43 protein-coding genes and 1 tRNA gene are annotated in these 54,261 nt (G+C 70.5%); 21 read left to right on the forward strand and 23 right to left on the reverse strand.

The window, feature by feature from the left end:
- Positions 1-75 precede the first annotated feature (75 nt).
- From rsmA to IEY95_RS14790, 6 genes are all read left to right on the forward strand, one after another.
- A complete protein-coding gene (gene rsmA, locus IEY95_RS14765; RefSeq protein WP_189186434.1) occupies positions 76-942 on the forward strand; it encodes a 16S rRNA (adenine(1518)-N(6)/adenine(1519)-N(6))-dimethyltransferase RsmA in 867 nt (288 codons plus the stop codon).
- Positions 943-1,836 (forward strand): 4-(cytidine 5'-diphospho)-2-C-methyl-D-erythritol kinase, encoded by an 894-nt coding sequence (locus IEY95_RS14770; RefSeq protein WP_189186435.1) that lies wholly within the window; start codon positions 943-945, stop codon positions 1,834-1,836. It abuts the gene before it with no gap.
- A 225-nt stretch (positions 1,837-2,061) separates the two neighbouring features.
- A complete protein-coding gene (locus tag IEY95_RS14775; RefSeq protein WP_189186436.1) occupies positions 2,062-3,867 on the forward strand; it encodes an ABC-F family ATP-binding cassette domain-containing protein in 1,806 nt (601 codons plus the stop codon).
- Positions 3,868-4,183: 316 nt separating this feature from the next.
- On the forward strand, positions 4,184-6,049 hold the full coding sequence (locus IEY95_RS14780) for an outer membrane protein assembly factor BamB family protein (protein WP_189186437.1): 1,866 nt from the start codon (positions 4,184-4,186) through the stop codon (positions 6,047-6,049).
- Between the two features lie 58 nt (positions 6,050-6,107).
- Complete coding sequence (locus tag IEY95_RS14785) at positions 6,108-7,922, forward strand: outer membrane protein assembly factor BamB family protein (protein ID WP_189186438.1); 1,815 nt, start codon at positions 6,108-6,110, stop codon at positions 7,920-7,922.
- 270 nt (positions 7,923-8,192) lie between these two features.
- A complete protein-coding gene (locus IEY95_RS14790; RefSeq protein ID WP_189186439.1) occupies positions 8,193-8,888 on the forward strand; it encodes a helix-turn-helix transcriptional regulator in 696 nt (231 codons plus the stop codon).
- A 183-nt stretch (positions 8,889-9,071) separates the two neighbouring features.
- Here IEY95_RS14790 and IEY95_RS14795 read toward each other — a convergent pair whose 3' ends face one another.
- Positions 9,072-9,386: a hypothetical protein gene (locus tag IEY95_RS14795; protein WP_189186440.1), complete on the reverse strand. Its 315-nt coding sequence runs from the start codon at positions 9,384-9,386 to the stop codon at positions 9,072-9,074.
- A gap of 31 nt (positions 9,387-9,417) precedes the next feature.
- The gene (locus IEY95_RS14800; protein WP_189186441.1) at positions 9,418-11,130 is read right to left on the reverse strand and encodes a sodium:solute symporter family protein; all 1,713 of its coding nucleotides are present in this window, start codon (positions 11,128-11,130) and stop codon (positions 9,418-9,420) included.
- A gap of 190 nt (positions 11,131-11,320) precedes the next feature.
- Here IEY95_RS14800 and galT point away from each other — a divergent pair, with 190 nt between their 5' ends.
- Genes galT through galK form a run of 3 tightly spaced genes read left to right on the forward strand, consistent with a single transcriptional unit; the run spans position 11,321 to position 14,589 of the window.
- Positions 11,321-12,481, forward strand: coding sequence for a galactose-1-phosphate uridylyltransferase (galT, locus tag IEY95_RS14805; protein WP_189186442.1), 1,161 nt, complete (start codon positions 11,321-11,323; stop codon positions 12,479-12,481).
- Complete coding sequence (gene galE / locus IEY95_RS14810) at positions 12,478-13,443, forward strand: UDP-glucose 4-epimerase GalE (RefSeq protein ID WP_189186443.1); 966 nt, start codon at positions 12,478-12,480, stop codon at positions 13,441-13,443. Before galT ends, galE begins: the two co-directional genes overlap by 4 nt.
- Before the next feature lie 3 nt (positions 13,444-13,446).
- The gene (gene galK, locus IEY95_RS14815) at positions 13,447-14,589 is read left to right on the forward strand and encodes a galactokinase (RefSeq protein WP_189186444.1); all 1,143 of its coding nucleotides are present in this window, start codon (positions 13,447-13,449) and stop codon (positions 14,587-14,589) included.
- Positions 14,590-14,740: 151 nt separating this feature from the next.
- Here the strand turns inward: galK and IEY95_RS14820 are convergent, their stop codons facing one another.
- Positions 14,741-15,196, reverse strand: a complete 456-nt coding sequence (locus IEY95_RS14820) for a GNAT family N-acetyltransferase (protein ID WP_189186524.1) — start codon at positions 15,194-15,196, stop codon at positions 14,741-14,743.
- Positions 15,197-15,454: 258 nt separating this feature from the next.
- On the opposite strand from IEY95_RS14820, the gene IEY95_RS14825 reads away from it, so the two are divergent.
- Positions 15,455-16,225 (forward strand): LuxR C-terminal-related transcriptional regulator, encoded by a 771-nt coding sequence (locus tag IEY95_RS14825; RefSeq protein ID WP_189186445.1) that lies wholly within the window; start codon positions 15,455-15,457, stop codon positions 16,223-16,225.
- Here the strand turns inward: IEY95_RS14825 and tamR are convergent.
- Complete coding sequence (gene tamR / locus IEY95_RS14830; RefSeq protein WP_189186446.1) at positions 16,184-16,681, reverse strand: MarR family transcriptional regulator TamR; 498 nt, start codon at positions 16,679-16,681, stop codon at positions 16,184-16,186. The genes IEY95_RS14825 and tamR overlap by 42 nt on opposite strands.
- Before the next feature lie 140 nt (positions 16,682-16,821).
- Between tamR and IEY95_RS14835 the strand changes: the two genes are divergently transcribed.
- A complete protein-coding gene (locus tag IEY95_RS14835; RefSeq protein ID WP_189186447.1) occupies positions 16,822-17,643 on the forward strand; it encodes a trans-aconitate 2-methyltransferase in 822 nt (273 codons plus the stop codon).
- On the forward strand, positions 17,643-18,011 hold the full coding sequence (locus tag IEY95_RS14840; protein ID WP_189186448.1) for a VOC family protein: 369 nt from the start codon (positions 17,643-17,645) through the stop codon (positions 18,009-18,011). Before IEY95_RS14835 ends, IEY95_RS14840 begins: the two co-directional genes overlap by 1 nt.
- On the opposite strand, the gene IEY95_RS14845 is transcribed toward IEY95_RS14840, so the two are convergent.
- Genes IEY95_RS14845 through IEY95_RS14860 form a run of 4 tightly spaced genes read right to left on the reverse strand, consistent with a single transcriptional unit; the run spans position 18,001 to position 20,245 of the window.
- On the reverse strand, positions 18,001-18,249 hold the full coding sequence (locus tag IEY95_RS14845) for a type II toxin-antitoxin system RelE family toxin (RefSeq protein ID WP_189186449.1): 249 nt from the start codon (positions 18,247-18,249) through the stop codon (positions 18,001-18,003). The genes IEY95_RS14840 and IEY95_RS14845 overlap by 11 nt on opposite strands.
- The gene (locus IEY95_RS14850; protein WP_189186450.1) at positions 18,246-18,497 is read right to left on the reverse strand and encodes a type II toxin-antitoxin system Phd/YefM family antitoxin; all 252 of its coding nucleotides are present in this window, start codon (positions 18,495-18,497) and stop codon (positions 18,246-18,248) included. Before IEY95_RS14850 ends, IEY95_RS14845 begins: the two co-directional genes overlap by 4 nt.
- Before the next feature lie 57 nt (positions 18,498-18,554).
- Positions 18,555-19,235, reverse strand: a complete 681-nt coding sequence (locus tag IEY95_RS14855; protein WP_189186451.1) for a TetR/AcrR family transcriptional regulator — start codon at positions 19,233-19,235, stop codon at positions 18,555-18,557.
- Positions 19,232-20,245 carry an acyl-CoA desaturase gene (locus tag IEY95_RS14860; RefSeq protein WP_189186452.1) on the reverse strand — a complete coding sequence of 338 codons (1,014 nt, stop codon included), beginning with the start codon at positions 20,243-20,245 and terminating at the stop codon, positions 19,232-19,234. Before IEY95_RS14860 ends, IEY95_RS14855 begins: the two co-directional genes overlap by 4 nt.
- Positions 20,246-20,578: 333 nt before the next feature.
- On the opposite strand from IEY95_RS14860, the gene ppc reads away from it, so the two are divergent.
- A complete protein-coding gene (ppc, locus tag IEY95_RS14865) occupies positions 20,579-23,323 on the forward strand; it encodes a phosphoenolpyruvate carboxylase (protein ID WP_189186453.1) in 2,745 nt (914 codons plus the stop codon).
- A gap of 62 nt (positions 23,324-23,385) precedes the next feature.
- Here the strand turns inward: ppc and IEY95_RS14870 are convergent, their stop codons facing one another.
- The 7 genes from IEY95_RS14870 to IEY95_RS14900 form a co-directional block, all read right to left on the reverse strand.
- Complete coding sequence (locus IEY95_RS14870) at positions 23,386-24,057, reverse strand: LAVTG motif-containing sortase-dependent surface protein (RefSeq protein WP_189186454.1); 672 nt, start codon at positions 24,055-24,057, stop codon at positions 23,386-23,388.
- A gap of 200 nt (positions 24,058-24,257) precedes the next feature.
- The gene (locus IEY95_RS14875) at positions 24,258-24,767 is read right to left on the reverse strand and encodes a hypothetical protein (RefSeq protein WP_189186455.1); all 510 of its coding nucleotides are present in this window, start codon (positions 24,765-24,767) and stop codon (positions 24,258-24,260) included.
- Positions 24,768-24,902: 135 nt separating this feature from the next.
- Positions 24,903-25,499 (reverse strand): aminoacyl-tRNA hydrolase, encoded by a 597-nt coding sequence (gene pth, locus IEY95_RS14880; protein WP_189186456.1) that lies wholly within the window; start codon positions 25,497-25,499, stop codon positions 24,903-24,905.
- 166 nt (positions 25,500-25,665) lie between these two features.
- On the reverse strand, positions 25,666-26,259 hold the full coding sequence (locus IEY95_RS14885; RefSeq protein WP_189186457.1) for a 50S ribosomal protein L25/general stress protein Ctc: 594 nt from the start codon (positions 26,257-26,259) through the stop codon (positions 25,666-25,668).
- Between the two features lie 234 nt (positions 26,260-26,493).
- Positions 26,494-27,468 carry a ribose-phosphate diphosphokinase gene (locus tag IEY95_RS14890; RefSeq protein WP_189186458.1) on the reverse strand — a complete coding sequence of 325 codons (975 nt, stop codon included), beginning with the start codon at positions 27,466-27,468 and terminating at the stop codon, positions 26,494-26,496.
- Positions 27,469-27,588: 120 nt separating this feature from the next.
- The gene (gene glmU, locus IEY95_RS14895; RefSeq protein WP_189186459.1) at positions 27,589-29,037 is read right to left on the reverse strand and encodes a bifunctional UDP-N-acetylglucosamine diphosphorylase/glucosamine-1-phosphate N-acetyltransferase GlmU; all 1,449 of its coding nucleotides are present in this window, start codon (positions 29,035-29,037) and stop codon (positions 27,589-27,591) included.
- A gap of 113 nt (positions 29,038-29,150) precedes the next feature.
- Positions 29,151-29,225: transfer RNA gene (locus IEY95_RS14900), tRNA-Gln, on the reverse strand.
- Positions 29,226-29,592: 367 nt separating this feature from the next.
- Here IEY95_RS14900 and IEY95_RS14905 point away from each other — a divergent pair.
- Positions 29,593-30,975, forward strand: coding sequence for a sensor histidine kinase (locus IEY95_RS14905; protein ID WP_189186460.1), 1,383 nt, complete (start codon positions 29,593-29,595; stop codon positions 30,973-30,975).
- 604 nt (positions 30,976-31,579) lie between these two features.
- Here the strand turns inward: IEY95_RS14905 and IEY95_RS14910 are convergent.
- Both IEY95_RS14910 and IEY95_RS14915 read right to left on the reverse strand, forming a co-directional pair.
- The gene (locus IEY95_RS14910) at positions 31,580-32,113 is read right to left on the reverse strand and encodes an SUKH-3 domain-containing protein (RefSeq protein ID WP_189186461.1); all 534 of its coding nucleotides are present in this window, start codon (positions 32,111-32,113) and stop codon (positions 31,580-31,582) included.
- Positions 32,114-32,189: 76 nt separating this feature from the next.
- Entirely contained in the window at positions 32,190-32,693 is a 504-nt protein-coding gene (locus tag IEY95_RS14915) for a YwqJ-related putative deaminase (RefSeq protein ID WP_189186462.1), read from the reverse strand.
- A 229-nt stretch (positions 32,694-32,922) separates the two neighbouring features.
- On the opposite strand from IEY95_RS14915, the gene IEY95_RS14920 reads away from it, so the two are divergent.
- The 3 genes from IEY95_RS14920 to IEY95_RS14930 all read left to right on the forward strand — a co-directional run bounded on the left by IEY95_RS14920 (position 32,923) and on the right by IEY95_RS14930 (position 38,032).
- Positions 32,923-33,918: an SMI1/KNR4 family protein gene (locus IEY95_RS14920; protein WP_189186463.1), complete on the forward strand. Its 996-nt coding sequence runs from the start codon at positions 32,923-32,925 to the stop codon at positions 33,916-33,918.
- Positions 33,919-33,925: 7 nt separating this feature from the next.
- Positions 33,926-36,841 carry an SUKH-4 family immunity protein gene (locus IEY95_RS14925; RefSeq protein WP_189186464.1) on the forward strand — a complete coding sequence of 972 codons (2,916 nt, stop codon included), beginning with the start codon at positions 33,926-33,928 and terminating at the stop codon, positions 36,839-36,841.
- A gap of 303 nt (positions 36,842-37,144) precedes the next feature.
- Positions 37,145-38,032 (forward strand): coiled-coil domain-containing protein, encoded by an 888-nt coding sequence (locus IEY95_RS14930; protein ID WP_189186465.1) that lies wholly within the window; start codon positions 37,145-37,147, stop codon positions 38,030-38,032.
- A gap of 509 nt (positions 38,033-38,541) precedes the next feature.
- Here the strand turns inward: IEY95_RS14930 and IEY95_RS14935 are convergent.
- The 3 genes from IEY95_RS14935 to IEY95_RS14945 all read right to left on the reverse strand — a co-directional run bounded on the left by IEY95_RS14935 (position 38,542) and on the right by IEY95_RS14945 (position 42,579).
- Entirely contained in the window at positions 38,542-40,203 is a 1,662-nt protein-coding gene (locus tag IEY95_RS14935) for a sodium/solute symporter (RefSeq protein ID WP_189186525.1), read from the reverse strand.
- Between the two features lie 23 nt (positions 40,204-40,226).
- Positions 40,227-40,811: a DUF485 domain-containing protein gene (locus tag IEY95_RS14940; RefSeq protein WP_189186466.1), complete on the reverse strand. Its 585-nt coding sequence runs from the start codon at positions 40,809-40,811 to the stop codon at positions 40,227-40,229.
- Between the two features lie 250 nt (positions 40,812-41,061).
- On the reverse strand, positions 41,062-42,579 hold the full coding sequence (locus IEY95_RS14945) for an MFS transporter (RefSeq protein ID WP_189186467.1): 1,518 nt from the start codon (positions 42,577-42,579) through the stop codon (positions 41,062-41,064).
- A 408-nt stretch (positions 42,580-42,987) separates the two neighbouring features.
- Between IEY95_RS14945 and IEY95_RS14950 the strand changes: the two genes are divergently transcribed.
- Entirely contained in the window at positions 42,988-43,776 is a 789-nt protein-coding gene (locus IEY95_RS14950) for an ABC transporter ATP-binding protein (protein WP_189186468.1), read from the forward strand.
- The gene (locus tag IEY95_RS14955) at positions 43,773-46,343 is read left to right on the forward strand and encodes an ABC transporter permease (RefSeq protein ID WP_189186469.1); all 2,571 of its coding nucleotides are present in this window, start codon (positions 43,773-43,775) and stop codon (positions 46,341-46,343) included. The genes IEY95_RS14950 and IEY95_RS14955 overlap by 4 nt, the downstream gene beginning before the upstream one ends.
- Positions 46,344-46,445: 102 nt before the next feature.
- Here IEY95_RS14955 and IEY95_RS14960 read toward each other — a convergent pair whose 3' ends face one another.
- The gene (locus IEY95_RS14960; RefSeq protein WP_189186470.1) at positions 46,446-47,876 is read right to left on the reverse strand and encodes a DUF2079 domain-containing protein; all 1,431 of its coding nucleotides are present in this window, start codon (positions 47,874-47,876) and stop codon (positions 46,446-46,448) included.
- Between the two features lie 536 nt (positions 47,877-48,412).
- On the opposite strand from IEY95_RS14960, the gene mfd reads away from it, so the two are divergent.
- Positions 48,413-51,943 (forward strand): transcription-repair coupling factor, encoded by a 3,531-nt coding sequence (gene mfd / locus IEY95_RS14965; RefSeq protein ID WP_189186471.1) that lies wholly within the window; start codon positions 48,413-48,415, stop codon positions 51,941-51,943.
- A gap of 141 nt (positions 51,944-52,084) precedes the next feature.
- Here mfd and IEY95_RS14970 read toward each other — a convergent pair whose 3' ends face one another.
- Positions 52,085-52,669 (reverse strand): TetR/AcrR family transcriptional regulator, encoded by a 585-nt coding sequence (locus tag IEY95_RS14970; RefSeq protein ID WP_189186472.1) that lies wholly within the window; start codon positions 52,667-52,669, stop codon positions 52,085-52,087.
- Between the two features lie 106 nt (positions 52,670-52,775).
- Here IEY95_RS14970 and IEY95_RS14975 point away from each other — a divergent pair, with 106 nt between their 5' ends.
- Entirely contained in the window at positions 52,776-53,699 is a 924-nt protein-coding gene (locus IEY95_RS14975; protein ID WP_189186473.1) for an SCO6745 family protein, read from the forward strand.
- Positions 53,700-53,840: 141 nt separating this feature from the next.
- Here the strand turns inward: IEY95_RS14975 and IEY95_RS14980 are convergent, their stop codons facing one another.
- Positions 53,841-54,020, reverse strand: coding sequence for an Rv0909 family putative TA system antitoxin (locus IEY95_RS14980; protein ID WP_189186474.1), 180 nt, complete (start codon positions 54,018-54,020; stop codon positions 53,841-53,843).
- Between the last annotated feature and the right edge of the window lie 241 nt (positions 54,021-54,261).

Consider the following 54,261-nt stretch of genomic DNA (forward strand, 5'->3'; position numbering starts at 1 on the left):
GAACTCCGCGACAAGCGCCCCACCCACCCGCACCCGAAAAACCGCAGCGGCCCCCCGCACACGTACCCTTGCCCCGTGACCAGCCCCACCCCCGACGCCCTCCTGGGCCCCGCCGACATCCGCGAACTCGCGGGTGCTCTCGGCGTGCGGCCCACCAAGCAGCGCGGCCAGAACTTTGTGATCGACGCGAACACCGTGCGCCGTATCGTGCGCACCGCGGACGTGCGGCCCGACGACGTGGTCGTGGAGGTGGGTCCCGGGCTCGGCTCGCTGACACTCGCCCTGCTGGAGGTGGCCGAGAGGGTCGTCGCGGTGGAGATCGACGACGTGCTCGCGGGGGCCCTGCCGTCGACCGTCGCGGCCCGCATGCCGGAGCGCGCGGAGCGTTTCGCCCTCGTGCACTCCGACGCGATGCACGTACAGGAACTCCCCGGGCCCGCGCCGACCGCGCTGGTCGCCAACCTCCCGTACAACGTCGCCGTACCCGTTCTGCTGCACATGCTCGACACCTTCCCGGCCATCGAGCGCACGCTCGTGATGGTGCAGGCCGAGGTCGCCGACCGCCTCGCGGCCGCGCCCGGTTCGAAGGTGTACGGCGTCCCGTCCGTGAAGGCGAACTGGTATGCCGAGGTCAAGCGGGCCGGCGCCATCGGGCGGAATGTCTTCTGGCCCGCGCCCAACGTGGACAGCGGGCTCGTTTCGCTCGTCCGCCGGACCGAGCCGATCAAGACCACGGCCACGAAGCGCGAGGTCTTCGCCGTGGTCGACGCCGCCTTCGCCCAGCGGCGCAAGACGCTGCGCGCCGCCCTCGCCGGGTGGGCCGGATCCGCGCCTTTGGCCGAGGCCGCACTCGTCGCCGCGGGGGTCTCGCCGCAGGCCCGCGGGGAGTCCCTGACGGTCGAGGAGTTCGCGCGTATCGCCGAGCACAAGGAGTCCCGGTAAGTGAGCGTGACGGTACGCGTCCCTGCCAAGGTCAATGTCCAGCTCGCGGTCGGCGGCGCCCGCCCCGACGGCTTCCACGACCTGGCCAATGTCTTCCTCGCGGTCGGCCTCTACGACGAGGTGACCGTGACCCCCGCCGAGGAACTGCGCATCACCTGCACGGGGCCGGACGCCGCGCAGGTGCCCCTGGACCGTACGAACCTGGCGGCCCGCGCGGCCCTCGAACTCGCCCGGCGGTACGACCTCGACCCCGCCGTGCATATCCACATCGCCAAGGACATCCCCGTCGCCGGCGGTATGGCCGGCGGCAGCGCGGACGGCGCCGGTGCGCTCCTCGCCTGCGACGCACTGTGGGGCACGGGCGCCTCGCGCGGCGAACTCCTGGACATCTGCGCCGAGTTGGGCAGCGATGTGCCGTTCAGTCTGGTGGGCGGGGCGGCGCTCGGCGTCGGCCGGGGCGAGCAACTGCGGGCGCTGGAGGTCGGCGGGACCTTCCACTGGGTCTTCGCGATGGCCGAGCGGGGGCTGTCGACCCCGGCCGTCTTCCGGGAGTTCGACCGGATGAACGAGGGCGTGCGGATCCCCGAACCCGTCGCCTCGCAGGAGCTGTTCGACGCGTTGAGGAAGGGGGACTCCGACGCTCTCGCGGCCGCGGTCTCCAACGACCTCCAGCCGGCTGCCCTCTCCCTCTTCCCGGCCCTCGCCGACACACTTGCCGCGGGCCGCGCGGCCGGCGCCCTCGCCGCGCTGGTCTCCGGCTCGGGTCCGACCACGGCCTTCCTCGCGCCGGGCGCCGAGTCCGCGAAGACGGTCGCCGAGGCCCTGCTCGCCTCGGGCACCTGCCGCTCGGTGCGGGTCACGGAGAGCCCGGCGCCGGGCGCGACCGTGCTCTGATCTGCGACGTACTCCTCGGACCCGCGGTGCGTACTGCTCCGATCCGCGATACCGCTCGGATCCGCCTATGGCCGAGGCGAACCGGAAGATCCAGGCCCAGCGGGTCGATCTGCTCGACGCCCAGCAGATTGGGCAGGGGCGGAGGGGGCGAAAACCCTCACGGCTCGGCCCCCGTACCGCGCGGACTACCCTTGAGGGTCGATCGTCCCCCTTGTCAGGAGAGAAATGGCCGTCAACCTGGTCAATGTCGAGTCCGTCAGCAAGGTGTACGGCACCCGTGCACTGCTCGACGGAGTCTCCCTCGGCGTCAGCGAGGGCGACCGCATCGGCGTGGTCGGCCGGAACGGCGACGGCAAGACCACCCTCATCCGGATGCTCGCCAAGCTGGAGGAGGCCGACACCGGCCGCGTCACGCACTCCGGCGGCCTGCACCTGGGCGTGCTGACGCAGCACGACTCCCTCGACCCCACGGCCACCGTCCGCCATGAGGTCATCCGTGACCTGGCCGACCACGAGTGGGCGGGCAACGCCAAGATCAGGGACGTACTGACCGGGCTGTTCGGCGGGCTGGACCTGCCCGGTTTCCCGCAGGGGCTGGACACCGTCATCGGCCCCCTCTCGGGTGGAGAGCGCCGCCGCATCGCCCTCGCCAAGCTGCTCATCGAGGAGCAGGACCTGATCATCCTCGACGAGCCCACCAACCATCTGGACGTGGAAGGCATCGCCTGGCTCGCGCAGCATCTGCGCGAGCGCCGCTCGGCCCTTGTCTGCGTCACCCACGACCGGTGGTTCCTGGACCAGGTCAGCACCCGCATGTGGGACGTGCAGAAGGGCGCGGTGTACGAGTACGAGGGTGGCTACTCCGACTACGTCTTCGCGCGTGCCGAGCGCGAGCGCATCGCCGCCACCGAGGAAGTCAAGCGGCAGAACCTCGTGCGCAAGGAGCTGGCCTGGCTGCGGCGCGGGGCGCCCGCCCGCACCTCCAAGCCGCGCTTCCGCGTCGAGGCCGCCAACGAGCTGATCGCGGACGTGCCGCCGCCCCGCGACAAGAGCGAGCTGATGAAGTTCGCCAGCTCGCGGCTCGGCAGGACCGTGTTCGATCTCGAGGACGTGACCGTGCAGGCCGGGCCCAAGGTGCTGCTCAAGCACCTCACCTGGCATCTCGGCCCCGGCGACCGCGTCGGCCTCGTCGGTGTGAACGGCGCCGGCAAGACCTCACTCCTGCGGGCCCTGGCCGAGGCCGCACGCAGTGAGGGGGAGAAGCAGCCCGCCGCCGGGCGGATCGTCACCGGCAAGACCGTCAAGCTGGCCTACCTCTCGCAGGAGGTCGCCGAACTCGACCCGAACTGGCGCGTGTTGCAGGCCGTCCAGGCCGTCCGTGACCGGGTCGACCTCGGCAAGGGCCGTGAGATGACCGCGGGGCAGCTCTGCGAGACGTTCGGCTTCAACAAGGAGAAGCAGTGGACCCCGGTCGGGGACCTCTCCGGCGGTGAGCGTCGTCGGCTGCAGCTCCTGCGGCTCCTGATGGACGAGCCCAACGTCCTCTTCCTCGACGAGCCCACCAACGACCTCGACATCGAGACCCTCACGCAGCTGGAGGACCTGCTCGACGGCTGGCCCGGGTCGATGGTCGTGATCTCCCACGACCGGTTCTTCATCGAGCGGACGACGGACAACGTCTTCGCGCTGCTGGGCGACGGCACGCTGCGGATGCTGCCGCGCGGGATCGACGAGTACCTGGAGCGTCGCAGGAAGATGGAGGAGGTCGCGGCCGCCGCCGTGCTCGCCTCGGTGCCGGCGGCCACCAAGTCCGCCTCCGCGGCCGACACCCGCGCCGCCAAGAAGGAGCTGCAGAAGATCGAGCGGCAGCTGGACAAGATCTCCGAGAAGGAGACCAAGCTGCACACCCAAATCGCCGACAACGCCACCGACTTCGAGCGGGTCGCCAAACTCGACGCGGAATTGCGCGAGTTGGCCGGGGAGCGCGAGGACCTGGAGCTGCGCTGGCTGGAGCTGGCCGAAGACGCCTGAGCGGTCGCGCGGTAGGGCGCGTACGAAGGCGTACGCCTGAAGTGCACGGCGCGACAGTCGAAGTGGGCCCGGCGCGCATGCCGGCGCGGGGCCCGCACGGGCGCCGACGTGCGCCCCGGGTGAAGGGCGCGTGAAGGCGCGTAACGACGGCATCACGGGCCGGTCCTCCCTTGGGAACAGGGGAAGACCGGCCCCCTGTTCATGGGCGCCACAGTGATAGAAAGAGCCGTCTGAGAACAGTCTGAGAACCACTGGGAGAGGCGCGAATCCAGCGCCGCCGGTGGGGCGCCACATCAGTGAAGAGGGGGAAGCGCTGATGAGTCAGCCGCCCAGTCAGCCGCCGCAGGGCGGCTTCGGAGCACCACAGGACCAGCCGCCGGGGGGCGGCTTCGGAGCACCACAGGACCAGCCGCCGGCGGGCGGCTTCGGAGCACCGCAGGACCCGCGGTCGCAGGGCGGCTTCGGCGCGCCCCCCGCCAACACGCCCCAGGGCACGCCCCCTTCGCCGGCGCAGCCGCCCCAGGCCCCCGCGCCCCCGCAGGCTCCGCCCGCCGGTCCTCCGGGGCCCGGTTACGGATACCCCCAGCAGCCCGGCCCCTACGCCCAGCCGGGCCCGTACGGCCAGCCGCAGCAGCCGGGGCCGTACGGGCAGCCCGGCCCCTACGGCCAACCGCCGCAGCCCGGTTACGGATACCCGCCCCAGGCGCAGTACCCGGGCGCGCCCGGCACCCCGCCCCTCGGCGGCGGCTCCAAGAACCCCTTCAAGGGCAGGCCCGCGATGATCATCGGCGCCGCGGTGGCCGCACTGCTCGTGGTCGGCGGCACCGTCTGGGCGATCAGCAGCAGCGGCGGTGACGACGGCAAGAAGCCGGTCGCCGACAAGAGCCCGACCTCCAAGGCCTCCGCCTCCGACGACCCGGTCAACCCCGGTGACGGCAGCGGCAACGGCGGTGAGGACCCCGAGGACCTCAACGCGGACCGCCAGGCCGGTGAGGCGAAGGTGCTCTGGTACAAGCAGGCGCCCGACGCTCCCGGTTCCGGCGCGGACGCCCCCGGTCTGTGGATCACCGACAAGGCCGCGGTGAAGGCGGCGTACAAGCAGGTCTTCGCCTACAACGTCGGGGACGGCAAGCCCACTTGGGACGCGCTGACCTTCCCGCAGAAGATCTGCGCGGTCACCCCGCAGAAGACGTCCGACAACAAGGCCTTCGTGGCGTACATGAGCGGCTCCAGCGACAGCGCCAAGTGCAACCAGCTCCAGGAGATCGACCTCAACACCGGCGCCAAGGGCTGGAGCGGGAAGATCCCCGACGGCGAACTCTTCGACAGCACGCTCACCATCGAGCTGTCCATCACCGGCGACACCCTGACGGTCGGCCGCTCGATGTCCGGCACGGCGTACGACGTGGCCAGCGGCAAGAAGCTGTGGGACAAGGAGAAGTACGGCTCGGGCTGCTACCCGGCCGCGTTCGCGGGCGGCCCCAAGCTGCTGGCCGTCTCGTCCTGCGGCGTCGGCTCCGACACCGAGCACGACGAGGTGCAGGAGCTGGACCCGGCCACCGGCAAGGCCAAGTGGACCACGAAGATCCCCAAGGGCTGGCGGGTCGAGCGTGCGTACTCCGTCGATCCGGTCGTCCTCTACATGACCAATGACGACAAGAAGCGGGTCAACGTCACCACTCTGAAGAACAACGGCGACCTCCGCTCGCAACTGGAGAGCAAGGACGCCTTCGCGCCCGAGTGCGGCTACGCCGTCCTCAACCGTGACCTGTCGGGCTGCTTCGGCACCGCCGCCGACGCCAACACCCTCTATCTGCCGACCGAGGCGAAGACCGGCGCCAACGAGATCGTCGCGTTCAGCCTGGAGACCGGCAAGGAGAAGTGGCGCGTCAAGTCCCCGGCGGACGAGACGATGCTGCCGATGCGGAAGGACGGCACGAATCTCGTCGCGTACGTCGAGCCGTCGTACGACGGCGGTGGCCGGATCGTGTCGATCCCGACGACCGGCAGCAGCCACAGGACCACGAAGCTGCTGCAGATGCCGCAGGGCACCGCGGACATCGAGAACAGCTTCTTCTCGAAGGCGGTCGACTATGTGGACGGGCGCTTCTACATCTCCACCACCCGGCTGACGGGCAATGACGAGACGAAGGAGAAGTTGATGCTGGCCTACGGCAAGTGACCCTCGTCCTCCTCTCGTTCAGACCCGCCATCCCTTCGTATTCCGAGGTACACACGTCATGAGTCAGCCGCCCCCGCCACCGCCGAACCAGCCCCCGCAGGGCGGTTTCGGCGCGCCCCAGGACCCGCCGCCCGGCGGTTTCGGCGCCCCGCAGGACCCGCCCCCGGGCGGTTTCGGCGCCCCGACGCCCCCGCCGCCCGCGCAGGGCCCCGGCTACGGCTACCCGCAGACGCCCGCTCCGCAGTCGCCTCCGCCCGCCCCGCCGCAGCAGCCGTACGGCTACCCCCAGACGCCGCCCCCGGCCCAGCCCGGCTACGGCTACCCGGGCCAGCAGCCGCAGTACGGCACGCAGCAGCAGCCGTACGGCTACCCCCAGCAGACCACGCCGATGCAGCCGCAGGCTCCTCAGGGCGGCGGGCGGAAGTTCAACAGTCAGCTGGTCATCATCGTGGCGGCGGTGGCCGCCGTCGCGCTGATCATCGGCGGCGGTGTCTGGTATGCCAACTTGTCCGGCAAGGACGACGGCAAGAACAACTCGTCCGGTACGAACGGCGGCACCGGCGGCAAGGACGGCAAGGACGGCGGCAAGACCGGCGGCTCCAACGGCAAGGAGAAGGTGCCGTCCAACACCAGCTCCAAGGTGCTGTTCCAGGTGCCCGCGCCCGCCGTGAAGGACGACAGCAGCGTCACCACCGTCGGCTCCTGGCTCACCGACAAGGTGTACGCCAAGAGCGGCAACGCCGAGATCAACGGCTACGACCCCGACTCGGGCGCCAAGCTCTGGACGATCAAGCTCCCCGGCCCGGTGTGCCAGGCCAGCCGCCACAGCACCGAGTCCAACCGGACGGCGATCATCTACGAGCCCGCCATGCCGACCAAGGCGGAGCCCTCGCACGGCTGCAGCCAGCTCGCGGCCCTCGACCTCGACATCGGCAAGAAGCTGTGGACCAAGACGGTCAAGTCCGGTGACCAGCTGATCAGCCTCGACAACGTCACCGTGAGCGCGAACACGGTCGCCGCGGGCAGCACCAGCGGCGGCGCCGCGTTCGACATCGGAAGCGGCAAGCAGCTGTGGGCGCCGAAGCCCACGGACAGCTGCTACGACTCCGGATACGGCGGCGGCGACAAGCTGGTCGCGGTCCGCAAGTGCGGCGAGTACGGCAGCACGCGTCAGCTGCACATCCAGACCATCGACCCGAAGTCCGGGAAGGTGCTCTCCGAGTACAAGATGTCGCCCGGCATCGAGTACGCGAGCGTCGTGTCGACCAACCCGCTGGTCGTCGCCGCCGACGTCGGCGACTCCGCCGGTGACGGCAGCGGCATCTCGGACTTCTTCTCCCTCGACAACAAGACCGGCAAGCTGCGTACGAAGATCTCGGCGCCCGGCAAGACGTACGCCGCCCGGTGCGACGGGATCACCAGGATCGAGTACTGCTCCTCGCTCGCCGTCGGCAACGACAGGCTCTACATCCCGACCGAGGAGCACGACGGCACCGGCGAGTACAGCCAGACCAACGAGATCGTCGCCTTCGACCTGGCCACCGGCAAGCAGACCGGCCAGCGCGCGGACGCGGGTGACGGCTACACCATCACCCCGCTGCGCATGGATGGCGGCAACATCCTGGCGTACAAGCGTCCGCCGTACGACAAGGGCGGGCAGATCGTCACCATCGACGGCACCTCGTTCAAGGAGACCAAGCTCCTGGAGAACCCGGCGACCGAGGCGGTCCGCGACGCGGAGACCACCATGCTCCCGGAGTACGCCGAGATCCTCTACAAGGACGGCCATCTGTACATGTCCGCGGTCTACGCCCACAAGCTGTCGGCCTCGGACGACAAGGAGTACCTGGCGATCGCCTTCGGTACGCGGTAGTCGCGCACGATCGTCCGCGGCGCCCAGTTGGTGAACGCGCTGTTGTGAACGACCCCGCCCCTGGTGCAGGATCCCTGCTCAGGGGCGGGGTCGTTCGCGTACCCCTCATCACTCCCGAATGGGAGGGATTTCGATATTCCGGGGCACTTCTCACCAGTAGGGGAAGCGCAACGTCGAACAAGCGTGTAGCTTCCGGGGGATGGAGAGCCGGGGGGCTCCTAATCCACGGGGAACCAGTGGGGATGCTTGGGGGGACTGGGGGGTTGCCTGATGGGAGTGCGGCTCATGGTGGTCGACGACCACCGACTGCTCGCCGAGGCGTTGGCCTCGGCCTTGAAGCTGCGCGGGCACCGGGTGCTCGCCGCGGCGGCGCCCGCCGCGGGAGCGGCGGAGCTGGTGATCACACGGGCACCCGAGGTGTGCCTGATCGGCACGGCTGCACCGGCCGAGCCGGGGATCTTCGACCCGGTGGTGAAGATCAAACGGGAGCGCCCGCAGGTGGCGGTCCTCGTCCTGGGCCCGGTACCGAACCCACGCGGCATCGCGGCCGCGTTCGCCGCCGGCGCCTCGGGCTACGTACGCCATGACGAACGCATAGAGGGCGTCGAGCGCGCGATCATGAAGGCGAGGGCGGGCGAGGCGGCGGTCGCTCCGCAGCTGTTGCAGGGCGCCTTCAGCGAACTCCTCAACCCTGCCGCCCAGCCGGACGACGAGGGCCAACGCCTGCTCCAGATGCTCACTCCGAGGGAGGTCGAGGTCCTGGTCCGGGTGGCGGACGGTGAGGACACGCGCCTCATCGCCGCCGGAATGGGGATCGCTCCGTCGACGGCCCGGACCCATGTCCAGCGGGTGCTGATGAAGCTGGGGGTGGGGTCGCGGTTGGAGGCGGCGGCGCTGGCGGCGCGGACGGGGTTGCTGGAACGGGCGGGTCCGGTGCCGGCTCCCGTCGACGGGCTCCAGGAGTGAAGCTCCCCTGGCCGGCCCTGGCGAGTCGGCCCCCGGGCGTTGCCGGGGGTTCGTCGCCGGTGATGCGAGACGTGGCCATTCGGTGGCGGAACAGGGCCAGTCGTCCGGCCGGGGAGCCCGAATGATCAACAGTCGTACGGGGCCGGACTTCCGCTCAGTGAACTCCGGCCCCGCACACGGGTGTTACTCCAGGGCCCCCTCGTTCTCGGACGCCGGTGGCACCGGCGGCGTCAGCGGGCGCAGCCAGAGCCAGACCAGGAAGAACACCCCCAGGGCGAGCATGCCGAGCCCCGTCCAGAGGTTGATGTTGACGCCCGCGGCCTTGGCGAGGTTGGCGTCGGAGACGGTGATGCCGGCGATCGTGACGATGACGCCGTAGATCACGAACAGGCCGCCGATCATGAGGCGGATGTCGAAGAGGCGGGTCGCGGTCGCAGACTTCTGCTCCAGCTCGATGACCTCGCGCTGGACGTCGCGGTCGGAGTAATGGTCGGACATGGTTTCTTAAGCCTCCCTCGTCGCAACGAGATCAGAACGAGAACGGGATGTAGCAGGCGGCCGCCAGGATCAACGCGCCCCAGCCCAGTAGGGCCGGCTTGCGGTACCAGGCGTCGTCGCCGGCGGCGGGCGGCTCGGCCATGCCGGGGGAGCGGGTCCCGTAGACGAGGCCTTGAAGGTCCTCCTCCGGCTTCGGTGCGGTGAAGAGCGAGACCGCCACCATGACCACCGCACCGGCCACGAAGCCCGCGATCGCCGAGACGAAGTTGGCGCCCTGGTCGGAGGGGATGTCGATGATGCCCTGCTTGTAGATGACGAAGTAATTGATCATCGCCGCGGTCGTGCCGGCCAGCAGGCCCCAGAAGCCCGACTTCACCGACGCGCGCTTCCAGAACATGCCGATGATGAAGACCACGAACATCGGCACGTTGAAGAAGGAGAACAGTGCCTGCAGGTAGCTCATGATGTTCGAGAAGGACGACGCCAGGAACGCCGTGCCCATCGACGCCAGGACGCCGAGCACCGTGATCAGGCGGCCGAAGCGGACGTAGTAGCCGTCCTCCCGTCCTCTGACCACGTACTTCGCCCAGATGTCCGTCGTGAAGACCGTGTTGAAGGACGAGACGTTGGCCGCCATGCCCGCCATGAAGGCAGCGAGGAGCCCCGTCACCGCGATGCCGAGAACGCCGTTCGGCAACAGCTCCTGCATCAGATAGGGGATCGCGTCGTTGTACTGCAGGTCCGAGCCGCTCGTGCCGATCTTCGGGACCAGGACGGCCGCCACCAGGCCCGGGATCATCACCAGGAAGACGATGAAGATCTTCGGGTACGCGGCAATCAGCGGGGTGCGCTGGGCCGCGGAGAGGTTCTTGGCCGACAGCGCGCGCTGGACCTCGGCGAAGTTCGTCGTCCAGTAGCCGAAGGAGAGCACGAAACCGAGGCCGAGCACGATGGTCAGCCAGTTCGCGCCCAGCGGGTTGTCGCTGCCGATGCCTGTGCCGCCCCACGCGGTCGTGAAGTTGGCGCCGTGGGTCTTGTCGAGGGAGTTCGTCAGGCCGTCCCAGCCGCCCACCCGCTTCAGTCCGAGCGCGGCGATCGGGATCAGCGCGGCGAGGATGACGAAGAACTGCAGTACTTCGTTGTAGATGGCGGAGGACAGGCCGCCGAGCGTGATGTACGCCAGGACGAAGAGTCCGGCCACCACGATCGCCACCCACTGCGGCCAGCCGAGCAGAGCCTCGACGACGATCGCGAGCGAGTAGAGATTGACGCCTGCGATCAGGATGGCGGCGCAGGCGAACAGGATCGAACTCAGCAGGTGCGCCCATTTGTCGAAGCGCAGCAGCAGGAACTCGGGGACCGAGCGGACCTTGGAGCCGTAGTAGAAGGGCATCATCACCAGGCCGAGGAAGACCATGGCGGGGATGGCGCCGATCCAGTACCAGTGCACGGTGTAGACGCCGTACTGGGCGCTGTTGGCGGCCATGCCCAGGATCTCGGTGGCGCCCAGGTTGGCGGAGATGAACGCGAGTCCGGTGACCCACGCGGGCAGTGAGCGCCCTGAGAGGAAGAAGTCGAGGCTCGTCTTGACCGAGCGGCGGGCGGCGAAACCGATGCCGAGGACGGCGACGAAGTAGATCGCCAGGATCGTGTAGTCGAGGCCGTTGGTGGGGAGCCGGAGCCCGGCGGCGAGATGGATGTCCGGTTCGGCGAGGAACGTGGGGGATTGTGTGGGGGACTGCATAAGAACTCGCTTCGTCTCGCTTCGTTGCGCGAACTGATCAAGAGCGGAACCTACGCCTCCGCGTTCAAGAAATGAACACTTTTGATGGTGCCCTTTGTTTGATTGTGATGTTGACGAGGGTGGTGATATGTGGTTTGTTGTGTTCGGTTCTGTTTGAAGATTTGAATGGGTGCGGATGGGGAGTCCGACTGTGAAGAAGACCTCGACCCGGCTCGCCGACGGTCGTGAGCTCATCTACTACGACTCACGCGACGACGTGGTGCGTGACGCGGTGGATCGGCGCCCGCTCGACCCGACCGTCACCACTTCGGAGGTACGCCGCGACCCGCTGCTCGGCGATTCGGTCGCGATCGCCTCGCACCGCCAGGGCCGTACGTACCACCCGCCGGCGAACGAATGCCCCCTGTGCCCCTCCTCCGGCGACCGGCTGAGCGAGATCCCCGACTCCTCGTACGACGTCGTGGTCTTCGAGAACCGCTTCCCCTCACTGGCCGGTGACTCCGGCCGCTGCGAGGTCGTCTGCTTCACCTCCGACCACGACGCGTCCTTCGCCGATCTCACGGAGGATCAGGCGCGACTGGTGCTGGAAGCGTGGACGGACCGGACCGCCGAGCTGTCCCACCACTCCTCCGTCGAACAGGTCTTCTGCTTCGAGAACCGCGGCGCCGAGATCGGCGTGACCCTCGGCCACCCCCACGGACAGATCTACGGCTACCCCTTCACCACCCCGCGCACCGCGCTGATGCTGCGTTCGCTGGCGGCCCACAAGGAGGCGACCGGCGGGGAGAACCTCTTCGACGAGGTCGTCGCGCGCGAGGTGGCGGACGGCTCCCGGGTCGTCCTGTCGAGTGACCACTGGGTGGCCTTCGTGCCGTACGCGGCGCACTGGCCGTACGAGGTCCACCTCTATCCGCGGCGCCGCGTGCCCGACCTGCTCGGCCTCGACGAGGACGCGCGCACAGAATTCCCCCAGGTCTATCTGGAACTCTTGAGGCGCTTCGACCGGATCTTCGATGGGCGGGGTGGCGGGAAAGAAGGGGCGCGGGGTGGCGGGAAAGAAGGGGCGCGGGGTGGCGGGAAAGAAGGGGCGCCGGGTGGAGGGAAGGAAGGGGCGGGCGAGCCTCCGACGCCGTACATCGCCGCCTGGCACCAGGCGCCCTTCGGCGCGCTGGAGGACTTCGAGGGCGTCAACCGCGACGACTTCGCGCTTCACCTTGAGCTTTTCACCATTCGCCGCACTTCCGGCAAGCTGAAGTTTCTCGCGGGTTCCGAATCCGGCATGAGCGTGTTCATCAACGACGTGCCGCCGGAGACCGCGGCCCAGCGACTGCGAGAGGTAGCGAGTTCATGAGTGGGAAGTACCTGGTCACCGGTGGCGCGGGCTATGTGGGCAGTGTGGTCGCGCAGCACCTGATCGAGGCGGGCCACGAGGTCGTCGTACTGGACAACCTCTCGACGGGCTTCCGGGAGGGCGTGCCGGCGGGTGCTTCGTTCGTGGAGGGCGACATCCGGGACGCGGCCAAGTGGCTGGACTCCTCGTTCGACGCCGTGCTCCACTTCGCCGCGTTCTCACAGGTCGGCGAGTCGGTCGTGAAGCCCGAGAAGTACTGGGACAACAACGTCGGCGGCACGATGGCGCTGCTCGCCGCGATGCGCGAGGCGGGCGTCCGCAAGCTGGTCTTCTCCTCCACGGCGGCGACGTACGGCGAACCGGAGACGACGCCGATCGTCGAGTCGGCGCCCACCAGGCCCACCAACCCCTACGGCGCCTCGAAGCTCGCCGTCGACCACATGATCACCGGCGAGGCGGCGGCGCACGGACTGGGCGCGGTATCGCTGCGCTACTTCAACGTGGCGGGCGCATACGGGGCGTGCGGGGAGCGCCACGACCCCGAGTCGCATTTGATCCCCCTGGTCCTCCAGGTCGCGCAGGGCCGCCGCGACGCCATCTCGATCTACGGCGACGACTACCCGACGCCGGACGGCACGTGCATCCGTGACTACATCCACGTCGCGGACCTGGCGGAAGCCCACCTCCTGGCGCTGAAGGCGGCCACTCCCGCCGAACACCTGATCTGCAACCTCGGCAACGGCAACGGTTTCTCCGTCCGCGAGGTCATCGAGACGGTGCGACAGGTGACAGGGCACCCGATCCCCGAGGCCGTGGCCCCGCGCCGCGGCGGCGACCCGGCGGTGCTGGTGGCTTCCGCGGCCACCGCCCGGGAGCGACTCGGCTGGAACCCGTCCCGCGCGGATCTCGCGGGGATCGTCGCGGACGCGTGGGAGTTCGCACAAAACGTAGCGAAGGGATGACAAGTGGGGGTACGTGAGGGCTTCGAGGAGCTGTACGGAACGGCTCCCGAGGGCGTGTGGGCCGCGCCGGGCCGGGTCAACCTGATCGGCGAGTACACGGACTTCAACGAGGGGTTCGTGATGCCGCTCGCCCTGCCGCACACCGCGGTGGCGGCGGTGTCGCGCCGCTCCGACGGCGTCCTGCGGCTCCACTCGGCGGACATCGAGGGGCCGATCGTCGAGCTGGACGTGGACGCGCTGGAACCACTGACGAACACCAGCTGGGCCGCGTACCCGGCGGGCGTCGTCTGGGTCCTGCGCGAGGCGGGGCACGCGATCGCCGGCGCGGACGTCCACCTGGCCTCGACGGTGCCGACGGGCGCGGGCCTGTCGTCGTCGGCGGCACTGGAGGTGGTCACCGCCCTGGCCCTCAACGACCTCTACGAACTGGGCCTGTCCGGCCCGGAGCTGGCGATCATCGCCCAGCGCGCCGAGAACGACTTCGTCGGCGTCCCCTGCGGCGTGATGGACCAGACGGCGTCCGCGTGCTGCACCGAGGGCCACGCCGTGCACCTCGACTGCCGCGACCTGTCGATCCGCCAGATCCCCTTCGACCTGCCCGCCCACGGCCTGGAACTCCTGGTCGTCGACACCCGCGTGAAGCACGCGCTGGGCGACGGGGCGTACGCGGAGCGGCGGGAAGGGTGCGAGGAGGGGGCGCGGCAGCTGGGTGTCTCCCACCTCCGTGACGTCGCGTACGAGGAGTTGGACGCGGCGCTGGCCCGTCTCTCCGACGAGCGCGTACGCCGCTACGTCCGCCATGTCGTCTCCGACGACCACCGTGTGGAGCGGGTCGTCGCGCTGCTGGACGCGGGCGACGTCCGGGCGATTGGCCCCGTCCTCACCGACGGCCACGCGTCCCTGCGGGACGACCTGCGGATCTCCTGCCCGGAGCTGGACCTGGTCGTCGACACCGCCAACTCCTCCGGTGCCCTGGGCGCCCGGATGACGGGCGGCGGCTTCGGCGGCTCGGCGATCGTCCTCGCTGAGGCGTCCGACAAGGACACGATCGCCAAGGCCATTGAGGAGGCCTTCGCCGCGGCGGGCTTCACGGCTCCGCGTGTGTTCCCGGCGGTACCTTCGGCAGGGGCACGGCGTTTGGCCTGAGGGTTTCTTCGCCCCCTCCGCCCCTACCCGTCCCGTACTGGGGGCTGCGCCCCCAGACCCCCGCTCAAAAGATCGCGCAGTTCCCCGCGCCCCTTTCGGGGGGCGCGGGGAACTGCGCGAACAAGGTCCTCCGCGCCCTCGGCCCTTCCCCTCAGCCCAAGCGCTTCGTCAGCGTGTACTCCGTGATCCCCGGCGGATAATCCGGAATCACGCACACCACCTCGTACCCCCGCTTCTTGTAGAAGCCGGGGGCCTGGAAGTCCCAGGTCTCCAGACGGGCGTTGCGGCAGCCGCGCTCGGCGGTGGCCATGTGCTCGGCCTCGGTCAGAAGACGGGAGCCGAGGCCCGAGCCCCGGTGGCTGTCGTCGACCCACAGGTAGGTCACGTGCAGCCAGGTCGTCCAGGTGTGACCGACGAGCCCGCCGGCGAGGGCGCCCGTGGAGTCCAAGGCCCAGACATGGAGCGGAAGTTCGCGTTCACCTGGGGTTCCGCGCAGGGCGCGGAGGACCGGAGACGCCGCGGTGTTGGTGTCCAGCAGGCGCCGGCGGAGCAGATCGCGCCGTTCTCTGTCGTCTCCTGTCTCAATACGAAACATACGGCTCACCATAAACGCGCTGGCCAACCAGTTCTGCAAATAACCTTCCGCTCCGGGTCCCCGGCCTTACCCTGATGAACAGCGCCGGTGGGGGCCGGTGCTGATCAGGGGGCGAGACAGTCGGGTACGACGCCCGAAGTGGGGGTAGCAGTTCCAGCACGGCGGCGGCCGTGCGGCTGCGGCACCCTGCTTTCCGAGTCGTCAGCGGACTCGGGATCACTTCGGGCGCCGTACCCGCACCGACCGTCCCCCGACAGTGGGGGTTTCAGAGTGGTTCGCATCCGAGTACTGGTCGTCGACGACCACCGCATCTTCGCCGAGTCGCTCGCTGCCGCCCTCGCGGCCGAGCCCGACGTCGACGTGTCCGCAGCGGGCAGCGGTCCCGCCGCACTGCGCTGCCTGGAGCGCGCGGCGGCGGAAGGCCGCCGGTTCGATGTGCTGCTCGTCGACGCGGACCTGGGCGGCAGTCTGCCCGGCATGCGTCCGGCGGCCGTGCCCGTCCAGGAGAGCAACGAGGACGGGCTGGTGGACGGGATCTCGCTCGTCGCCGGTGTCCGTTCCGGGCAGCCGAGCGTACGGACCGTCGTGCTGGCCGAGAAGGACGACCCGCGCAGGGCCGCGCTTGCCCTGCAGGCGGGGGCCTCGGGGTGGGTTGCCAAGGATTGTTCGTTGTCCCGGCTGCTCACTGTCATCCGTGGGGTGTTGCGGGACGAGACCCACCTTCCGCCCGCCCTCCTCACCGGCGTACTGCGCGAGTTGACCGCCGCGCGCAAGCACCGCACCGAGAGCGAACGGCTCGTCGAGTCGCTCACGCCCCGGGAGCGGGAAGTGCTGAGGTGCATGGTCGCCGGGCTGGGGAGGAAGGCCGTCGCCGAGCGGCTGTTCCTGTCGCCGCACACCGTCCGTACCCATATGCAGAACGTGCTCGGAAAGTTGGGCGTGCACTCGACTCTCGCCGCCGTGGCGCTTGCCCGCCGTGCCGGGGTCGGACCCGTCGACCTAACCGGGGATGTTGTCGAACGGGGCGGTCAACTGGCGTAGCAGGCCCGCCAGTTCGAGGCGCTGGGCCCTGCTGAGTTCCGCCAGGATCGCGCGCTCCTGATCGAGGAGACCGGCCAGCGCCTGGTCGGCGCGGTCGCGGCCCTCGTCCGTCAGGCGTACGAGCACGCCCCTGCGGTCGCTCGGGTCGGGGAGGCGCTCCACCAGGCCCTTCTTCGTCAGCCGGTCGATGCGGTTCGTCATCGTGCCCGAGGTGACGAGTGTCTGGGTGAGCAGTTGGCCGGGCGAGAGCTGATACGGCGATCCCGCGCGCCTGAGCGCCGTCAGGACGTCGAACTCCCAGGGCTCCAGGCTGTGCTCGGAGAACGCCAGGCGGCGGGCACGGTCCAAGTGCCGGGCCAGTCTGCTCACCCGGCTGAGCACCTCTAGTGGCTCCACGTCGAGGTCCGGGCGCTCCCGGCGCCACGCAGAGACCAGCCGATCGACCTCGTCCTCCATGACGATCAGTGTAATGGTTGTGTCGACATGAAGTCTCTTGATGTAGAGTATCTTGAAGTCAAGATAATTCTCGCGGCAGCTCGATCAGTTCTCGAGACAGTCCTCACGATGGTTTCCCTGCTCTCCAGGAGGCCCCACTCATGTCCGCCGCCACCACCCCCAGCTGGGACCCGAGCCAGTACCTGCGCCACGCGCAGCACCGTGCCCGCCCCTTCGCCGACCTCCTCGCCCACGTCCCGGCGTTGCCCCGCGACCCGGCCCGCATCGCCGACCTCGGCTGCGGCCCCGGCAACGTCACGACCCAGCTCGCCGAACGCTGGCCCGCCGCGCACATCACCGGCTACGACAACTCCCCGGAGATGCTCGCCAGGACCAAGGAGTACGCCGGTCCCACGGCCGGCGGCGGCCGGCTCGACTTCGCCCAAGCCGACCTCACGCACTGGGCGCCCCCGGAGACGTACGACCTGATCGTCTCGAACGCGGCGCTCCAGTGGGTGCCGGGGCATCTGGAGTCCTTCCCGGCCTGGCTCGACGCGCTCGCCCCCGGCGGCGCCTTCGCCTTCCAGGTCCCCAACAACATCGACGCGCCCCTGCACGCCCTGATGCGCGAACTCGCTGCCACCGCCCGTTGGAAGGACCTGCTCGACGGCGTCCTGCGCCACGAGGACTCGGTCCACGACCCGCTGGTCTACCTGGACCGGCTGGCCCGGCTCGGCTGCGAGGCGGACGTCTGGGAGACGACGTACATGCAGCTCCTGCCGGGCGAGGACCCGGTGCTGGACTGGGCGAAGGGCACGGGGTTGCGGCCCGCCCTCACGGCCCTCGCGGACGACCCGGAGGCCCGGGACGCCTTCGTGGACGCATACCGGGACCTGCTGCGCGACGCCTATCCGACGGAGCCGTACGGGACGGTGCTCCCCTTCCGCCGGCTGTTCGTCGTGGCCAGGAAGGCCGCTGCCTGATGCTCGCCGCCGTCGATCATGTGCAGCTCGCCGCGCCCCCGGGGTCCGAGGATCGGCTGCGGAGGTACTACGTCGAGGTCCTCGGGATGAGCGAGATGCCCAAGCCGCCGCCGCTGGCCGCGCGCGGGGGCTGCTGGTTCCGGGCGGGGGCCGTGCAGCTCCACCTGGGGATCGAGGACGACTTCCGGCCCGCGAAGAAGGCGCACCCGGGGCTGCGGGTGACCGGGATCGAGGCGTACGCCGCACGGCTGGCCGCCCACGGGGCGCTCGTCACCTGGGACGGCGACCTCCCCGGGCACCGGCGCTTCTACTCCGAGGACCCCGTCGGCAACCGCCTGGAGTTCCTGGAGCCGGTCGTCAGGGCGTGAGGCCCAGGTGGGTGACGAGGATGCGGATCACGTCGTCGTCGATGACATACAGAACCCGGTAATCGTCGACGCGTAGGCGGCGGATGTTCGGGCCATAGGCGGTGGAGTTCGTCGGGCGCGGTGTCTTGGCGAGTGTGTCGACGGCTTCGTAGACGGCAGCGAGCCCGGCCGGGTCGTCCTTGAGGAATCGCACCGCCGCGTTCGTGGCGGCCGGTTCCCAGATGATGCTGTAGGTCACGGACGCAGCCCCAGCATGCGTCCGACCTCCTCGTGCGGGATGCCTTCGCCGAGTGCGCCCTCAGCCTTGCGCCGCTGGTAATCGGCGACGGCGAGGGCGTCTTCGAGATCCTCTATCACCTGGGGAGAGACGAGGAGCGCGGCGACGTGGCCGTGGTCGGTGAGGGCGATGGTCTCCCGGCCGTGAGCGGCGCGACGCACGAGGTCGCCGAGCTGGGAGCGGGCCGCACTGATCGCGATCTCGGTCATGCGCGGATAGTGCCACAAGGTGAATGTTGTGGTCAATCCTGCCCCATGGCTCCACTCTCAGCTCTTGCGATGTCCTATCAAGCGCGGCTTCGGCTCCAGGCCGTCCAGGCCGTGCCAGGCGAGGTTCACCAGATGGGCGGCGACCTCGGCCTTGCGGGGCTTGCGGACGTCGAGCCACCACTGGCCCGTCAGCGCGACCATGCCGACCAGGGCCTGGGCGTACAGCGGGGCCAGCTTCGGGTCGAAGCCACGGCTCTTGAACTCGCGGCCCAGGATGTCCTCCACCTGGGTGGCGATGTCGGAGATGAGCGAGGCGAAGGAGCCCGTCGACTGGGGGATGGGGGAGTCGCGGACCAGGATGCGGAAGCCGTCCGTGTACTCCTCGATGTAGTCCAGGAGGGCGAACGCGGCCTGTTCGCAGAGCTCACGGGGGTGGCCCGCGGTCAGCGAACCCGTCACCATGTCCAGCAGACGGCGCATCTCGCGGTCCACCACCACCGCGTACAGGCCCTCCTTGCCGCCGAAGTGCTCGTACACCACCGGCTTGGAGACGCCGGCCTTCGCCGCGATCTCCTCCACCGACGTGCCCTCGAAGCCCTTGGCCGCGAACAGGGTGCGGCCGATCTCCAGCAGCTGCTGACGGCGCTCGGCGCCGGTCATGCGGGTGCGGCGCGCGCGCCGAGGCTTCTCATTGCTGCTCGAGGTGCTGCTGGAGTCGGTCGCCACGCCGTCAATCATGCCGCTTCGGCGGGTTCCGTCTTGCGTCGGGAGCCGGTCCCGTCGGTATTGCGGCGGGAATCGATACGCGAGCGTGACGGCCAGCGCACGTCGTACGCCCAGCCCAGCTGCTCGCACCAGCGGATGATCCGGGCCGAGGAGTCCAGCTGGCCGCGCTCCACGCCGTGCCGCGCGGAGGTCGGGTCGGCGTGGTGCAGGTTGTGCCAGGACTCGCCGCAGGAGAGCACGGCCAGCCACCACACGTTGCCCGAACGGTCACGCGACTTGAAGGGGCGCTTGCCCACCGCGTGGCAGATCGAGTTGATCGACCAGGTCACATGGTGCAGCAGTGCCACCCGAACGAGTGAGCCCCAGAAGAAACCGGTGAACGCGCCCCACCACGACATCGTCGCCAGACCGCCGATCAGCGGGGGAAGGGCCAGGGAGAGCATGGTCCAGTAGATGAACTGACGCGAGATCGCGCGGATCGCCGGGTCCTTGATCAGATCCGGTGCGTACTTCTCCTGCGGGGTCTGCTCCTCGTCGAACATCCAGGCGATGTGCGCCCACCACAGGCCCTTCATCAGCGCCGGAACCGTCTCGCCGAAGCGCCATGGTGAATGCGGGTCGCCCTCCGCGTCGGAGAACTTGTGGTGCTTGCGGTGGTCGGCGACCCAGCGCACGAGGGGCCCCTCCACCGCCATCGAACCGGCGATGGCGAGCGCGATCCGCAGCGGGCGTTTCGCCTTGAAGGAACCGTGCGTGAAGTAGCGGTGGAAGCCGATCGTGATGCCGTGGCAGCCCAGGTAGTAGAAGAAGACCAGCAGGCCGAGATCCAGCCAGCTCACCCCCCAGCCCCAGGCCAGAGGCACCGCTGCGACCAGCGCCAGGAACGGGACGGTGATGAAGAGGAGAAGTGTGATCTGTTCGAGTGACCGCTTCTGCTCGCCGCCCAGTGTGGCGGAGGGGAGCGGAGTGCCGCCGTCGTTCCCCTGCGGGGCGTCGTCGATCACATCGGAGCTCGTGGTCATGGGCGTCCCCTGTGGGGTTCGAGGGTGAAGGCAGATGTCCGGGGAGAGGGTTGAGCCAGAAGTCCGGGGTACGGATCCCAGGGTCCTCCCGTCATCTGACGAGAGTACCTACGCTTCCGTAACCTACGGCGTCGTAAGTATGGCAGCGCGTAGCCCGGCGGCAAGAGCCCGTGAGCCTGCGCGCCCGCATGGACACCTATCCTTGGAGTCGGTCGGACAGCGCGGTCCGTTCTGATTTCTTCCCGGATGCCACGTGCCTAAGCGGCACCCGCCGCGCGGTCACCACCCGGGTTCCCTCCCAGACGAGCTTCAACACTGCAAGGAGCCGCACCTGTGAGCAGTGCCGACGACCAGACCACCACGACCAGCAGCGAGCTGCGCGCCGACATCCGCCGCTTGGGCGATCTGCTGGGCGAGACCCTCGTCCGGCAGGAGGGCCCGGAGCTGCTGGAACTGGTCGAGAAGGTCCGCCGACTGACCCGCGAGGACGGCGAGGCCGCCGCCGAACTGCTGCGTGGCACGGAGCTGGAGACCGCGGCCAAGCTGGTCCGCGCCTTCTCGACGTACTTCCATCTGGCGAACGTGACCGAGCAGGTGCACCGCGGCCGCGAGCTGCGGGCCAAGCGCGCCGCCGAGGGCGGTCTGCTCGCCCGTACGGCCGACCGGCTCAAGGACGCCGACCCCGAGCACCTGCGTCAGACGGTCAAGAACCTCAACGTCCGTCCGGTGTTCACGGCTCACCCGACGGAGGCCGCGCGCCGTTCCGTGCTGAACAAGCTGCGCCGTATCGCCGCGCTGCTGGAGACCCCGGTCATCGAGGCCGACCGCCGCCGGTACGACACCCGGCTGGCGGAGAACATCGACCTGGTGTGGCAGACCGACGAACTGCGTGTGGTGCGTCCGGAGCCCGCCGACGAGGCCCGCAACGCCATCTACTACCTGGACGAGCTGCACGCCGGCGCGGTCGGCGACGTGCTGGAGGACCTGACGGCGGAGCTGGAGCGCGTCGGCGTCCAGCTCCCGGACGACACGCGTCCGCTGACCTTCGGCACCTGGATCGGCGGTGACCGGGACGGCAACCCGAACGTCACCCCGGACGTCACCTGGGACGTGCTGATCCTGCAGCACGAGCACGGCATCAACGACGCGCTGGAGCTGATCGACGAGCTGCGGGGCTTCCTGTCGAACTCGATCCGCTACACGGGTGCGACGGAGGAGCTGCTGGAGTCGTTGCGGACGGATCTGGAGCGGCTGCCGGAGATCAGCCCGCGTTACAAGCGGCTGAACGCGGAGGAGCCCTACCGGCTGAAGGCGACCTGCATCCGGCAGAAGCTGGAGAACACCAAGCAGCGCCTGGCCAAGGGCACCCCGCACGAGGACGGGCGGGACTACCTGGGCACGGCCGAGCTGCTGCGGGATCTGACGCTGCTCCAGACCTCGCTGCGCGAGCACCGGGGCGCACTGTTCGCCGACGGCCGGATGAACCGGACGATCCGCACGCTGGCCGCCTTCGGTCTGCAGCTCGCGACCATGGACGTACGCGAGCATGCGGACGCCCACCATCACGCACTCGGCCAGCTCTTCGACCGCCTCGGTGAGGAGTCCTGGCGGTACGTCGACATGCCCCGCGACTACCGTGCCAAGCTGCTCGCCAAGGAGCTGCGGTCCCGGCGGCCCCTCGCGCCCACTCCCGCGCCGCTCGACGCCGCAGGTCACAAGACCCTTGGCGTGTTCGAGACGGTCAAGAAGGCGTTGGGGATCTTCGGGCCGGAGGTGATCGAGTCCTACATCATCTCGATGTGCCAGGGCGCCGACGACGTGTTCGCGGCGGCGGTCCTCGCCCGTGAGGCGGGGCTGCTGGACCTGCACGCGGGCTGGGCGAAGATCGGCATCGTGCCGCTGCTGGAGACCACCGACGAACTGAAGGCCGCCGACACCATCCTGGAGGACATGCTCTCCGACCCCTCCTACCGGCGCCTGGTCGCTCTGCGCGGAGACGTCCAGGAGGTCATGCTCGGCTACTCGGACTCCTCCAAGTTCGGCGGCATCACCACCTCGCAGTGGGAGATCCACCGCGCCCAGCGTCGGCTGCGTGACGTCGCCCACCGCTACGGCGTACGCCTTCGCCTGTTCCACGGCCGCGGCGGCACCGTCGGCCGGGGCGGCGGCCCCTCGCACGACGCGATCCTCGCGCAGCCCTGGGGCACCCTGGAGGGCGAGATCAAGGTGACCGAGCAGGGCGAGGTCATCTCCGACAAGTACCTGGTGCCCTCGCTCGCGAGGGAGAACCTGGAACTGACGGTCGCCGCCACCCTGCAGGCCTCCGCCCTGCACACCGCACCCCGCCAGTCGGACGAGGCGCTGGCCCGCTGGGACGCCGCGATGGACGTCGTCTCGGACGCCGCGCACGACGCCTACCGCAAGCTGGTCGAGGACCCCGACCTGCCCGCGTACTTCTTCGCCGCCACCCCCGTCGACCAGCTCGCCGACCTCCACCTCGGCTCGCGGCCCTCCCGCCGCCCCGACTCCGGGGCCGGGCTGGACGGGCTGCGCGCCATCCCGTGGGTGTTCGGCTGGACCCAGTCCCGGCAGATCGTGCCCGGCTGGTTCGGCGTCGGCTCAGGGCTCAAGGCGCTGCGCGAGGCGGGCCTGCGGCAGGAAGGGGACACCGTGCTCGACGAGATGCACGCCCAGTGGCACTTCTTCCGCAACTTCCTGTCCAACGTCGAGATGACGCTGGCCAAGACCGACCTGCGGATCGCCCGCCACTACGTGGACACCCTCGTGCCCGACGAGCTGAAGCACGTGTTCGCCACCATCGAGGCCGAGCACGAACTCACCGTCCGCGAGGTGCTCCGCATCACCGGCGGCGAGAAGCTCCTGGACACCAACCCGGTCCTCCAGCAGACCTTCGCCATCCGCGACGCCTACCTGGACCCGATCTCCTACCTCCAGGTCGCCCTCCTCAAGCGCCAGCGCGATGAGGCAGCCGCCGGTGCGGAGCCGGACCCGCTGCTGTCGCGGGCGCTGCTCCTGACGGTGAACGGTGTGGCGGCGGGGCTGCGCAACACCGGCTGATCGTCCGCGCGTCGGCGGTGCCCCCGTGCTCGTACGAGCACGGGGGCACCGCCTTTCGTATGTCAGGCGTTGTTCGCCCTGCGGCGGCGGAACACCAGGTAGCCGCCCGCCGCGACGAGCGCGGCCGCGGCGGCCGACAGAGCGCCGACCGGCGCGCTGCTGCCGGTCTCGGCGAGGTCGCCGCCGCCCTGCGCGGACGGGGAGGAGGACGCCGACGGGGCCGCCTCCGCGCTCTCACCGGGGGCGGGCGAGGTGGGGGACGCGCTCGCTCCGGCCGTGCTCGTCGGTGAGGCGGACGAAGACGGCGTGGAGCCGCCTTCCTGCTCGTCCGCGCAGTCGGTCCAGAAGACCTTGTGCTTGGCCGCGCCCTTCTCGCCGTCGAAGTTCCAGAACAGCTTGTAGTGGCCGTCGGGCAGGGACAGGTCGTCCGTGCGGCCGTGGCCCTCGGCGTCCAGCGTGAGCGCGCCGGACTTCACGGTCTCGCCCTTGGTCGCGGCGGTCGGGGCCCAGGCCTCGATGTGCCAGTCGACCTGCTGGACGCCGTCGAAGCCGAAGGCGTCGAGGTAGAAGGTGCAGACGTGCGGCTCGTTCTTGCGGAGTTCCTCGCCGGTGGTGGCGTCGTGGATCTTCACGGTGCCGTTGTCGCCGGGGGCGGTGGCGTGGGCGGAGGGGGCGATCAGGAGCACTGCGGATGCGCCGGCGACGAGAGCGCCGGCGCGCGTGAGGGTACGCATGGGCAGTCCATCTTCGAGAGGAGAAACGGAAGATGTGGAGGGGGCGGCTCAGCTTCCTGAATCGCTGACTATCGGTCAAGCGGAAGAAAGTCCCTCGTGTGCCATGTGTCGCGCATCGCCCCAATAGTCACGGATAACGATCAGGGAACGCACAGGTCTTCCATGGATGTGAAGACGATCTCCGGCCGGGAAACCCCAGATCAGAGCGCCAGGAACGTGACCGTCAGCTGAGCGGCCCCCAGTCCCGCCATCACCCACGCCACGCGCGTGAGGCGCAGGCCGCCCGCGACCACCACCGAGGCGAGCAGCAGGGCGCCCCCGAGGGGCACCCAGGCGTAGAGGAGACCGGCGGGTCCGCTGCGGACGACGTCGCTGCTGCCGGGTTTCACCGTGACCGTGTACGTCTGGCCCTTCTTCACCGCCACCGACTGCTCGATGGTGACGCGGGCCCGCGCCTTGGAACCGGCCGAGGTCGGCGTGTAGGGCCCCGTACACCGGTCGCCCGAGCACGCCTGCACGGCCATCGTGCCCTGCTCCCGGCCCTTGCTCAGCATCACGTGCTGGGCGGTGCCCCAGGAGGCCCAGACGCCCGCGATCAGGATCAGCCCCGCGACGGCACCCATCGCCGCGAGCCGTCCGAACCGCAGCGCCGCGCCGGCGTTCTGACGGGAGCCTCGACTTGTGGTGACGGCAGGCATGGCCGGGATCATTGGCCATGGCCGTGCGCGCGGTCAACTCCTGTCGGGCCCGGTGGGCGGACAAGTCGGCAGTTGTACGCGTACTTCGACTGCCGGCGATCCACGATCCGGCTGTCGGCGAGTGGTACGCGGAGTGGTACGCGCCGCCTACGAGTTGTACGTGCTCTGCGCCCGCTCCAGGCCCTCGATCACGAGGCATTCCACGGCGTCCGCCGCGCGGTCCACGAAGTAGTCGAGCTCCTTGCGCTCCGCCGACGCGAAGTCCTTCAGCACGAAGTCGGCGACCTGCATCCGGCCCGGAGGGCGCCCGATGCCGAACCGCACCCGGTGGTAGTCCGGGCCCATCGCCTTCGTCATCGACTTCAGCCCGTTGTGGCCGTTGTCGCCGCCGCCGAGCTTGAGGCGCAGGACGCCGTAGTCGATGTCCAGCTCGTCGTGGACGGCGACGATGTTCGCCACCGGCACCTTGTAGAAGTCCCGCAGCGCGTTCACCGGGCCGCCGGACAGGTTCATGTACGACATCGGCTTGGCCAGGATCACCCGGCGGTTCGCCGGACCGGGCGGGCCGATACGCCCCTCGATCACCTGCGCCTGCGCCTTCCCGGCCCGCTTGAACTTCCCGCCGATCCGCTCGGCCAGCAGGTCGGCGACCATGAAGCCCACGTTGTGCCGGTTCATGGCGTACTCGGGTCCGGGGTTGCCGAGGCCCACGATCAGCCAGGGGGCGTTGGCGTCGGTCGTCACGTCCGCTTCTCCTTCATGCCAGACCTTCAACCTTCATACGAGGCTCGCACGGCGCTTTGTTCGTCGACGTTGCGCTCGTACGACGCTTTCGCTCGTACGACGCTTTATACGCGGCAGCCGCCGCTCCCTCGAGGAGCGGCGGCTGACGGACGGGAATCCGGGAGGATCAGGCCTCGGCGGCCTCGGTCTCGCCCTCGGCACCCTCGGCGGTCGGCTCCTCGGCCTGGGCGGCCAGGACCTGCAGGACGACGGCGTCCTCGTCGATGGCCAGCGTGGTGCCCGCGGGGAGCGGGATGTCCTTGGCGTGGACGGAGGCGCCGGCCTCAAGGCCCTCGACGGAGACGGTGACCGACTCGGGGATGTGCGTGGCCTCGGCCTCGACGGTCAGGGTGTTGAGCACGTGCTCCAGCAGGTTGCCGCCGGCGGCCAGCTCGCCCTCGGTCTGGACCGGGACCTCGACGGTGACCTTCTCGCCGCGCTTCACGAGGAGCAGGTCGACGTGCACGAGGTAGCCCTTGATCGCGTCACGCTGGACGGCCTTCGGGATCGCCAGCTCGGTCTTGCCGTCGACGTCCAGGGAGAGCAGGACGTTCGGGGTGCGCAGGGCGAGCAGCAGGTCGTGGCCCGGAAGCGTCACGTGGACCGGCTCGGCACCGTGACCGTAGACAACCGCGGGGACCTTGTTCTCGCGGCGGATGCGGCGGGCAGCGCCCTTGCCGAACTCGGTACGGGTCTGGGCGGCGAGCTTGACCTCGGACATGTTCACTCCTCGTAGATCTTGGGGATGAGGTTCCCCCCTGCTCGAACGAAGTCGAGAACTTGGGGGAGGTCACCCGGCCAAAACCATCGGCCTGCTACGAAGAGCGCGTCGATAACGGATCGCCGTACTCGCCTTTTACAGCGGTACGGCCTCCCTCGCCGAGCAACTGTGACAGCTTACGCGGCGGGGAGGCCGTACAAGAAATCGATCTAGGGGATCGAGGGGTTCGAGGGCTTACTGCTCCTCGAACAGGCTCGTCACCGAACCGTCCTCGAAGACCTCGCGCACCGCGTTCGCGATCGTCGGCGCGATCGACAGCACCGTGATCTTGTCGAGCTCCAGCTCGCCCGGCGTCGGCAGGGTGTCCGTGAAGATGAACTCGCTGACCTTGGAGTTCTTCAGACGGTCGGCCGCCGGGCCGGAGAGCACGCCGTGCGTCGCCGTCACGATGACGTCCTCGGCGCCGTGCGCGAACAGGGCGTCCGCGGCGGCGCAGATCGTGCCACCGGTGTCGATCATGTCGTCGACCAGGACGCAGACGCGGCCCTTCACGTCACCGACCACCTCGTGGACGGTGACCTGGTTGGCCACGTCCTTGTCGCGGCGCTTGTGCACGATCGCGAGGGGGGCGTCCAGACGGTCGCACCAGCGGTCGGCGACGCGCACCCGGCCGGCGTCGGGGGAGACGACGGTCAGCTTGTTGCGGTCGACCTTCGTGCCCACGTAGTCCGCCAGGATCGGCAGTGCGAAGAGGTGGTCGACCGGGCCGTCGAAGAAGCCCTGGATCTGGTCGGTGTGCAGGTCGACCGTGAGGATGCGGTCCGCACCGGCCGTCTTCATCAGGTCGGCGATCAGACGGGCCGAAATCGGTTCACGTCCGCGGTGCTTCTTGTCCTGCCGGGCGTAACCGTAGAAGGGCACAATGACCGTGATGCTCCGGGCGGAGGCCCGCTTCAGAGCGTCGATCATGATGAGCTGTTCCATGATCCACTTGTTGATGGGAGCCGTGTGGCTCTGCATCAGGAAGCAGTCGGCGCCGCGGGCGGACTCCTGGTAGCGGATGTAGATCTCGCCGTTCGCGAAGTCGAAGGCCTTTGTCGGGACGACCCCGACACCCAGCTGGTGGGCGACCTCCTGGGCAAGCTCGGGGTGGGCGCGGCCGGAGAAGAACATCATCTTCTTCTCGCCGGTCGTCTTGATCCCGGTCACAGCACTGTCTCCTCAGAGGTGTCTCAGCTGGGCGTCGAGAGGTGGTCTCAGCTGGGGTTTGGGTGCACGGTGCGATGTGCACTTATCACGGTACGCCGTGTCAGACGTGCCCGTTTCCGGTCAGGCTTCGCCTTCCGGCTCCCGGGAAGCCGCCTCCGCCGCCTTCGCGGCCGCGCTTCCCGGACGCTTGCGGGCCACCCAACCCTCGATATTCCGCTGCTGGCCACGGGCCACGGCCAGCGAACCGGGCGGTACGTCCTTGGTGATGACCGAGCCCGCCGCGGTGTACGCGCCGTCCCCGACCGTGACAGGAGCCACAAACATGTTGTCCGAACCGGTACGGCAGTGCGAGCCGACCGTCGTGTGGTGTTTGTCTTTTCCGTCATAGTTCACGAAGACGCTGGCGGCGCCGATGTTGGAGTAGTCGCCGATCGTCGCGTCGCCCACGTAGGAGAGGTGCGGGACCTTGGTGCCCTCGCCGATCTTCGCGTTCTTCGTCTCGACGTAGGTGCCGATCTTGGCCTTCAGCCCGAGGCGGGTGCCCGGGCGGAGATACGCGTACGGGCCCACGGACGCCTGCGGCCCGACCTCGGCGCCGTCGGCGACGGTGTTGTCGATACGGGCGCCGGCCCCCACCCTGGTGTCCTTGAGGCGGCAGTTGGGGCCGACCTCGGCGCCCTCGCCCAGGTGCGTGGTGCCCTGGAGCTGGGTGCCCGGGTGCACGAGCGCGTCCTGCTCGAAGGTGACGGTGACGTCGACCCAGGTGGTGGCCGGGTCGATGACGGTCACTCCGGCGAGCATGGCCTGCTCCAGCAGCCGGTCGTTGAGGATGCGGCGGGCCTCGGAGAGCTGGACGCGGTTGTTGATACCGGCGATCTCGCGGTGGTCGGCGGCGACGGCCGCACCGACGCGGTGCCCGGCCTCGCGCAGGATGCCGAGGACGTCGGTCAGGTACTCCTCGCCCTGGCTGTTGTCCGTCCGCACCTTGCCGAGCGCGTCCGCGAGCAGCTGGCCGTCGAAGGCGAAGACGCCCGAGTTGATCTCGCGGATGGCCCGCTGCGACTCGCTCGCGTCCTTGTGCTCGACGATCGCGGTGACCGCGCCGCTGGCGCCGTCCCGCACGATCCGGCCGTAGCCGGTGGCGTCGGGGACCTCGGCGGTGAGCACGGTGACGGCGTTGCCGTCCTCCGCGTGCGTGGTGGCCAGGCGCCGGAGGGTCTCGCCGCTGAGCAGCGGCGTGTCGCCGCAGACCACGACGACGGTGCCGTCGACGCTGCCGCCGAGCTCTTCGAGGCCCATGCGCACGGCGTGCCCGGTGCCGTTCTGCTCGGCCTGAACGGCCGTCCGCACGGCGGGGTCGATCTCGGCGAGATGTGCGACGACCTTCTCGCGGGCGTGCCCCACGACCACGACCAGGTTCTCGGGCTCCAACTCGCGCGCGGCCACGAGCACGTGACCCACCTGGGAACGGCCACACAGTTCGTGCAGAACCTTCGGTGTGGCCGACTTCATACGGGTGCCCTCACCCGCTGCAAGAACGACGACGGCTGCCGGGCGATTGGCGCTCACGGGTATGCCCTTCGGCTTCGGATGGGGGGTTTTGACACCCGCAGGATACCGGGGCGTACCAGGGGGGACATGAGAGCGGGCCCTGACAGAGCTGTCAGGGCCCGAACCGAGCATGGCTCCCCCGCCAGGACTCGAACCCGGACAGATGGCACCAAAAGCCACAGTGCTGCCAATTACACCACGGGGGATTAACGCGACCGAACTGGACATTTGGTCGGGTTGCCGAGTGGGCACCCAACACTATGCCGTACCGGGCGCCTTCCATGCGACGGTACGGAGATCGGCACTCTGACGGTACAGAGATCGGCACTCTGCGGAAGGGGCGGCACTCCGCGGAACGCGGGTTGCCGGCCAATCCCGTCAGGCGTCTCCGACGTGCGTTGCGTCATGGGTGTGACGTCCGGCGGAATGTGGGGTTCCGGGGGCGAACGGTGGGCGATTCGGTGGTTCGAGGGATATTGGCCGGTTTCGCTTCTGTTCGATTACGGAGGGTGGTGTAGGCCAGTAGGCGAAACTCGCCGGAAAAGGGGCGGGGGGCGACCGTAGGCTGGAGGCATGACCACGACGGGGGAAGAGCACACCACGGCCGGGACCGGGCCGTGGTGGTGGGTCAGGTGGCGCAGTGCGGTGCTGGACGCGGGGCTCGCGACGGCGTCCGCGGTGGAGTGCGCGGGAGAAGGGATTCGGTTCGCGCACGACGCGGGGCTGCCTGTTCCGGTGGGGGTGGGGTTCGGGCTGATCGCCGGGTCCGTGCTGCTGCTGCGGCGCAAGTGGCCGATCGCCGTGGTCTTGGTCTCCATTGCCATCACGCCTGCCCAGATGGGGTTCCTGATGGGGCTCGTCGGGCTGTACACGCTCGCCGCGTCCGAGCTGCCGCGGCGGATCATCGGGGCGCTGGCGGGGATGTCCTTCGCCGGGATGCTGATCGTCACGTTCGTGCGGGCGCATCAGGGAGTGGTGCGCGGCGACGTGACCATGGGGGACTGGTTCGTCCCCTTCATCTCCATTACGACCGCGATCGGGATGACCGCTCCGCCCGTTCTGCTCGGGCTGTACGTGGGGGCGCGGCGGCGGCTGATGGAGAGCCTGCGGGAGCGGGCGGACTCGCTGGAGCGGGAGCTGCAGCTGCTCGCCGAGCGGGCGGAGGAGCGGGCCGAGTGGGCGCGGAACGAGGAGCGGACACGGATCGCTCGCGAGATGCATGACGTGGTCGCGCACCGGGTGTCCCTGATGGTCGTGCATGCCGCCGCGCTTCAGGCCGTGGCTCGGAAGGATCCCGAGAAGGCCGTGAAGAACGCGGCGCTGGTCGGGGACATGGGGCGACAGGCGCTGACCGAGTTGCGCGAGATGCTGGGCGTGCTGCGTACGGGGGACGGGCTGGGGGTGCGGGTGCAGTCCGTGCCGCTTGCGGCGGTGGGGGCGGCGGCCGCGGCGGCGGCGTCGCGGGCGGCGGACGACTCGGAGTCCGGGGGCGGAGCCGGAGCCCTGGCCGGGGTCGGGGCTGTGTCCGTGTCTGTGTCCGTGTCCGTGGAAGGGCCCTGCCTCGCAGAGCTGGACGAGCTCATCGGGCAGTCGGCGGCTGCGGGGATGGTCGTCGACCTGTCGGTGGAAGGGGATGTGCGGGCGTACGCGCCGGAGGTCGAGCAGACGACGTACCGGGTGGTGCAAGAGGCGCTGACCAACGTCCACAAGCATGCGGCGGGCGCGAAGACGCATGTGCGGCTGGCGCATCGGGTGTCCGAGATCGCGATGCAGGTGGAGAACGAGTGCCCGCCGGAGCTGGAGCCCGGGGCGGGGGCGTCCGTGTTGTTGCCCAGTGGCGGTAATGGGTTGCTGGGGATGAAGGAGCGGGTTGCGGCGCTGGGGGGCGTGTTTGTGTCCGGGCCTACGGATGTGGGTGGGTTTCGGGTGTCTGCGGTGATTCCTGCGGAGGCGTAGCGGGGGCGTTGTGCGGGATTCGCCTGCGTTCCGCGTGCCGCGTGCCGCGTGCCGCGTGCCGCGTGCCGCGTTCCGCGTGCCGCGTTCCGCGTGCCGCGTTCCGCGTGCCGCGTTCCGCGTGCCGCGTTCCGCGTGCCGCGTTCCGCGTGCCGCGTTCCGCGTGCCGCGTTCCGCGTTCCGCGTTCCGCGTTCCGCGTGCCGCGTTCCGCGTGCCGCGTTCCGCGTGCCGCCGGTGGGTGGGTCGGGGCCGTGCCGGTACATCCGCCCCGTCGCCGGTGGCAGATCGCTTGGGCTGCAGGGTCCTGTTTGTTGGCAACCGCGTAAGCGACGGGGCATGTGATGTACCGGCACGGCCCCTTCCGTGGTTTTGCGACTGCGGGCGCGTGGGGGCGGTGCGTTGCGGGTGCGTGGGGGTTCGCGTCGGCGACTCCGGATGGGTGCACCCACCCCGTCGGCTCCCTTTCCCCCGGGCCGGCGCTTGATCTTTCAGCCCGTCCGGCGATTGAGGGCGAGGCCGTCAAGGCCGATAGCGGGGGTCTGGGGGCGCAGCCCTCAGGTATGGGACGGGTAGGGGCGGAGGGGGCGAAAAAGCCTGGGGGCCGGGTCAGCCGGCGGTGAGGCGGGGGGGCTCTATGCCTGAGACGAGGGTGGTGAGGGCTGTGTCGATGGTGGGGCCCAGGTACCAGTCGCCGGTGTGGTCGAGGGTGTAGACGCGGCCCTCGGCGTCGATGGCGAGGAGGGCGCGGGTGTCGGACTCCTCACCGAGGGGGCAGACCTCGGTGCCCAGGGCGCGGCCGAGGTCGCCGAGGGTGCGGGCCATGTGGAGGCCGTGGAGGGGGTCGAGATCGAGCGTGGCGGGCGCCAGTTGGCGTCCGGGGCCCGGTGAGGTGATGCGGAGGCCTCCGAATTCCGCCCATGCCTCCACCGCCGCCGGGAACACGGCGTGCCGGTGCCCGGCCGGCGACGCGTGCCCGCGCAGCGCGTCGGCCCAGTACTCGGCCTGCTTTATGTCCCAGCGCCCGGGCTGCCACCCCGCGGAGCGCAGCGCGGCGTTCACGGGGGCGGAGAAGCGTGATGGGGGTCCCCCCTGTTCGAGGGGGGTCGAGAGCTTGGTGGAGGAGGAGCGGTCGGCGTGCATCTGCCCTTCGTTCGTCGAGGGTTGGGACATCGGCGTGGCGGACGCCGTCGTACAGGAGCGGGTGGGGTGGAGGCGGTCAGGCGTCCGGCGCGGCAGGGTCGACGATGCGTACGCCGAAGTGGTCGATGAGCGCCGTGCAGGAGCGGCAGGGCGCGGCGAAGCTGCCGTGCAGCGGGTCGCCGTCCTCGCGGATGCGGCGGGCGGTGAGTTTGGCCTGCTTGAGGGCTTTGCGAGCCTCGCCGTTCGTCATCGGTTTGCGCGCGGCGCGCTTGCTGCGGGCGGCGTCGGCGGAAGCGATGTGACGGGAGATGAGGATCGCCTCGGCGCAGCGGCCGGTGAAACGGTCGCGTTGCGCGCTGGTGAGGGTATCGAGGAAGTCCTGGACCAGGGGGTGCAGGGCGGGGGTCTGGTCGCCGCGCGCCGCGGTGCCGGTGAGGGTCGCGCCGCGTACGGACAGGGCGGCGGCGACGGTGGGAAGTATGCCGTCACGGCGGTGCAGGAGGGCGGGGGCGTGGGGCGCCTCGGCGCTGCTCCAGCCGACCCGAGGGTCCCCGGACGTGCCCGTATGCGTCGCGTTCATGATCGTTTTTCCCTCCCATGCATCCCCCGGTGCGGAGACAGACTGCCAAATGCCGTGGCGGGTGCGGAAGCTGGGGCGGCGCGACACGCCCGGTCTTCGTCGTACGGTCACTGCGGGGTGACGGCAGGTCACAGAACCGGAGGCCCGGTGACCGGTGTCGTCCAACCGCATAGGCTGTCGACATCCACGATCCATACCGCTATTGAGAACGCCGCAGGGGGCAACCGCCATGACGACAGGTCGGCTCGGGCAGCAAGCCGCGCCGCCGAACGCGGCCTACGCCGGGCAGGTCGTGCATTTCCCGGATCCGGTCCGGGCTGCCCGTCACCCCAGAGGTGTACGGGTCGACGAGCACGGCTACCCCGACTTCTCGCTCTACGCGCGTGCCGCCGCCGAGATCGCCGAGCCCCCGGAGGGCTTCGGCGTCGACGAACTGCGGCTCACGGACTACGTCTCCGCGAACGCCGCGCTGGCCGCCACCGGTCACGACCTGTGGGACACGATCCCGTCGGTGGCCACACCGCACGGCTGGACCTGGCACCACGTGCCGGGCGGTCGGCGGCTCGAGTTGGTGCCCGTCGAGGTCAAGGCGTTGCTGCGGCATCACGGTGGTATCGCGACATCGGCGGTCGACCAGGACAAGCGGGGCACGCGGCCGTTGCAGGAGACGCGGCCCGCGCACTTCGGGCTGCCGAAGTCGGCCGTGGCGGTGACGGAGCAGCAGGTGCTGGGGGTCGAGGAGGACCTCGGGTATCGGCTGCCGGGCGCGTATCGATCCTTCCTGAAGGCGGCCGGGGGGTGCGCGCCGGTCGGCGCCGCGCTCGACGCCGAGCTGGGACTCCTGGTGGACCAGCCCTTCTTCACGGTGCGTGATGAGGCCGCCGTCAATGACCTCGTCTACGTCAACAAGTGTCTGCGCGACCATCTCACCAAGGACTACTTGAGTGTTGGCTTCGTGCAGGGCGGGCTGTTGGCCGTGAAGGTCAAGGGCGACGGGATCGGTTCGGTCTGGTTCTGCGCGTACGACGATGCCCGCGACCAGGACGCCTGGCCGCCGGCCGAGCGGGTGCAGCGGCTACTGCTGCCCTGCGGTGACGACTTCGACCAGTTCCTGTCCCGGCTCGCGGGCAATCCGCCCGAGCTGGAGACGGTGGCGAACCTGATGGTGGACGGCGGCTTCGCGCGCGCCGTGCCCGTCTCTTCAGTGTCTTCGGTGGGGGAGTGAACTTCCGATGGTGACCTTCGCGCAGGCGCAGGAGCGCGCGGAAGAGTGGATCAACGGGGACGTGGCCTCGTATCAGCATCGTGAGGTGCGGGTGCGGGAGTTCGAACTCGGGTTCGTGGTGTGGGCCGAGGACCGTGCCGAGGGGCCGCGTTCCGACGGGGGCGCGCAGCGGCTCGTCATCGCGCGTGACAGCGGGGAGGCCACGCTGTGGCCCGCGCTGCCGGTGGGCGAGGTGATTCGCCGGTACGAGGAGGAGTACGGGGTGCCGGCCGCGGCGCCCGAGCCTTCGCCGGCGCCTCCGGCCCGGGTCGATCTGAACCAGACTTCCTTCTTGTTGAGTCCTCCGGAGTGGTTGCAGGAGGCCGCGGACAAGTTGGGTATTCCGGATCGGCGGGCGGGCGCCGGGGCGTCCGACGGGGCGGGGTCTCGTCCCGCTGCCGCCTCTGCGGGCGGGGACGCCTCCTTGGGCGGTTCCGTCAATGGGGCTTCCGGGAGCGGGAGTTCGGTCTCGGGTGCGCCGGGGCAGCCGGAGGCGCACGGGGTGCCTTCCGTGCCGGGGGCGCACGCCGTGCCGGGTACGCCTTCGGCTCCCGGTGGGGGTACGCCGTGGCCTGCGGCGGCCGCCGACGAGCCGGTGTCGGGCCCGCGGGACGCCGTGACGCCGGGTGCGCCCTCCGCGGCCACCCCTTGGGCGGGGACCGACACGAACGCCGACGCCGGTGACGACCGCTCGGTACCGCTGCCCGCGACCGTGTTCGCGCCGCCGCTCACCGATGTCGACGACACCCCGCCGCCGGCCGCGACGCCGGACGCCAAGACCGCCCTGATGTCCGGCGGCAGCCAACTTCCGCGCACGGCGCTGGCGCCCGCGGTCGGCGACCCGAACTCGCCGCCGCCGTCCGGCCCTTCTCAGGGTCCGGGCACGCCCCAGGGCGCGACGCCGCCGGTCGCGCCGTCGTACGGCTATCCGCAGGGGCCCGGGGGTCCGCAGGGCACGCCTCCTCCGGGTGCGCCCGCGTACGGGTTCCCGCAGGGTCCGGGTGGAGTTGCGGGTACGCCGCCGCCCGGTGCGCCGCAGGGTTCGGCCGTCCCGGGTACGCCGCCTCCGGGCGCCCCGGTTCCGGGTGGTCCGCAGAGCACGCCTCCTCCGGGTGCGCCCGCATACGGGTTCCCGCAGGGTCCGGGTGGAGTTGCGGGTACGCCGCCGCCCGGTGCGCCGCAGCCTCCGGGTGCCCCCGGCACGCCTCCGCCCGGCGCGCCCTCGCGGCCCCTGCCGCCCAACGCCGGTGACATCGCCGACGCCGCGACCAGCAAGGCGCAGGCGCCGCCGCGGGGCGCGCGCGGTGGTGGAGCGAGCACGCCGCATCCGCCGAGCGCCCCGGGTGTGCCGGGTGCGCGGGCGGGGAGTACGCCGCCTCCGCCGTCCGGGCCCGGTGCTCCGGGGACCCCCGCGGGCGGCTACGTGCCGACGCAGCTCGTCTCGCAGCTCGGTCCCGACGGGCCCGAGGGGCTCGCGGGTGCGCCTGCCGCGCCCGCTGCTCCGGGGCAGCCTGGTGCGCCGCAGCCTCCGGGTGGTGTTCACCATGCGGCGACGATGCTGGCCGGTCCGGCGGTCGGTGGTCCCGGGGCTCCGCAGCCGCCGGGTGCCCCGGGCGCACCCAAGCCTCCGGGCGCTCCTGGTGTTCCCGGTGCGCCTGCCGCGCCCGGAACTCCCGGTGCGCCGCAGCCTCCGGGGGGTACGCCCCCGGGTGGTGTTCACCACGCGGCGACCATGCTCGCGGGGCCGCCCGTCGGCGGTCCCGGCGTGCCGCCGCCCCCGCAGGCCCCCGGTATGGCGCCGGGCGCTCCCCAGCCGCTGCCCGGGCAGGCCATGCCTGGTCAGCCGATGCCGGGGCAGCCGATGGCTCCCGGTCAGCAGCCGCCGGCGTACGGCTATCCGCAGGCGGGGCAGCCGACCGTCGGGCCCGGCTATCAGGCCGTACTGCGCTATCGCGCGCAGGACGGCTCCGAGCAGCAGCTGATCCGGCGTTCCGCGCCGGGTACGCCGCATCCGGAGTGGCAGATCCTGCACGAGCTGCGCGCGATGAACGTGCCGCCGCAGCAAGTGCTGGAGCTGCACACGGAGTTGGAGTCGTGTGAGCTGCCGGGTGCGTACTGCGCGCGGATGATCCGGGAGACGTGGCCGCAGGCGCGGATCACGAGCATCGCACCGTACGGCACGGATCACGCGAGCCGTCAGCAGGGCATGCACCAACTCCTGGCTCACCAGGGCGAGTTGCACCAGGTGGCGGACGGTCCGGCGCGTCCGGCGCCGGTACGGGCGCCGATTCCGCCGGTGCAGCCCGCGCCGCCGATCCCGCCGGAGGCGATCGGGCAGGAGCTGGCGGCGGCGTTCGGGCCGGGGGTGTTCCGGTTCGACCAGGCGGCGGTTTCGCGTCAGGGCGTGCCGAACATCGTGGCGCACACGCTGGTGGTGGCCGGACTTCCCGTCGACATGGGCCCGTTCTTCTGGGCGCAGGCGCAGCCGGGCCGCCCGGTGCCGACGCTCGCCGAGCTGGCGCAGGAGCGCGGGGTGCAGCCTGCCGCGGATGCGGGCTCCTACCTCGTCATGGGCAGCGACTTCGGCAGGGCGATCTGTGTCCAGTACGGCACGGCGAACATCGTGGCCGTGCCGGTGGAGGCGGGGCCGGGCGGTGCCCCGGTGCCGCCGCAGTTCGTGAACACGGGTCTGCCCGAGTTCGCGCGCTGCCTGGCGCTGCTCGGCCGGATGTGGCGACTGCGCTTCGGCCTCAACCAGGAGCAGGCGGGCCGCTGGACCGTCGACTTCCAGGCCCAGCTCGCTTCCCTCGACCCGGCTGCCCTCGGCTCCCCGGAGAGCTGGTGGTCGGTCCTGCTGGAACAGATGTGGGACGGCCTGCTGTAGCTCCGCGGGCACACGTACGACCGAGGCGCTCGACCTGTGTGACGGGTCGAGCGCCTCGGTCGTACGGGCATTCGTGCTTCTCCCTCCCCGGGGTCGGTGATGTCGTCGGGTGTGACCGTGCGACGGCCGAACAGCCCTTCCCGCGGCTGCGTCGCGGCACCGCGATTCCGGCTTCTGACCTCGAATGACGCATCCCTGGCCGAATGGGTGGGCGGAGTGTCGCGTTATGAACACTTCCACCTGATCCATCAAGATATGCGCGAAATCTTCATTTCGTGTATGTCGGGCGGAGAGGGTTCGAGGATGAGCAGCGCATCGGTGTCGCCGCACGGCTTCATGGCCGTACGGGGGCGTGGTTACCGTCCCGAGCAGGTCGACACGTACGCCGCGGCGCTCTCCCGGGACCGGGATGCCGCCTGGGAGCGGGCCGCCCGGCTGACCGTGCTGGCCAAGGAGATGGGCGCGGAGGTCGAGCGGTTGCGGGAGACCGTGGCGCGGCTCGCCCCGCAGACGTACGAGACGCTCGGTGAGCGTGCTCGGCGGATCTTCGAACTCGGCGAGGAGGAGGCCGCGACCGTACGCGACACCGCGCGGCGCGAGGCCCAGCTCGTCGTCGACGAGGCCGAGGCGGCGGGGCGGCAGGTGCGGGAGGCCGCTCAGGCGTACGCCGACGAGGTGCGTGGCGAGGTTGAAGAACGTGCCCTGCAGCGGCTGCTCGCCGCGCGGGCGGAGGCCGACGAGATGCGGATCTCGGCTCGCCGCGACATCAAGGAGAACCGTACTGAGGCGCTGGGCGCGTTGCGGGAGATGCGGGAGCGTACGGAGGTGCTGCTCGCCGAGCAGGAGAAGGAGCACGCCGGGCGCTGGGCCGAGGCTGAGCGTGCCGCCGCCGAGCGGGAGGTCGCGCTCGACGCGCACCACGTCGAACGCGTCGCGCGCGCCGAGGCCGCGCTCTCCGAGGCCGAGCGGGCCTTCGCCGAGGTCGAGGAGGCGGCTCGGCACCAGCAGGAGGACGCGGTGGCCCGTGCCGATGAACTGCTTGCCGAGGCGCGGGTTCGGGAGGATCGGATCGCCCGGGAGACGGAGCGGGTGCTGCGCGAGCATGGGGAGCGGTGGGACGACGTACGGGCCCAGATGGACCACGTACGCACGAGCCTCACGACCTTGACGGGGCGGGCGCCGGCGGAGTAGCCACCCCCGACGCCTGGCCGCTCCGCGGTTCCCCGAGGTCTTTGCGGCTCGGCGGCCGCGGGAGCCCGGGGGGCCTGGGAGCCTTCCGCCGCTCCGCGGCTCCCGGAAGCGTTCGCCGCTCCGTGGCCCGGCTCTGCCCCGCTCCGCGGGACGCTCCGCGGGACCGGCCTTCTTCGCCGCTCCGCGACGGGCTTCCCACCCGCCCACCCGTCTCGGTCGGCTGGAAGGGGCAGCCCCAGGACGGCCACGGCCACGGTTCGCGGCAACGCGACTGCGGCCGGGGCGACATGCGGCAGCGTGGAGGCAGTAGCGCGACCGCAGCCAGAGCGACATACGGCAGCGCGGAAGCGGCACCGCGGATGCATCTGGGCCGGCATGCGGCAGCGCGGAGGCGGCAACGCGACCGGAGCTGAGCCGGCATGCGGCACCGCGACCGGAGCCGGGCCGGCATGCGGCACCGCGGAGGCGGCACCGCGGATGCAGGCGCGAAGGGCTTCCGCTGGGCCGGCCTAGCTGCTCCTCCTTACGGCCCCCGCCAGAATCCACCCCTCCACTGCCTCGTACTGCCCCCTCTGCTCCTCCGCCTTCCTTCGGCCGGAGGCCAGCGTGCCCAGCCAGCCGTAGGCGAAGCCGAGGGGGATGGAGACCAGGCCCGTGGTCGTGAACGGGAACCAGTTGAAGTCGGCGTCGGGGAAGGCGGAGATGGGGGAGCCGGAGACGAGGTTGGTGCCGGGCATGAGGACGAGGACGGTGAGGGTGCCGCCGATGAGGGTGGCGAGGAGGCCCGTGCGGGTGTAGCGGCGCCAGAAGAGGCTGTAGACCAGGGCGGGCGCTATCGCGGAGGCGCCGAGGCAGAAGGAGAGGGTGACCAGGGGTTGCAGGCTGTGGTGTTGGACGAGGGTGGCCAGGAGGATGGCCGGTGCGCCGACCGCGAGGGCGGAGACGCGGGCCAGGATCATCTCGCGGCGCGGTGACAGCTCGTCGTGGCTGCGGCCGCTGCGGAAGAGCCGGCCGCGCGCGAACACGTCGTGGGCGAGGGAGTTGGCGCAGGCGAGGATCATCCCGGCGACCGAGGCGAGCAGGGTCAGGAAGATCGCCGTCGTCACCGTGGTGAAGAGGAGGGTTTCCGCCGTCGAGACGTCCGGGCCGAAGGCCGCCCTGGAGCCCATGAGGTACGCGGTGTTGCCCTGCGGGTCGGCGCCCGCGATCACATCGCGGCCGATCAGTGCCGTGGCGCCGAAGCCGATGACGCTGATGACGAGGACGAACAGGGCCACGCACGGCACCGCCCAGGACATCGAGCGGCGCACCTGGCGGGCGCTGCCCGCCGTGTACATCCGCATGGTGATGTGCGGGAGGCAGGCGCCGCCGAGGACGACGGTCAGCTCCGAAGTGATCATGTCCAGGCGGGGGCTGGGGCCGCCCGCGAACTCCAGGCCCGAGTGGAGGAACGCGGAGCCGACGCCGCTGTTCCTGCCGGCCGCGTTGAGCAGCGCCCCCGGGCTCCAGTCGAACCGGTGCAGGATGAGTACGGCGACGACGGCCCCGGACCCGAGCAGCATCACGATCTTCATGATCTGGATGAGGGCGGTGCCCTTCATGCCGCCGATCGCCGCGTAGCTGATCATCAGAGCGCCGATCCCGATGATGCAGCCGGTCTTCAGAGAGTCGCTGGAGAAGCCGAGGATGAACGCCAGCAGGTCGCCGGTTCCCGCCAGCTGGACGAGCATCAGTGGCAGCAGCGCGACCAGTGTCACCGCGCACGCGGTCATGCGGACCGCGCGCCCCGGCATCCGGCGCGCGAGCGCGTCGCCCATGGTGAACCGGCCGGCGTTGCGCAGCGGTTCGGCCAGCAGGAACATCAGCAGCATGAGGGAGAGGGCCGTGCTGAGGGCCAGTACGACGCCGTCGTAGCCGGTCAGCGCGATGATCCCGCCCGTGCCGAGTACGGTCGCCGCGGAGATGTAGTCCCCGGCGATGGCAAGCCCGTTGCGCATCGGCGACAGCGATCCGTACCCCGTGTAGAACTCGTCCAGGTCGTCACGGTCGGGGCCGGTCATCACGCACAGCAGCAGCGTGATCGTGGCCACCGCTGTGAACGCCACCAGCGACATGGCCTGCGCGGAACTGCTGAACCCGGTCACCCCGGTCACCCCGGTCGCCTCGGCCATTCCAGCCAACTCCATCGTCCCCGTCATCGTGCCGCCTCCCGCTTCGCGTCCAGCTCTGCCTGCTTGCGGATCCGGTCCGCGATGGGGTCGACGCGTCGGCGCGCCGTGTACTCGTACAGCCCGATCGCCAGGCAGGTGACAGGTAGTTGGAGCAGGCCGAGCAGCAGCCCGGTCGACAGTCCGCCGGACACCGTGCTCGTCATCAGCTCCGGCGCGAACGCGGAGAGGAGGAGGAAGAGGGTGAAGTATCCGAGCGCGGTGAGCGTCGCCACCCGCCGCTGCCGGCGGTACGCGCCGCGCAGGAGTCTGATGTCGCTGTGGTGCCCCAGCGCCTGATGGCGCGGCAGGCGCCTTCTCTCGGGCTCGGGTGGCGGGGGCTGCCAGGGGTAGGTGACGTGGGAGGGCGAGCTGCTGTTCGGGAACTGCGGGTACTGGTACGACGGTTGGTGCGGCGGTTGGTACCGCGGTGGGGACGGCGGCTGGTGCGGCGGTTGGTACCGCGGTGGGGACGGCGGCTGGTGCGGCGGTTGGTACCGCGGTGGGGACGGCGGTTGGTGCCTCGGTGGGCGAGGCGGTTGGTACTCGGGGGACGAGAACGCGTCTGGCATCCCGTATCTCCTTGCGTGGCTCGGGTCCGGTGCGGACCGCAGGGAGCTGGGGGGTGAGCAGCGCACGTTACTCGCAGGTAGCCGCGTTGCGCGACAGTTTCACCAAACTGAGCGGTCGGTATGCGCTTACTTCGGTGACCTGGGGTGTTACCCGCGTTTACCCCTGTTGCTGTACGGAACCTGTATGCAGGCGGGCACGGAGAGTCAGCTCGCGGGGGCAGGGCGCCGACCGGCCGGGCCGGGCATGGGCTCAGTCCGTGGGGCTCTTCAGCACCGGGAAACGGCGCGGTGCGACGAACAGCAGGGTCAGGAAGGCGAGTGCGGCCGCGCAGGCCGCCCCCAGGTACACGGCGTGGACCGCGTCGGCGACCGCGTGGCGCAGATGCTCGGCGGGGGCGCCCGAGTCCAGCGCGCGGGTGACCGAGTCGAGATCCCCCGCGCCGCCGAGCCGCGCGGCCAGCACCCCGTTGGCGACCGCGCCGAACAGGGCCGCGCCCATGGTCTGTCCGGTCTGGCGGCAGAAGAGGACGGACGCGGTGGTCGTGCCGCGTTCCGCCCAGCCGACGGTCGACTGGACACCGATGATCAGGGGGAGTTGGAAGAGCCCCAGCGCGCCGCCCAGCAACAGCATCAGCAGGGCCGGCTGCCACGGCCGGCCCGGGTAGGGGAGGAACGGGAAGGCCAGCAGGAGCAGGGTCGCCGTGCCGATGCCGAGCATCGCGGTGTTGCGGAAGCCGATCCGGCGATAGACGTGCTGGCTGAGCGCTGCCGACACCGGCCAGCTCAACGTCCATACGGAGAGCACGAATCCGGCGGCGATGGGGGCCAGGCCCAGCACCGCCTGCGCGTATGTGGGCAGGAAGACCGTGGGCGCGACCATCAGCAGGCCCAGCGCTCCGAGCGCCAGGTTCACCGCCGCGATGGTGCGCCGCCGCCACACCCAGCCGGGAATGATCGGCTCGGCCGCCCGCCGTTCGACCAGCACGACCACCGCGACCAGGCCGAGTCCGGTGCCGAACAGGGCGATCGAGGGCGCAGACAGCCAGTCCCAGGCGACGCCGCCCTGCACCAGCGCGGTGAGCAGGACGCCACCGCAGGCGAAGACGGCGAGCGCGCCCGCCCAGTCGATGCGCGGACGCCGGGTCGTCTCCCGGGCCGGCTCGTGCAGGTGGCGGCCGATCAGCCACAGGGCGAGCGCGCCGATCGGCAGATTGATGAGGAAGATCCACCGCCAGTCGGCGTACGCCGCGAGGACTCCGCCCAGCGCGGGACCCGCGATCGCCGAGGTCGCCCACACGGTGGACAGCTTGGCCTGGATCTTGGGGCGCTCCTTGAGCGGGTACAGGTCGGCGGCGAGTGTCTGCACGGTGCCCTGGAGGGCGCCGCCGCCCAGGCCCTGCACGATGCGGAAGGCGATCAGCGCGGCCATGTTCCAGGCCGTGGCGCAGAGCAGGGAGCCGAGGAGGAAGAGGACGGCGCCGGCGATGAGCACCGGCTTGCGGCCGAAGGTGTCCGACAGTTTGCCGTACACCGGCAGTGTGACCGTCACCGCCAGCAGATAGCCCGAGAACAGCCAGGAGAAGACGGAGAAGCCGCCGAGGTCGCCGACGATCTGCGGCACGGCCGTGGAGACGATCGTGGAGTCGAGCGCGGCCAGCGCCATCGCAAGCATGAGGGCGGCGACCACGGCGCGGCGTCCGCGGGTGTCCTGAGGCCGGCTCGCCGAGCCCGTCGCCGCGGCGCGTATCTCGGTTTCCCCCTGGTCCACGAGATTCCTTCCCCTTGCATCTATCTGCCCAGGACACTCTCCCACTTGATCCTCACGTCGCGGGAGGGTGGACGCTGAATGGGCTCAAGGGTGGAGGCGACCCCGAGATGAACTCCACCGAAGGGTGGAGGGCCCCTAGGGGGTCCTCCGTACTAGGGCTCGGGGAGGGTTCGTCCCGCTGGAGGAGGAGACGGGGTGGGGCCCGTCCTTAACCTGGCTTTACGCCGCTGGGGAGCACGTCCGGTCGTACGGACCGCACCGTTGGGGGTGGGGTTTTCCCCAGCAAAAGACTGCGCTGAGCACCAGCGCGCCGGACCACCGCCCGGCACCAGACTTACCGACGTACCGCAGCGCACTTTCAACCGCTGAGCAGCGGAATCATCTGCTGCCCGACATAGGAGACTTACCGTGACATCGGCTGTGACCATTCCCAGGCACGGGGGCACTGGAGGGCGTACGGCCGTTGCCGCGCGGGCGCGGCAGGTCGTGAAGGCGTACGGGTCGGGGGAGACCCGCGTCGTCGCCCTGGACCACATCGACGTGGACATCGCGCGGGGCCAGTTCACCGCGATCATGGGCCCCTCGGGGTCCGGCAAGTCCACGCTGATGCACTGCCTCGCCGGACTCGACACCGTGACGAGCGGTCAGATCCACCTGGACGAGACCGAGATCACCGGGCTCAAGGACAAGAAGCTCACACAGCTGCGCCGGGACCGGATCGGCTTCATCTTCCAGGCGTTCAACCTGCTGCCGACGCTGAACGCGCTGGAGAACATCACGCTGCCGATGGACATCGCGGGCCGCAAGCCGGACAAGGGCTGGCTGGACCAGGTCGTGGAGACCGTCGGGCTCGCCGGCCGCCTCAAGCACCGTCCGAACCAGCTCTCCGGTGGCCAGCAGCAGCGCGTCGCCGTCGCCCGTGCGCTGGCCGCGCGCCCCGAGATCATCTTCGGTGACGAGCCGACCGGAAACCTGGACTCCCGTGCCGGCGCCGAGGTGTTGGGCTTCCTGCGCCGCTCCGTCGACGAGCTCGGCCAGACCATCGTGATGGTCACGCACGACCCCGTCGCGGCCTCGTACGCCGACCGGGTGCTGTATCTGGCGGACGGCAGGATCGTCGACGAGATGTACCAGCCGACGGCCGACCAGGTCCTGGACCGCATGAAGGACTTCGACGCCCGGGGGCGTACGTCATGACCGTCCTGAAGACCTCGATGCGCAACTTCTTCGCGCACAAGGGACGCATGGCACTCTCGGCCGTCGCGGTCCTGCTGTCGGTGGCCTTCGTCTGCGGCACGCTGGTGTTCACCGACACGATGAACACGACGTTCGACAAGCTGTTCGCGGTCACCTCCTCCGATGTGACGGTGCTGCCCAAGGCGGCCAAGAGCGACGACACCCCGCAGAACGGCAAGCCGGAGTCGGTGTCGGCCTCCGTGCTGGAGCGGGCGAAGAAGGCGGACGGCGTCAAGTTCGCCGAGGGCGCGGTCAGTTCGATGAACGTGACCGTCGTCAACAGTCACAACAAGAACATGGGGTCCACCACCGGCGCCCCGACCATCGCGGGCAACTGGACGCGCAATGACCTCCGGTCCATGGAGATCACGCAGGGCCACGCCCCGCGCGGCCCGACCGAGGTGATGGTCGACGCCGACACCGCCGACAAGCACCACCTGAAGATGGGCGACGAACTGCGCACCATCGCGGTCACCGGTGACTTCAAGGCGAAGATCGTCGGTATCGCCACCTTCAAGGTGACCAACCCGGGTGCCGCCGTCGTCTACTTCGACACCGCCACCGCGCAGCGCGAACTGCTCGGCGCCACCGGCCGGTTCACGCAGATCAACCTCTCCGCCGCGTCCGGTGTCTCGGACACGCGGCTCAAGCAGAACGTCTCCTCGGTGCTCGGCGGGTCGGGATCCTTCAAGATCCAGACCGAGAAGGAGAACTCCGACGAGAACCGCAAGGGCGTCGGCGAGTTCATGAACGTCATCAAGTACGCCATGCTCGGCTTCGCCGGCATCGCGTTCCTGGTGGGCATCTTCCTGATCATCAACACCTTCTCGATGCTGGTCGCCCAGCGCACCCGCGAGATCGGCCTGATGCGTGCCATCGGCTCCTCCCGCAAGCAGGTCAACCGCTCGGTCCTGGTCGAGGCGCTGCTGCTCGGCTTCTTCGGCTCGATCCTCGGTGTCGGCGCGGGTGTCGGCCTCGCGGTCGGCCTGATGAAGATCATGTCGTCGATGGGCATGGACCTGTCGACCCGCGACCTCACGGTGAAGGCGACCACCCCGGTGGTGGGCCTGCTGCTGGGCGTCGTGGTCACCGTCCTCGCCGCCTACCTCCCGGCCCGCCGTGCGGGCAAGGTCTCCCCGATGGCGGCGCTGCGCGACGCCGGCACCCCGGCGGACGGCAAGGCGGGTCTCGTACGCGGCCTGATCGGCCTGGTGTTGACCGGTGCCGGAGCCTTCGCGCTCTACACGGCGGCCACCGCCGACAAGGCGAGCGACGGTTCGCTGGTGCTGGGCGCCGGTGTCGTCCTCACCCTGATCGGCTTCGTGATCATCGGCCCGCTGCTCGCGGGCGGGGTGGTCCGGGTCATCAGCGCCGTACTGCTGCGCATGTTCGGCCCGGTCGGACGGCTCGCCGAGCGCAACGCGCTGCGCAACCCGCGCCGTACGGGCGCCACCGGTGCGGCCCTGATGATCGGTCTCGCTCTGGTCGCCTGCCTCTCCGTGGTCGGCTCGTCCATGGTGGCCTCGGCGACGGACGAACTGGACAAGTCCGTCGGCGCGGACTTCATCGTCCAGGGCAACCAGCGGATCGTGCCGCAGGCCGAGAAGGCCATGGAGGCGACGCCGGGCCTGGAGCACGTCACCCGCTACAAGGACCTCGAAGCCAAGATGACCTCGCCGGACGGCAAGGTCGACGACTCCGGGATCACCGCGGCCGACCCCTCCTACGCCCAGGACCTGCGCCGCAAGACGACCGCCGGTGAACTGTCGGCGGCGTACGGCAAGGACGCCATGTCGGTGGGCTCGGACTACGCCAAGAAGCACGGCGTCAAGCTCGGCGACACCCTGACCGTCGCCTTCAAGGGTGGCGCGACGGCGAAGCTGAAGGTCGCGGCCATCACCGACGACGACGTGGCCATCGACCAGGGTGCGCGATACACGAGCATCGAGACCATGAAGAAGTACCTGCCCGCGAACAGGATCCCGCCGAACGAGATCATGTTCGCCAAGGCCAAGGACGGCCAGGAGAAGCAGGCGTACGCGGCCCTGAAGAAGTCCATGGAGCCGTACCCGCAGTACCAGGTCCGCGACCAGACCGACTACAAGCAGGAGTTGAAGGACCAGATCGGCCAGCTCCTGAACATGGTCTACGGTCTGCTGGCCCTGGCGATCGTCGTGGCGATCCTGGGGGTGGTGAACACCCTGGCCCTGTCGGTCGTCGAGCGCACCCGCGAGATCGGCCTGATGCGCGCCATCGGTCTCTCCCGCCGCCAGCTGCGCCGGATGATCCGCCTCGAGTCGGTCGTCATCGCCCTCTTCGGTGCCCTTCTCGGTCTCGGCCTGGGCATGAGCTGGGGCGCCACCGCCCAGAAGCTCCTCGCCCTGGAGGGCCTGAAGGTGCTGGACATCCCCTGGCCGACCATCATCGGCGTCTTCATCGGCTCGGCGTTCGTGGGCCTGTTCGCCGCCCTCGTCCCGGCGTTCCGGGCGGGCCGGATGAATGTGCTGAACGCGATCGCCACCGACTAGCGGCCGAGAGGCCGCCGCACAGCCACCGCGAACGGGGGTTGCGGGGGACGGGCCCGGCCCGAGGAGAGTCGATCTCCTCGGGCCGGGCCTGCGGTCTGTCTCCTACCGCCTCTTGAGGAGCACGTATCCGTGAGTGGCGCCGATCACGGCGTACTCGGCGTGCGGGTGCAGCTGACGGGCGTACGCCTGGACGTCGTGGAGGGAGCGGGAGGTGTCGTCCAGGGCGATGAAGTCCGGGGTGAGCCCGTGGGCGGTGCCGGCCCAGAAGACCCGGCAGCGCGAGGTGAGGCGGCTGCTCGGCCCGGTGTTCGCCTCGACGCTCGCCCCGTCCGGGATGAGCGCCAGCATCCGTTCGACGGCACTCACGCGCGCGGGCTTGCGATATGCCTCGGGCTCGGTCAGCAGGGACAGCGGGAGCGTGGTCGTCAGCGCGAGGGAGGCCGCGGCGACGGCGGCCGGGAGGTGCAGCGCATACGAACGCAGCCACGGGCGCGGGCTGTAGCGGGCGCGGGAGAGCGCGTCGGCGAGGGCGAGTGAGAGGACCGGCATCAGGACCGCGCTGTAGTGCCAGTCCGTTCCCCAGTAGTGCGCGTCGGAGGAGCCGAAGCGCCAGCCCAGGGTCGGCAGGGCGACCAGGAGGAGCGGGGAGCGCAGGGCGAGCAGGCCGGTGGTGGGGATCAGCAGCCAGGCGAGGGTACGGAGTTTGGTGCCGGTGCCGTCGAGGGGGCTGCTCGCGTCGCCGACCTTGTCCCAGTAGGCGTACGCGTCCGTGGAGTTGAAGGCCGGGATCACCAGGGTGAGGGTGACCACCGTGGCCAGTACGCCGAGGGCGGCGACCCCGAGCGCGTACCGCGCCGCGGTCGGGGACGAGCGGCGGGCCCGCACCGCGACGACCAGGGCGATCGCGGCCACCGTGAGCCCCAGGTCCTCCTTCACGAGCACCAGGGGCAGGGCCCACAGGAGGGCCGCGCGCCGGCGGTCGGCGAGGAGCGCTTCGAGGGCGAAGGCGATCAGCGGGACGGCGAAGCAGATCTCGTGGAAGTCGAAGTCGACGGTGCGCTGGATTCCCCACGACAGCCCGTACGCGACCCCGAGCGCGAGTCCGCGGTGACGCCCGAGCAGCCCCGCCGCGGCCCGGGTGACCGGCACGACGGACAGCGCGAGCAGCGCGGCCTGCGCGACGAGGAGGGTGACGGGCGTGGGGAACACCCGGTAGGCCGGGGCGAGCAGCGCGGTGATCGGGCTGAAGTGGTCGCCGAGGATGTTCGTGCCGGGGCCCTTGAGGTCGGCCACCGGGGCCTGGAGATGGGCGTAGGCGCGGACCGCCTGCTCGAAGATGCCGAGGTCCCAGGACCTGGTGGCGAGGTGCCGGTAGCGGCCGAGGGAGAGCGCCGCGTACGCCACGAAGAGGACGGCGGCGAGGAGGAGGGAGTCGCGGGGGCGCCGGTCACGGGTGGGGGCGGGCGTGACCGGCAGGGGTATGTGGGGGGTCGCCGGGGCGCGGTCCGGTGGGGCGGCCTGGGCTGTGTGCACGGGGTGGTCCTTGGGCGGGGGAGCGACTGCGGGGGGTGGGGTGGGGTGGGCGTGAGTGGGGGAGCGACTGCGGGGGGCGTGGGTGGGGTGTCGCCACCGCCGCCGCTGCCCGTCCCATCTTCCAGGGGTGCGGCCCGGGTCCCGCCGGGGGGTTGCCCGGCCTGGGTCCGGGCCGGGGGGTTGCCCGGCCTGGGTCCGGGCTGGGGGGTTGCCCGGCCCGGACCCTGCCCGGGGGCTGCTCGCCCTGGACCCCGCCGGGGGCGGCCACCTGTCCCGGACCCCGCCGGGGGGTGTCCCCCGGCCACCGGGTTGTGCTTCGGCTGAGGGTGGGTGGCGGCCGGTCGCGCGGTTCCCCGCGTCCCTGACGGGGCGACGGGGCGCGGCCACTCCGCGGGACGCCCGCCGCGCCGGGCACGGAAGCCGGCGTTGTCCACAGGCCCGGCGCCTCGCATCCCGGCGTCGTAGGCTTGAGACCCCCGGCCCGTCACACGTGTCGGGCGGTTCGCGTTGCCCACTCCCCGGGATGGAAGCCCTTCATGAGCCTGCACGGTCTGCTCGACGCCGTCGTCAAGGACGCCGCCCTCGCGGAAGCGGTGAGGGCCGCCACCGACGGCAACCGTATGCATGTCGACCTGGTCGGCCCACCCGCGGCCCGCCCCTTCGCGGTGGCGGCGCTGGCCCGCGAGGCCGGCCGCCCCGTTCTGGCGGTGACGGCGACGGGCCGCGAGGCCGAGGACCTGGCCGCCGCGCTGAGGTCCTTCCTCCCGCCGGAGGGCGTCGTCGAGTACCCGTCGTGGGAGACGCTCCCGCACGAGCGGCTGTCCCCGCGCAGCGACACCGTGGGCCGTCGCCTCGCCGTCCTGCGGCGGCTGGCCCACCCGCGCCCCGACGACCCGGAGACCGGCCCCGTCTCGGTCGTCGTCGCCCCGGTCCGCTCCGTGCTGCAGCCGCAGGTCAAGGGCCTCGGCGACCTGGAGCCGGTGGCCTTGCGCACGGGCCGGAGCGCCGACCTGGGCGAGGTCGTCGAGGCGCTCGCGGCAGCCGCGTACTCGCGGGTCGAGCTCGTCGAGAAGCGCGGCGAGTTCGCGGTCCGCGGCGGCATTCTGGACGTCTTCCCGCCCACCGAGGAGCACCCGCTGCGGGTGGAGTTCTGGGGTGACGACGTCGAGGAGATCCGTTACTTCAAGGTCGCCGACCAGCGGTCCCTCGAAGTCGCCGAGCACGGCCTGTGGGCGCCGCCCTGCCGCGAGCTGCTGCTCACGGACGACGTACGGGAGCGGGCGGCCCAGCTGGCCGAGGAGCACCCGGAGCTGGGCGAGCTGCTCGGCAAGATCGCCGAGGGCATCGCCGTGGAGGGCATGGAATCCCTGGCACCGGTCCTGGTCGACGACATGGAGTTGCTGCTCGACGTGCTGCCCAAGGGCTCGATGGCCGTCGTGTGCGATCCGGAGCGGGTGCGGACGCGGGCCGCGGACCTGGTGGCGACGTCGCAGGAGTTCCTGCAGGCGTCCTGGGCGGCGACCGCCGGCGGCGGCGAGGCGCCCATCGACGTGGACGCGGCCTCCCTGTGGTCCATCGCGGACGTACGGGACCGGGCGCGCGAGCTGGACATGATGTGGTGGTCGGTGTCGCCGTTCGCGGCCGACGAAGACCTCGACACGGACACCCTCAAGCTGGGCATGCACGCCCCCGAGACCTATCGCGGCGACACCGCCCGGGCCCTCGCCGACACCAAGGGCTGGCTCGCCGACGGCTGGCGCGCGGTGTATGTCACCGAGGCGCACGGCCCCGCCGCCCGTACCGTCGAGGTCCTCGGCGGCGAGGGCATCGCGGCCCGCCTCGACACGGACCTCGCGGACATCAGCCCCTCCGTCGTCCATGTGTCGTGCGGCTCGATCGACTACGGCTTCGTCGATCCCGCGCTGAAGGTCGCCGTCCTCACCGAGACCGACCTCTCCGGCCAGAAGGCGGCCGGCAAGGACGGCGCCCGCATGCCGGCCCGCCGCCGCAAGACCATCGACCCGCTCACCCTCGAAGCGAGCGACTACATCGTGCACGAGCAGCACGGCGTCGGCCGCTACATCGAGATGGTGCAGCGCACGGTCCAGGGCGCGACCCGCGAGTACCTGGTCGTGGAGTACGCCCCCGCCAAGCGAGGCCAGCCCGGCGACCGCCTCTACATTCCCACCGACCAGCTGGAGCAGATCACCAAGTACGTCGGTGGCGAGGCCCCCACGCTGCATCGTCTGGGCGGCGCCGACTGGACGAAGACCAAGGCGCGCGCCAAGAAGGCGGTCAAGGAGATCGCGGCGGATCTGATCAAGCTGTACTCGGCGCGGATGGCGGCCCCGGGGCACGCGTTCGGCGCCGACACCCCGTGGCAGCGCGAGCTGGAGGACGCGTTCCCCTACGCGGAGACCCCCGACCAGCTGACGACGATCGCGGAGGTCAAGGAGGACATGCAGAAGACGGTCCCGATGGACCGTCTGATCTGCGGCGACGTGGGTTACGGCAAGACGGAGATCGCGGTCCGCGCGGCCTTCAAGGCGGTGCAGGACGGCAAGCAGGTGGCCGTGCTCGTCCCCACGACCCTCCTTGTGCAGCAGCACTTCGGCACCTTCTCCGAGCGTTACTCGCAATTCCCGGTGAACGTCAGGGCGTTGAGCCGTTTCCAGACGGACACGGAGGCCAAGGCGGTCCTGGAGGGCCTGCGCGACGGCGGGGTGGACGTCGTCATCGGCACCCACCGGCTGTTCTCGTCGGAGACGAAGTTCAAGGACCTGGGCCTGGTCGTCGTCGACGAGGAGCAGCGCTTCGGCGTCGAGCACAAGGAGCAGCTGAAGAAGCTGCGCGCGAACGTCGACGTACTGACGATGTCCGCGACTCCGATCCCGCGCACCCTGGAGATGGCGGTCACGGGCATCCGTGAGATGTCGACGATCACCACGCCCCCGGAGGAGCGGCACCCGGTCCTGACCTTCGTCGGCCCGTACGAGGAGAAGCAGATCGGCGCGGCGATCCGCCGTGAACTGCTGCGCGAGGGCCAGGTCTTCTACATCCACAACCGTGTCGAGTCCATCGACCGCGCGGCCGCGCGGCTCAGGGAGATCGTCCCGGAGGCACGCATCGCGACGGCGCACGGCCAGATGGGGGAGCAGGCTCTGGAGCAGGTGGTCGTCGACTTCTGGGAGAAGAGGTTCGACGTGCTCGTGTCGACCACGATCGTCGAATCCGGCATCGACATCTCCAACGCCAACACGCTGATCGTGGAGCGCGGCGACAACTTCGGCCTCAGCCAACTGCACCAGCTGCGCGGCCGAGTCGGACGCGGAAGGGAACGCGGATACGCGTACTTCCTCTACCCCCCGGAGAAGCCGCTGACGGAGACCGCGCACGAGCGTCTGGCGACCATCGCCCAGCACACCGAGATGGGCGCGGGCATGTACGTCGCGATGAAGGACCTGGAGATTCGCGGCGCGGGCAATCTGCTCGGCGGCGAGCAGTCCGGTCACATCGCGGGCGTCGGCTTCGACCTCTATGTACGCATGGTCGGCGAGGCGGTCGCGGACTACCGCGCCTCGCTGGAAGGCGGCGTCGAGGAGGAGCCGCCCCTGGAGGTCAAGATCGAGGTGCCGGTCGACGCGCATGTCCCGCACGACTACGCCCCCGGCGAGCGGCTCCGCCTCCAGGCGTACCGGTCCATCGCCTCCGCCAACACGGAGCAGGACGTCAAGTCCGTACGCGAGGAACTCGTCGACCGCTACGGCAAGTTGCCCGAGCCGGTGGAGAACCTGCTGCTGGTGGCCGGTCTGCGGATGCTCGCGCGCGCGTGCGGCGTCGGCGAGATCGTCCTCCAGGGCAACAACATCCGCTTCGCCCCGGTGGAGCTGAGGGAGTCCCAGGAACTCCGCCTGAAGCGCCTGTACCCGGGCACCGTCATCAAGCCGGCCGTCCACCAGATCCTGGTGCCCCGCCCGAAGACGGCGAAGGTGGGCGGAAAGCCGTTGGTGGGGCGGGAGTTGCTGGGGTGGACCGGGGAGCTCCTGGCGTCGGTTCTGGGGTCGTAGGACCTCGCTCCTCCTGTGGGCGCGGCCCGGCGCGTACGGTGAGGAGGAGGCGGTCGCCGGGCGCGGCGGCGTTCGCCATGAGACTCGACCGGGCGTGGCTCCGGTCCCGCCGAGCGGGCGCGGCGTGGGAGCCGCGCCCGCTCAGCGGGAGCGGAACAGCATTCCCGTCAGGGCGCGGAAGACCTCCTCGGGGTCCTGATCGCCCACCGGGCCATCCAGGTTGTGGCTCAGGAGCAGCGTGGCGAAGCCGTGGGCGAGAGACCAGGCGGCGACCCCGGCGAGGCGGGCATCGGGGCCGCGGCCCTCGGCCGGTACGGCGGTGACCGCGGCGCGCAGGCGCTCGCCCGCGAGGGTCCTGGCCGTCGTCAACTCCAGGTCGTTGTCGCGGAGCAGCCCCGGAGTGAACATCACCTGGAAGTACGCGGGATGCTCACGCGCGAACCGTACGTAGCGCACGCCCGCGTCCCTCAGGTCCTCGGCCTCCGCGAGCGCGCCCGCCAGCAGCTCGTACCCCTCGGCGGCGATCGCGGTGAGCAGGCCGGTGCGGTCCTTGAAGTGGTGGGCCGGCGCGGCGTGCGAGACGCCGGCGCGGCGGGCCAGGTCGCGCAGGCTCAGTGCGGACGGGCCGTCGACGGTGATGACGTCCAGCGCGGCGGCGAGGATCGCGCGGCGCAGGTCGCCGTGGTGGTAGGGGCGCGCGGAGTCGCCGGTCTTCGCGGGGTTCATGGTCAGCAGCGTACGCCGAATCTAGGCATTGACAAGTTCGGCGGGCTCGGGCAATCTAGTCAGTGTCAAGTTGTGGAGTGAGTGGAACGCGACGAGGGGTGGAGTCATGTCGGAGAACGTCAGCGGGACGAGCGCCACAGGCAAGGCCGAAGCGGGAATCGGGGCGGGCGTCGACCTCGGCCGAGTGCGCCAGCTCTGGCACCTGCTGGAGCCGCTGCACGCGGTGTACTACTACGCGCCGGAGAGCTTCGAGGAAGCGGCCGCGCTCGGTTACGGAACGGAGGAGCGCTGGCCGAGCTACTTCCCGTACCGCGCCGCGCCGTTGGGGGCGGTCGGGAGCGAGCGCGTGGCCTCCGCCTTCTACAGCTTCAGCCCGCGCATGGTCGCCGAACACATGAAGTCCGCCTGGGGGACCGCGAGTCCGGATCAGGTGCTGAAGGCGCGGGAGCGAGCCGTCGACCGGGCTTATCGCTCGATCCTCGGCGACCGGATACACAGCCCCGAACTCGCCGAGGCCGCCGCCCTGGCGCGCCGTGCCGCCGAGGCCGCGAACACCGCGGGCCGTCCACTCGCCGCCGCCTACGCGGAGTTGGTCTGGCCCGAGGCTCCCCACCTCCAGCTGTGGCACGCGGCGACGATCCTGCGCGAGCACCGGGGCGACGGCCACCTCGCCGCACTGCTCATCGCCGGGCTCGACCCGGTCGAGTCACTCGTCTCCTTCGCGGCGATAGGCGCAGCCTCCGTGGAGCGCTTCGAGAGCCGCGGCTGGAGCCCGGAGGAATGGACCGCCGCCCGCCAACGCCTCACCGCCCGCGGCCTGGTGAACGAGGACGGCACCGCCACCCCCGCCGGCCACGAGCTGCGCCGCCAGGTCGAACAGCACACGGACGAGCTGGCCGCCGCCCCTTGGCGCGCCCTCGGCCCGGACGTCACCGCCCGCCTCGCCGACCTTCTCGGTGAGTTCTGGGTCGCGGCGCTGAGCTCGGGGCTGCTGCCTTCGGAGACGACACTGGGGATCGGGAAGGTGTGAGGCGATGTGACGACGCGCCCGATAGTCCAACTCCGGCTCGGGCACAGCGGAACCGCCCGCGGGACCGGGTCTCCGCGGACGGTTTCTGGTGCCTGGGATTCAAGGTGATTCAGTCGGTGCAAGCCTCCGTGCATCTTCGGGTCACTGCTGTTCGGGCCGGTCGCGGTCCATGCCCATCGCGCCCTCGATCTTCTGCTGCGCGTCGTCGACCTGGCCCGTGTACTTGGTGCCCGTCTTTTCGTTGACTTCTTTTTCCGCGGCGTCGGACATGGCCTTGGCCCTGTGCTGCCCATGGCCCTTGAACCTGTCGAAGATGCCCATGCAGAGCTCCTTCCGAAGGTGTCTCGCCACCGACGATACGCCCGGCATGCACCGATTGCCCGTTGGGTGCAGGTAGGGACGAGGGGCCCTGACCGCTACCGAGTTTCATTCGCAGTGCATCGGGCTTCAGCCCGGTGGTGAAGCGAATCTCGTGATTGCGGCGCGGAGCGTCGCCGTGTCGTTCCGGCGGAGCCGGACCGGGCGGGCCGTGGCGGTGAGATGGGGAACGGATGTTCCCGGC

The sequence above is a fragment of the Streptomyces albiflavescens genome, from assembly GCF_014645835.1.
In the GTDB taxonomy this organism is placed as follows: domain Bacteria; phylum Actinomycetota; class Actinomycetes; order Streptomycetales; family Streptomycetaceae; genus Streptomyces; species Streptomyces albiflavescens.

Excerpts from the sequence above, each read along its gene's own strand:
- IEY95_RS14775 (WP_189186436.1), top strand. The coding sequence starts at position 2,062 with ATGGCCGTCAACCTGGTCAATGTCGAGTCCGTCAGCAAGGTGTACGGC.
- IEY95_RS14780 (WP_189186437.1), top strand. The coding sequence starts at position 4,184 with ATGAGTCAGCCGCCCAGTCAGCCGCCGCAGGGCGGCTTCGGAGCACCA.
- IEY95_RS14785 (WP_189186438.1), top strand. The coding sequence starts at position 6,108 with ATGAGTCAGCCGCCCCCGCCACCGCCGAACCAGCCCCCGCAGGGCGGT.
- IEY95_RS14790 (WP_189186439.1), top strand. The coding sequence starts at position 8,193 with ATGGGAGTGCGGCTCATGGTGGTCGACGACCACCGACTGCTCGCCGAG.
- IEY95_RS14795 (WP_189186440.1), bottom strand. The coding sequence starts at position 9,386 with ATGTCCGACCATTACTCCGACCGCGACGTCCAGCGCGAGGTCATCGAG.
- IEY95_RS14800 (WP_189186441.1), bottom strand. The coding sequence starts at position 11,130 with ATGCAGTCCCCCACACAATCCCCCACGTTCCTCGCCGAACCGGACATC.
- galE (WP_189186443.1), top strand. The coding sequence starts at position 12,478 with ATGAGTGGGAAGTACCTGGTCACCGGTGGCGCGGGCTATGTGGGCAGT.
- IEY95_RS14820 (WP_189186524.1), bottom strand. The coding sequence starts at position 15,196 with ATGGTGAGCCGTATGTTTCGTATTGAGACAGGAGACGACAGAGAACGG.
- tamR (WP_189186446.1), bottom strand. The coding sequence starts at position 16,681 with ATGGAGGACGAGGTCGATCGGCTGGTCTCTGCGTGGCGCCGGGAGCGC.
- IEY95_RS14835 (WP_189186447.1), top strand. The coding sequence starts at position 16,822 with ATGTCCGCCGCCACCACCCCCAGCTGGGACCCGAGCCAGTACCTGCGC.
- IEY95_RS14840 (WP_189186448.1), top strand. The coding sequence starts at position 17,643 with ATGCTCGCCGCCGTCGATCATGTGCAGCTCGCCGCGCCCCCGGGGTCC.
- IEY95_RS14850 (WP_189186450.1), bottom strand. The coding sequence starts at position 18,497 with ATGACCGAGATCGCGATCAGTGCGGCCCGCTCCCAGCTCGGCGACCTC.
- IEY95_RS14855 (WP_189186451.1), bottom strand. The coding sequence starts at position 19,235 with ATGATTGACGGCGTGGCGACCGACTCCAGCAGCACCTCGAGCAGCAAT.
- IEY95_RS14860 (WP_189186452.1), bottom strand. The coding sequence starts at position 20,245 with ATGACCACGAGCTCCGATGTGATCGACGACGCCCCGCAGGGGAACGAC.
- IEY95_RS14870 (WP_189186454.1), bottom strand. The coding sequence starts at position 24,057 with ATGCGTACCCTCACGCGCGCCGGCGCTCTCGTCGCCGGCGCATCCGCA.
- IEY95_RS14875 (WP_189186455.1), bottom strand. The coding sequence starts at position 24,767 with ATGATCCCGGCCATGCCTGCCGTCACCACAAGTCGAGGCTCCCGTCAG.
- IEY95_RS14885 (WP_189186457.1), bottom strand. The coding sequence starts at position 26,259 with ATGTCCGAGGTCAAGCTCGCCGCCCAGACCCGTACCGAGTTCGGCAAG.
- IEY95_RS14905 (WP_189186460.1), top strand. The coding sequence starts at position 29,593 with ATGACCACGACGGGGGAAGAGCACACCACGGCCGGGACCGGGCCGTGG.
- IEY95_RS14910 (WP_189186461.1), bottom strand. The coding sequence starts at position 32,113 with ATGCACGCCGACCGCTCCTCCTCCACCAAGCTCTCGACCCCCCTCGAA.
- IEY95_RS14915 (WP_189186462.1), bottom strand. The coding sequence starts at position 32,693 with ATGAACGCGACGCATACGGGCACGTCCGGGGACCCTCGGGTCGGCTGG.
- IEY95_RS14920 (WP_189186463.1), top strand. The coding sequence starts at position 32,923 with ATGACGACAGGTCGGCTCGGGCAGCAAGCCGCGCCGCCGAACGCGGCC.
- IEY95_RS14925 (WP_189186464.1), top strand. The coding sequence starts at position 33,926 with ATGGTGACCTTCGCGCAGGCGCAGGAGCGCGCGGAAGAGTGGATCAAC.
- IEY95_RS14930 (WP_189186465.1), top strand. The coding sequence starts at position 37,145 with ATGAGCAGCGCATCGGTGTCGCCGCACGGCTTCATGGCCGTACGGGGG.
- IEY95_RS14935 (WP_189186525.1), bottom strand. The coding sequence starts at position 40,203 with ATGGCCGAGGCGACCGGGGTGACCGGGGTGACCGGGTTCAGCAGTTCC.
- IEY95_RS14940 (WP_189186466.1), bottom strand. The coding sequence starts at position 40,811 with ATGCCAGACGCGTTCTCGTCCCCCGAGTACCAACCGCCTCGCCCACCG.
- IEY95_RS14955 (WP_189186469.1), top strand. The coding sequence starts at position 43,773 with ATGACCGTCCTGAAGACCTCGATGCGCAACTTCTTCGCGCACAAGGGA.
- mfd (WP_189186471.1), top strand. The coding sequence starts at position 48,413 with ATGAGCCTGCACGGTCTGCTCGACGCCGTCGTCAAGGACGCCGCCCTC.
- IEY95_RS14970 (WP_189186472.1), bottom strand. The coding sequence starts at position 52,669 with ATGAACCCCGCGAAGACCGGCGACTCCGCGCGCCCCTACCACCACGGC.
- IEY95_RS14975 (WP_189186473.1), top strand. The coding sequence starts at position 52,776 with ATGTCGGAGAACGTCAGCGGGACGAGCGCCACAGGCAAGGCCGAAGCG.
- IEY95_RS14980 (WP_189186474.1), bottom strand. The coding sequence starts at position 54,020 with ATGGGCATCTTCGACAGGTTCAAGGGCCATGGGCAGCACAGGGCCAAG.